Genomic DNA, 43,720 nt, shown 5'->3' on the forward strand with positions numbered 1-43,720 from the left:
ATTAGGTATCCCCACGATTAGAGATCGGGTAGTTCAAATGGCCGTGAAAATGGCAATAGAATCATCTAGCGCGCGTAGCGAAGCAATACGCGTGCTCACTCAACCTGTTCAATAACCACTTTCCCTTACTGCTAATTAAAATTATTATATTTATCTACTGAAGATTAAGACATGCTGAGAAATACAAATTCAGAAACCCAGAAGGATTATATTTTGTGACCAGCACCGTTGTTTTCTGGATAGATCTATTCACCAGAAATGCATATAAGACATGTTTTAATTACTTTCCTAAAGTATTATCAGCAAAAACGAGGATTAATTATTCATGCCTGGTGCCTTATGCCAAGTCACCTTCACATGGTAATCAGTAGTAGAAATGGGGAATCTTTAAGTGCTATTATGAGAGATTTTAAAAAGCATTGCAACAAAAAGCTTATAGAAGAAATTAAATTGATCCAATGAAAGCAGAAGTGAATGGCTACTAAGAGCATCTGAAAAGCAGGAAGATCATTAAAAAGAATTACAGATAATAAATTATGGAAAGATGGAAACCATCTTGTAGAATTGTATAGCACGGAACTGGTAGAACAACGTGTTGATTATATTCATAATAATCCAGTAGAGTCAGAGATAGTAGATGAGGTAGAAAATTATTGGTACAGTTCCGCACGGGATTATGCTGGAAGAAAGGGATTGATAGATGTTGAATTAGTGCGGTAGTCACGCGTATTGCTTCGCTACGCGCGCCAGAAAGAGTTATTATATTTATCTACTGAAGATTAAGACATGTCTGAGAAATACAAATTCAGAAAGCCATCTAGTGCGCGTAGCGACAGCAATACGCGTGCTACCTAACTAGGTTACACAAAAAGTTATCACTCTAATCAATAAATGAAAATAACACTACTCACATTATTCATAGCCTGTCTCAGCATCTTCACAGCAAGAAGCCAGAATATAGACACTTACTTTCAATCCGTAAGAACGGGTTCTTACCCACAAATACCTTCAGCGTTTTTCTCTGGAGATATGACTTTAATGAATCAGCTTACACCGTATTACAAAGATTCAATAGATGATGTGAGAGGTAAGGCCTATTATATCGCTTATAGATCAGCCACTAATACTGATAATCAAAAGATCAAAAAAGCAGCTATAGGAGCACTCATCGAAGGTGTTAAAGATAAAGATTCAGGTCTTTCAGGAGATAACATAGAATTTCTCACTGAGTTTGATAAAGACTTGTTTTCAGCCAAAGATCAGCAAGAGCTTTTGTCTGTCTTGAGTACTATAAAATACCACAAGCCAGAGCTCATTAAGTTAATCGGCTATGTGAATATTTCGGAAGCCGAGAATACTTTAAAAAGCTATGCAGCATCCTCTAATCGCAGGTTACAATGGTCCGGCTTGCTAGCCTTATCGCGCATGGGAGATGAGGCTTCAGCTCAAAAGATTATCAGCATCCTTGAAAACCTCCCGGTCAATGATAACCTGGTCTATGAACTAGTGCCAGACCTAGTCTACACCCGCAACAAAGCTGCCTTTGATTATCTCTTCACCATCATCAACAGCAATGAAAACAACTGCACCTCCCCAGACCCAGATAACGAAGTCGCCATCCTTTGTGGCTACAGAGTAATGGAATACCTTGCCCCACACCTCACCGCCCAGCCCCTCCCAACAGAAGACGGAGAACTAGCAGTAGATAATTACGAGCAAGCCTTACAAGAGCTACGGGCTTGGCATGCCAATCATCAGTCTGATTATGGTATATTGGAGGAAGGATATTAGATTGCTTTTGAGATAAGAAGCCGATTAGCCGTGTCAGAGACATTCATTATCATGAATAAATACTTAGGCACACTTTGGTAAGACTAAGGATAGCGGGGTGTATAAAAACTCCCATATTCCAAAATGGACAAAAGATTAACTAACTGAGTATAAAGATGTCAATTAAACCTTTAGACGGTATTGAAGGAGTAAGGCCTGGTGCCTACTTATATAATTACAGAGATAAGATAACTTCTATTTTTTTTTCAAAGAAGATAAATATCACAAAAGGAGATTATCTAGATACTGCTTTGTTGACATTAGATTCTATGAGGATAGTATTTGATATTTATACTAGCAGGATAACCCGAGTTTCTATATGTAACGGTGATTCAAATAAAATTGAAGGGACTAATATAAGTATTGGTATTAAGGTTTCAGAATTACTTACCTATCATAAATCAGATTGGGATAGTGACGAATATTGTTTGTGGAATGTGAATTTTCCAGGTATGTTTTTTAAGTTTTTGTCAGGCAATCAGGCCTTTCTAATGGAAAAAATAGATAGTTACGCAGACTGTGCACTAAGTGAGATAGGCATGATAGCTCCTGATGAGAATGGTGATTTTGATATTTACGGGATTGAATGGTATGAAAAAAAAGAAAGAATCAGGTCTTCTTGGGAGAATATATAGGGTAGTACTATCTCTTCCACCTAGCGCACGTAGCGAAGCAATGCGCCATACCATCCCTCATAATGTGTCTTAATACCTAGAGACGCACCCTGGTGTTGATTTAAAGGCAGGAGCCGACCCTTCATTGCGGCTCCTTTTATATTTAATTGACCAGCAATTTCTTTACTGATCGATGGTGGTCTGTGCTAATAGAAATGAGGTATAGTCCGCTTTTTAAAGGACTGGTAAGCATTACCTCCTTAGCCATGGATGCGCTTTTATTGGAAACCACTCTGCCTTGTACATCTATTATTTCTATATCTATCTGATCTTTAAAATCTCCTAAATGCACGGTCAATGCCTGACCGCCGTTCACTGGGTTAGGGAATAGTGCCGCTTCATTGACACGAGATCCTACCATCTCGCTGGCTAATCTGGCAGAGGAAGAGGTGCTGCTTACAAGCCACTGCTGGTTAGGGTGGGTGCTGTTGCTCCATTGTCCTACAACAGAGCCATTAGCCGTAAGACCCAAGCCATCTAGGTATAAACCGGTGGCCCTGTTTCTAAATTTACTGTAGGCACCTGATGTCTCCTGAGCCCACTGTTGATTATAAGATGAACTGTTGCTCCATTGGCCTGCATTGGAGCCATTAGAGGTTCTTTCCATGCCATCCAGATATAGACCAGAAGCCCGGTTTTTTAATTTTACATAACTGCCGCTGTTGATTACTTCCCATTCCTGGTTATAGCTGGAGCTGCCACTCCACTGATAGCTATCGGCCCCGTTAGAGGTTTCACCTAAACCATCAAGAAATAATCCTGTATTCCTGTTTTGTAATTTGATGTAGCTGGTACCTCCGCCGCCACCTTCAATATTGAGGCTATAACTATTAACTGTAAAATTAGTATTGGCAGCTGTAGTGATTTCAAAACCAAACTGTATCTCATGGATATTGGTGCTAATGCTGAAATAACCGTTATTAGCCAGCCATTGCGACACCTGAGTGAGATTAACAGTGCCGGAATTAGTATTGCTGGTTCTTAAGAATGAAAATACTATGGCGCTACCGTTGGTGCCCTTGTAGAGATTCCATGTATGGCCGCCTACGTTAATGTTGGTCGCTACGGGGCAGGCGGTACTGGGGTAGCCGTTACAGCCATAGTTATAAGAAATAGGGCCCATGGCTCCATTCCAGTTTACCCAGAGCATCACCTCATAAGCATAATTGTTATACCAGAGATCAAAAGCACTGTTATAAGAGCCGGAGGCTGGCCTTGATACATTAAAAGATGCAGTAATCGCTGGCATTGATCCTACGGCATAGTTCACATCATAATCTACATTGGGGTAAGCTTTAATGCCCCCGGTGTTGGGATGATTGGCTGTGACTCCCCAATTAGAAGGGCTGTAAGCCCAAATACATTGTGAGCCCGCACCACTGCCCCAAATATTGTTGTAAATGGTGTATCCGTTGGTTTGCCAGTAGCCCCATTGGTCACAGGTGGAATAGTTTTGTGATTGGGCAGTTAGTGAGGTCATTAGCCAGCATAGAATAGCTAAGCCAAAAACACGAATTGAGGTTAGTGTTTTCATAAGTAGTAGGTTTAGGTCTAAAATATGAGTAGAACAGGAGAGTTTGTCCTACTATCAAGATAATAAAATAATTCCTTAAATGTTATTCTTACACTTAATATTTGTGGATGATTTCTGATCCGTCTGGCGCATGGTTCGAACCTGGAAAGTCTCCGTTTCCTCTATGCTAGGCATGAAGGTGAGATTACCTCACCTCTTTATCAAGGGTTGAATAGCTCTTTCTATCGGACTTAAAAACTCTCAAACGACACGTATCCACAATGCTGTAGCAAAACTTAGAAAATGCCATTCTTGCACGCTATCAAATTTTTGATTTTTAACATTTTCTAAAATTTGAAATAATGATTAATTGGTTATGCTTTAAAAACATAAGCATTATTCTGAGGGAGGTTTTTTTAGGTGTAAAACGGAAGCGTTGCCGCTGCCCTACATTTTGCACGTATTAATAACCAAAATTATGGAGTATGCTTTCTTGCAATTTGCCATTCCTCTTCCTAGGATAAAGAGTAGGCTCAAAGTTCTTTCTGAATACAAACAAGATCTTGGAAAGTATCTCTCTTTGTATTTTGAGGCTAAGGGTGTCTTTGATAAAATTCAAATAAGCAATAATATTATATTGTTAATTATTGACGATTATAAACAACGAGATATATGGGAAATGGAGACTGAAAAAGAATCTATAAAGACAGATTTTGAGGAGTTGGAAAAACCATTTATAATTCATTAAAATTAAATCCTTAAATTTAGCTTTTTAGTATTTGGATAAACTTTATGTTACGTATAAAAATCAACCTATTAACTGCTTTTTGTTGCATTTTCATTATTATTTTTAGTCAATCAGCCTATGCGCAGCAGCTCAATGACCCGGTTATAGAGAAAAAGGTTAATGAACTACTCTCAAAGATGTCATTGGAAGATAAGATTGGGCAAACGGCTTTGAGAGGTACCTCATCTCGAAGTAAGGGTCTATCAGATGAACTGAAAGATGCCGTAAGAAGAGGGCAGGTGGGAGCTTTACTAAACGTAATGAACACCGAACATGTAAAAGAATTACAAGATATTGCCGTAAATGAAAGCCCAAATAAAATCCCTTTAATATTTGCCAGGGATATCATACATGGATTTAAAACGATCTTTCCGATCCCGCTGGGTCAGGCAGCCACCTGGGATAGTGTTTTAGTAGCAGAAGGTTCGAGAATAGCGGCCAAAGAGGCGACTGCTAAGGGAATTCGGTGGACCTTCGCTCCGATGGTAGACATTGCCAGGGATCCACGCTGGGGAAGGATCGCTGAATCTCCGGGAGAAGATCCTTACCTGGCTTCTGTGCTATCCCGTGCTTATATAAGAGGTTTTCAGGGTAATGACCTTGCCAGCCCTACTTCCATGTTAGCATGTGCGAAACACTTTGCTGCTTATGGTGCTGCAGAAGGCGGCCGTGACTATAATACAGCAATAGTTAGTGATGATCTGCTTTATAATATTTACTTAAAACCTTTTAAAGCGGCACTCGATGCTGATGTGGGAACCTTTATGAGCTCTTTTAATGATCTCAACGGCATACCTGCTACTGGTAATAAATTTTTATTGCAAGAGGTGCTTAGAAATCAATGGGGATTTAAAGGCTTTGTAGTGAGCGACTGGAATTCGGTAACGGAAATGATCCCGCATGGGTATGCCAGGGATGAGAAAGAAGCAGCCTTAAAGGCAGCCTCTGCGGGTTTGGACATGGAAATGACCAGCCAGGCATACGAGAACCATTTAGCGGCACTGATCAGTTCAGGGGAGATCTCCATGCAGCAACTGGATGAGCTTGTTAGAAATATTCTGCGAATCAAGTTCAGGATGGGGCTTTTCGAAAATCCGGGTTTTACTGAGAAAGACCTCAATTATCATCCCGATCATTTGGAAGCCGCAAAGAAGGCGGCCATAGAAAGTATTGTCTTGCTGAAAAACCAAACCAATATTTTACCACTGAATTTCAATAAAAAGAAGGTGGTAGTTATTGGACCTTTAGCCGATGCCCCACATGAACAGCTGGGTACATGGACATTTGATGGAGAAAAAGAACATACGCAAACAGTGTGGGCGAAACTGAAATCTACCTATGACAAAGATCATATAAAATATACCCCGGGTTTGAAATACAGTCGTGATAAAAGTAAGGATGGCTTCACTTCAGCTATTGAAGCGGCTAAAGATTCTGATGCTATCTTATTTGTAGGTGGTGAAGAAGCAATCTTATCGGGTGAAGCTCATAGCCGTGCCAATTTAAACCTACCCGGTATACAGGAAGAGCTGATCCACGAGCTGGCTAAGACCGGCAAACCTATCATCCTCGTGGTTATGGCCGGAAGGCCGATCACCGTTGGCAATATTATCAATGACATTGATGCGCTAGTAATGGCTTGGCATCCTGGCACGATGGGCGGCCCGGCACTGGTCGATGTGTTGAGTGGGATAACCTCACCCTCTGGTCGGCTTCCAGTCACTTGGCCCAAGACTGCCGGACAAGCACCTATTTATTACAATCATACAAATACTGGAAGGCCAGCATCAAAGGATAACTTCGTACACATGGATGATATTCCAGTAGGTGCGTGGCAAAGCTCACTAGGAAATAATTCTCATTATCTTGATGCTGGATATGCGCCTATGTATCCTTTTGGCTATGGATTGACTTACTCCAAATTTCAATATACCAATCTTAGCATGGATGCTGATACCTATTCTACAGATGATGAACTTAAGGTTACCTTCACCTTAACCAATACGGGAAAAACAGAAGCCACTGAAATAGTTCAATATTATGTGCAGGATAAGTTTGGAAGCACTGTTAGACCGATACGCGAGTTGGTAGGATTTGAAAGAGTTCATTTGAAGGCGGGAGAATCCAGAAATATTTCCTTTGAATTGCCAATATCAAAATTAGCCTTCTATAATGCTGAAAGCAAATGGGTAGTTGAGCCAGGTGAATTTAATTTATGGGTAGCACCCAATGCAGCTGAGGGGTTAGAAGCGAGCTTTGTTGTAAAATAATTGATCCTTCCAAATGTGAAGATTTAAGAGTTTTAAAAGCCTCGCCAAATGTTAATGGTGGCACTATGAGCTTTTATTAAAATGGTTAGATGGACTCAGGAAAATGTATGAGGGAATATTTATGCCTTTTGAGTAAATCTGTAGTGGAGGTGGTAGGTTACTTTTGAATGCTTTTAATAGGGCAGTCTTATGGAGCCTCTGTTTTGATAGAGAATATCTAGGTTTGTAATGAGTGGTTTGGCTGTTTTTTTGGATAGAAGCTTTCTTAAAATCATAATACAAAGTCCTTTTAGTACCGATATGCTGTCCCCTATAAATGAGGGACTTAGCTTTTTGAATATGGAGAGGTTAAGAGTAGGAGGAGTCAATAAATTCCTTAGGGATACTAGTGCGGGATTTTCTCTCTGCATATAAATAAGACTAACGTCACTTCCAATGGGGTAAGTATGCTATAGATACACTATTGAGAGGAAGGTGATTCTATCGGTATATCTACGTAAATTCAGATTCCAAGCCTACCGAGATAAATGACTTTAATGTTTGTCTGCTTTTAACAGTTTTTTATTTAGAAAACAATAAGAATTAACCGGAAAAGTCAAATAGTGAATTTTCGATCTGTCAATAATTAGAAAATATTTAATAATATAATAATCCTATAAAATATGTCTTGAAGGGATAGAAATTTACTTTTGGTCATATCTATTTAAAAAACTGTGGCAAAAGTTAAGCTGTTAAATTACGATGATACTATACTCATTCACTTGCTCAGGCAGGGTAGTGAAAAGGCTTTCTCTGAACTCTTTGATAAATACTGGGAGTCTATGTTTGATTCTGCCTTTAAATTACTTAATAATAGGGAGTTAGCTCAAGATGCTGTTCAGGATGTGTACACTGATTTATGGAAAAAGCGTTATAATCTGAAGGTAGATAGTATTGCCGGCTATTTGCATCAGTCTATTAAATATAAAGCCTTAGATCAGATTAGGAAACATAAAATAATACTTTCTGACCTTGATTATGTAGACCATTTTTTTGAAAGTGATTTTGCTGACGATAGTGTTATAGCCCAGGAGCTGGACACCGCTTTGAATGATTATATCAGTCAACTCCCAGACCAGTGCCAGCGGGTTTTTAAGATGAGCCGTTTTGAAAATTTGAGTAATAAAGAAATAGCTGAACAACTCAATATTTCGGTTCGCACCGTAGATAATCACATATCTAAAGCATTAAAATTTTTACGCCCAAAGTTAGAAGCTTTGGTGGCGGTTATTGCCATTATCAATTTTTAGTGTCGGCATCTCTATGCCTATTTTAAGCCTTTTCATCTTATATTATTATAAAGATAAAATCATATTAAGGTTGATTTTTGTAACTCATATTATCAAAATATGACCTCAATATTAAATGTGATTTTTATTGATTATGCGAGTAGGTAGTGGCCTTCTTCTATACGACATGGTAGTAAATGCGAAGAGATATGAAAGATGCTCGTTTCCAATTATTGCTATCACGCTATCTTACTGGTGAAGCTAGTGAACAGGAGGTGCGGCAAGTTGAAGCTTTTTATGCTAAGAATCAGTCAAAGACTTCAAGGCTTAAAACTTGGTCAGTAGAAGAAAAGGTAGAATTAAAGGCGGCTATAAAATCGCAGGTATGGCGGGCCACAGGTATCCACAAAAAAAATAAGCGAAAAAGAAGTTTCTATATATTAAGAGTAGCTGCCTCTTTGCTTTTCTTCTTCTCAGTTTTGTCAGGCATTTACTATGTGATAAATAGAAAGGAGAGTCAAGAAGTCTATATAACTAAAGTGACGGAGCCAGGCCATAAGGCTACTGTCTTTTTGAGCGATGGTACTACGGTAACACTTAACTCTGGTAGTAAGCTGCAATATCCGGAAATGTTTATAGGCCAGGAACGGATAGTAAAAATAGAGGGTGAAGCCTTTTTCAATGTAGCCAAAGATGCTCATAAGCCATTTATAGTAAAAGCACCTCAACTTACTACAAAGGTTCTGGGCACTTCATTTAATATCAGTACTTATTCAGAAAACCCTGCTTCAGTCACCCTGGTAACGGGTAGGGTAGATGTTTTTTCAGAAAAAGGTTCCGTAAAACTAGCGCCGGGAGATATGGCGGTATTAGACCGTAAAACTGGTGAGTTTGAAATAGAAGAGGCTGACTTGCAAATGCTTAATTGGCGGAATGGTGTGCTTGTTTTCAAAAGTGCCAAGCTTCGGGAGGTGGTCAATAAATTATCGCGATGGTATAATGTACATATGGAGGTGAAAGAGGTGTGGGCTGAGGAGTGTCTAATCAGTGCAACTTATGAAAATGAATCACTACACCACGTGCTGGAAAGTTTGAAATTTATTTATGGATTAGAATATGAAATTATGGCTAATAATAAGGTGATCCTTCAAGGAAATCCATGTAAAAAATAAGAAGCCAGAACCTGCTGGGAACAGGCTCTGGCTATATTCTTAAACAGTAAAATACTATTTAAAAACGCTTAACAAAAATATGAATTTAAACCTGACTTCACTATTCAGAATAGTGATTATTATGGCAGTACGTCTGTTTTTTATCTATCTCGTTACACTGCAAGTAGCCTTGGCTCACTCCTCTGCCGGACAGCGGCTGGATGAGACCTTTTTGGAGCTGCAAGTCACCGATGCTTCCTTAAAAGAAGTGATCGGTAAGGTGCAGGAATTAACTCCTTTTCATTTTGCTTTTCATGATGGTGATTTGAATAGCAGCAAAAAGTACTCATTTTACGAGGACAAAGTGTCTTTGAAACAGGTGCTTGAGGAATTGGCTAAAGAAGAGGGTATCACCTTCAGGAGAATTAATAACACTATTTCTATTAAGAGACAGAAGGACCTATGGCCGCCAAAGGTGGCAGTTGTTGAACACACTGTGAGCAATGGAGGCATTTCAGGGCATGTGAAAGATCAGGAATCGGGAACTGACCTCATTGGGGCTTCCGTAGTGATTGAAGGTAAGAACTATGGGGCGGTTTCTGATATCAATGGCAATTTCTATATTAAAAATGTTCCTGCTGGTGAGTATGCGCTGATCATATCTTATGTAGGCTATAATACCAGAAAGCTAGAAGGAATTAAGGTGCTGGCTGATAATAATGTCGAAATCTTAGTGGAACTCTCTCCTAATACTCAGGAGCTTAGTGAAGTGGTGGTAACAGCTGATATTCCTGTACAATATGCTCCCATTAAAAACTCCACTGAAATATCTCTAGTCTCTAATATAAAGGCTGAAACAGGTATAGTTACAGGTATTTCCAGTCAACAGATATCCCAGTCGCTAGACAGAGATGCGGCCGATGTAATGCAGCGGGTGCCGGGAGTAAATTTGATGAACAACTTTGTCCTGGTGCGTGGCCTTTCGCAGCGCTACACCATGACCTACATCAACGGCATGATGGCACCTAGCACAGAAGAAGATCAAAGGGCCTTTTCTTTCAATGTACTTCCCAGTGGTCTCATTGATAATATCATGGTATATAAAAGTCCCGCACCAGAGCTAAGAGGAGGTTTCTCTGGTGGAGTGATTAAAGTGTCTACCAAGCAACCCTCAGCGGCCAGACGTATTCAAGTGAGTTTCTCCGGACAGTACCGTGAAGGATCATCTTTTGAAGATGCTTATTCTAATAGTGGAGCCACCGGACAAGACTGGCTCGGGGGCGGACTGGAAGACAGAAAGTACCCGGATAAATTTTACGATCCCAACTACCGATGGGAAGGAATACAGGGCAACCCCTATGCACAGCGTGCTGTAATAGACGAGTATCCCAAGCCTTATAATCTTGAAAGAGATAAATATGACTTTGATAAACGGCTAAGAATCAACTATTATGATTCCTGGAAAATAGGCGAGGTAAGGTTGAATAACCTCACCTCAGTGGGGTATACCAGCCAGAGTCAGTTTATTACAGGTAAAACTAATGGCAATAGTGTACCTGCCATATCTTACGAGGAGGCTGAGATCAATAATCTGGATTGGGAAGGTACAGATAGCCTTTATAATAAAAGTGTTCGGCTCAGTGCCTTAGAAAGCATAGGGTTGAATATAAATAAAAATCATAGTGTGGCATTTACCGGATTTTATAACAGATCAGTGGATGATGAAACCAATTTGAGAGATCAAAAAAGATTTGTCACTAGTACCAATTACAATGACGTAAAACTGGTCAATTACGAATACAGTGTGCAGGATTTGTGGACAGCGCAGCTGAGTGGTGAGCATACCTTAGGTCAGCATCAGTTCTCATGGAGAGCAGGCAAAAACTATGCGTCACGACAGGCGCCAGATATTCAAAGCTTTCAGTTTAATACGACACATAGTATGGAGGTAAGGGGATCTACGGATCGGGTATTGAGACGCGGATCTATGTTTACTGATGAAGATGGTACCACTTACGGGCTAGACTATCGCACAAAAATAAAAGACCAATACCTGGTAAAGTCGGGAGTCATGCGTCAGCAGCAGCAACGTGATTTTGAAAGCTGGTACTATTTATTAGATAAGAAAACATCTACGCCGGGTGAATACGATTTACAATCTCCTGATGATCTTATTTGGTTTCATCTGAGCGAAGCGATGGCCGATAGTTTGTATATAAACCCAGAGACCGGAGAGGGATTGTATATATATAGGGATTACAGCGAAGGTAAATTCTCTGTCGACAATAACTACACGGCGGCTTATCTTGGTACAGAAATTCCTTTTATAAATAAGAAGTTCCAGCTCAATGCAGGGCTGAGGTATGAGGCCTATGAACGACATCTCTATGATGAGCTTGGCAGAGAGTTGATTACCAGTAATGGATATGATAGAGAGACCGGTAATGCCAGGGGAGATACACTATCAGAAGGTCCAAAGCAGGAATATTTACTGCCTTCAGCTAGTCTTAACTGGAACATTCTTGACAACATGCGCCTAACGGCTTCTTATGGAAAAACCATAGATCGACCGGCCTATCGCGAAACGGCGCCTTTTCAGTACTATGATTTTGGTACCAATACCATTCTTCTTGGAGATGCCAGTCTCAAGGATGCTACCATCCATAACTACGACTTGCGATGGGAGTACTATCCTACAGAGGGAGAGTTTCTGGCCGTAGGTGCTTTCTATAAGGATATGAATGATATCGTAGAAACAGCCAACAGGCCAACCAACAATGAATCTGGCTATATCTATGCCACTTATGTGAATACACCAGAAGCCACTGTGAAAGGTATAGAACTGGAGGTAAGAAAAAGCCTGAGATTTATTCCGTGGCACCCCATGAAGTACTTTTCTGTGATAGCTAACTATGCCCTTATCAAGAATGAAATAAAACCTGACCTTACTCTTGATGAAGTGCCTGGTGATGGCAAAAAACGAACCTTCGTAGGAGGTGCTCCTTATATGCTCAATGCCAACCTATACTTTGAGCAGCCTGAATGGGGTACCACTTTTAGTGTGCTAGTCAATAGTATAGGTGACAGAATGATTGTGGCACCTGCCGCTCGCCGATCACCTATCTATGAACAAGGCAGAACCACATTAGATCTCGTATTTCAGCAAAAGCTGGCATCATTCCTAACACTGAAAGCCGGCGTGCAAAACTTGCTGGATGCCAAGATACTTCAGTACAGAGATCAGAATATGGATGGAAAATTCGATCCGGATAAGATACAGACGGTGTCTTATTATCAGGGAGGTGATACCCGCTATGGTATCGACTATATAACTCGTGAATTCAAAATGGGCCGCTATTATTCACTAGGCTTTACGATAGAATTATAGCATTAAATCTATGTTAAATCTAGAAACACAATCTATTAATGACCTAAACCCTTATAAACCAAAAAGTCCCGCTGCTGCCCAGGGCATTGGCGAGACCAGTTGATTATGTCCAACAACTGGAAAGCCATGGACAATCTCATTTAACGTTAACACAAGTTTAATATATTTTAAACAATAATTCAATGAAAAATTATAATTTTCAATCTCTTTCATTAGTTATAATAGCATTAATTTCTTCTTTATTCGCTACTTCTTGTCAGGATGAACTGTCAGACAATCAATTAAAAGGTGAAGGTACGGCAGAGCAGGCTATTATTACCTTGAGCGGTTCGCTTACTACTCAAACCCTTAGCAGTAGCAATACTTATATACTTGATGGATTTGTAAGAGTGCCTAGTGGTGTAACCTTAAGCATACCTGCTGGTACAGTTATAAAAGGTCTTTCTGGCACATTATCAGGTAACCCTGCTACAGGCACAGCTCCAGGTACGCTTATAGTAGAGCGTGGAGGTAAAATCTATGCAGAAGGATCTGCTAATAATCCAGTGGTTTTCACTTCTAATAAAGCTAATCCTGCTGCCGGTGACTGGGGCGGAATTATTGTATTAGGTAAAGCCCCTGTTTGTTATGATGGTACAACTATAATCGAAGGTATTCCTACAGGAAATGGAATAGACAGAGGTTACGGAGGTAATAATTCTGCTGATGATTCTGGTATATTAAGATATGTAAGAATAGAATATGCTGGTAATGTATTGGTAGATGGAGATGAAACTAACGGTCTTACTTTAGGTGGTGTAGGTTCAGGTACTACATTGAGCCACGTAGAAGTATACAAAGGAAAAGATGACGGATTCGAATTCTTTGGTGGTACTGTAAATGCAGATCACCTGATAGCAGCTTATAACGTAGATGATGATTTTGATACTGATCAGGGATACAGCGGTACTATCCAATATGGTATAGCTATAAGAGATAAAGACATTTTCTCATCTTATCCTACAGGTAGCTTTGAGTCTAATGGAGATAATGATGATGCCACTGGTTGTGCATATACTAATGCTAAGTTCTATAACTTTACTGTAATAGGACCCATAGGGCCTAATACCACTTCTTTAAGTACAGCGGCACTGGCAGCTTATAATTCTGCAGCTATTATCAGAGATGGTAGTGAATTAGATATCTATAATTCTATTTTAGTAGGTTATCCAAACTATCAGCTTGAGTTAGAAACTCCTTCAGCATTTGGAAATACAGTGAATGTGGAAGGAGTAACATTAGTATCTCCTTCTTATAACTCTTTTTCTGCACAGTGTAGTAATGTTGCCAACTTGGGCAGTACAGTATCCTGTTTATCTGCAATATCTTCAGGTACAGGACGTGGCTCGTTGGTAGTCTTATCCGGCCTGAAGACTAAAGCCTGGAATCCTTCTTCTGTGCTGGATTTTCAGCCTAATAGTCAAAAAGCTGGAATCAATGGAGGTTTTCAGGGAGCAATTGGTGCTACTAGTACTGCCGGTTGGAACTCTGGCTGGGAGAAATTTTAATTCTACTCCTTTTTCCATACTAATTTAATGGATAAGTCTCTCGTGCTTCTGCATGAGAGGCTTATTATAAAAGTGATTTACTATATGAAGAAAATGTACATAATTGTTTAAATATCAAGCATATACAAAATGAAACTAACTAACAATCTTTTAAAAGTATTATGTCTGCTAATGCTGTTAGGCGCAGGAATAACCGGGTGTAAAGATGATGATGAAGGCACCCCTATTGTGGAGCTAACCATTACGGGAATAGCACCAACCAGCGCCAGAATAGGTGAAGAAGTGGTAATATCTGGCACAGGATTTAATAACGATTTCACACAGAATCAGGTCAAATTTACTGGTTCAGCAGGATTCATTAATGCAGTAGTGAAATCGGCCACAAATAATACTTTAACCGTTGATGTTCCTGAAGGAGCAGGCAACGGGCCTATCCAGGTAATTACAGGTGGTGAAACTGTTACTTCAACCATGAGCTTTACTTTGGATACCAGCTTAGGCTCCCCCATTTTGAGCAGCCTTAATCCTACCAATGGCTTTGCAGGAATAGAGGTTACTATTTCAGGTGCTAGCTTTGGAGAAGATGTTAATAGTGTAAAAGTAATGTTTGGTAGTACAGAAGCTGAAATTGTCTCTATGACAGGCACATCTATAGTAGCTAAAGTTCCGTTAGGTATTGCGACAGGAGAGGTGAAAGTCACTGTTACAAGAGATGGTGTAGGTAGCGAGTCTCCATTGAATTTTACTGTAAATGCTACACCAGTTGCAGTAAAGACAGTGTACTGGTGTTCCTCAGGTACAGATGCAGGCATATACAAAGGAGAGGTTACAAGTGGTGCGGCAAATATTACAGCCCTGTATTTGGTAAAAAACTATGAACAAGTAAGCGGTGCTGCATCTGTATCGGTAGACCCTGCAGGAGGTTATATCTACTGGGTGAGTAATGCAGGTGGTCTATTTCGGGCTGATATTAATGGAGGAGGTGATATAGAGGAGGTGATGAGCAGTTCAGAACTTCCGTTTCCCTATGACTTGGCTTTAGATTTAAACACCAGATCTGTGTATGCTTCAGCTAGTACTAATGATTTTTCAAAGGATTTTATTTATAAAAAACAAATGGATGGTTCAGGAGAAGGTGAAGTGGTGTATTCCTTTAATGATGGAGCCACTTACGGACCAGATGCCGTAAAGTTATTTATTAATGATAGTAAGCTTTATTGGACAGATGGGCTTAAAATGGCCGTAGTACAGGGGAGCTTAGACGGAAAAGACACTCCGAAAGTGCTTTATGATCAAGCCAATGGCCTACAGGCTCCAAAAGGAATTGCCTTCGATCCTGATAATAACGCCATGTACATTGCTGATTATGGTTCTGGAGCCACCCCTTCCAGTAATATTTATAGGGGAACGTTAAATGGAGAAGGGGAACTAAGTGTAATTGTAGCACAAGGTGATAACGTAAATAGAGCTATTGATTTAGAAATTGACTTAGAAAATGGATATATATTTTGGATGAATACCTCTCTAAATAATGAAGGAAGTGCTGAGGTTATGCGTTCAAATCTGGATGGAAGCAAAGTCGAAAAATTATTTGATGGGTTTGTTAATCCTGGATTTTTCGATATAGAAATAGGTGAAGTGGATACAAAAGATTAATTCATAAAAATCAAAAATTCGTTTTGAATTTTCTCTGGTTCCTAAGGCCGTGTCGGGAGGTGATCTTCCGTACGGCCTTAACCTATTTTAAATAGAATACCTATGTTTAGTGTAGAATGATCATGAAAAGCATTATTTGCTCACTTTTACTTCTAGGCTTGTTTATTAGCTGTTCTGATGATTCGCCTCAGCCAATGCACAACTATACCTACCTGTATTGGACCAGCATCAGAAATCAGCAGATTAGCAGAGCCACTTTTCTTAATGATCAATTATTAGAATCCAAGGTTTTGTACAATAGCAATAAAGGCCTCATTTCCCCCTCAGGTTTAACAGTAGACCCCACCAACCAATGGCTCTATTGGACTGATTATGATGCGCGACAAGTTTTAAGGGCGCATATAGACGGAGGAACTAATCCTGAAATTTTATACACAGCACCTCGCCCTGGCACTGGTCCGTTGGATATTGTAAGGCAAGCCTATACTCATCGATTATATTGGACGAGGCCTTATGATAACCTTATTTTAACTGCACCCGAAGATGGCAGTGGCCCTGTAGATACGCTGATGTCATCAGCTCAGGGGCTCCATGGTGCCTGGGGCATTTTTATGGAAGTATCAGAAGAGTACATTTATTGGATAGAATATCAGGATAACGAATTGTGGAGGCTTAAAGTGGGCGGTACTGCTGCGCCTGAACTACTGTACGCCGGAGGTAGTGGCTTTCTTAACCCTTATGCGGTAGCTATTTATGAAGCCACTGGTGAGCTGTTTATAGTAGATAATGCCCTTCCAGGTGCTTTCTATGGAGACAGAATATTGAAAGGATCCATTGATGGAAAAAGGCCTTTAGAAATACTTTATGATGCTGCTGACGGGGTGAACAATGCCTATGACCTGGCCATAGATCAGCAAACCGGGGATTTATATTGGCTGAACCAGTTAGATAATGGCAGTATTTATAAAGGTCACGTATTGGGCACACCAGGCGAGGAGGTTATTAAAGGCATAGCGCAGGGGCAGGCCTTAGAGGTTATTCATGTGATGCAAAACTTATAAGCCATGAGAAAAACAATGGCCTTTTTTCTGTTGGTAATAGTTTTGTTTTCCTTTCCCAAGCTTAGCGCTCAGCACCGTATTATGCTTGAGACAAAGCAAAATACTGTATCTACCGCTCGAATGAAAGTTTTAGCCTTGCCATTTCCCTCTAGAACTCAAATTATATCGCACCATGAAGATAGTGTTTTGCTATATACTTTTTCAAATCAGCTCTCCTTAGATTCCATTCTAAAAGCCTACAAAACATGTGCGGCATTCACTCAGGTGGAGCCAGATTACAAGGGTGAGGCCGCAGGGCATCCATATCAAACGCCTGATGATCAGGTTTTTTCAAAACAATGGTACTTAAATAATGATGGTAGTAGTTCTGCCTCTGCCAGAGCGGGGGCAGACATCAATATAAGTCCAGCCTGGAAAATCACTACAGGCAAGGAAAATATAACAGTGGCCATTTTAGATAGTGGCATAGACCCGGATAATCCTGACTTTCATGGTCGACTCTGGGAAAATAAAAACGAAATACCGGGCAATGGAATTGATGATGATAATAATGGATACATTGACGATGATCGTGGTTGGAACTTTGTCAGCTCCAATAACTTGCCCTGGGATGATCAGGGTCATGGCACGGCGGTGGCCGGTTTATTAGCCGCTACCGGGAACAACCGCTACGGCATGGCGGGGGTAGATTGGCACTGTAAGTTGATGATTTGCAAAACGCTGGATTCAAACCTTGAAGGCTATTACAGTCAGTGGATAGAAGCCATTTACTACGCCGTGGATCATGGTGCTGATATCATTAATTTTTCCATGATCGGTCGTCAACCTTCGGGGCTGTTAGAGGAGGCGATCAAATATGCCAGCTCACGAGGCGTAATGGTGGTGGCCAGTATGGGTAATGATAACAATGAGACACCTTGTTATCCCGCCGCTTATCCTACCACACTTGCTGTAGGTGCCACTGATGAGCAGGACCACAGGAAGGACGCAGGTACAAAAGGAAGTAATTTTGGACAGCACATCGATGTAATGGCGCCGGGTAATAATATGTATAGCTACGGACAGGAAAAACTTTGGTCAGGTACCTCTATGTCTGCCCCCTTAGTGTCAGGAATTGCAGCTTTAATAAAAGGAGGACGGCCGAATTTGAATGACAAGGAAATTAAAGCAATCATTATACAAGGTAGCGAAGATCAAGTTGGGGATTTGTCAGAAGATAAACCAGGCTGGGATAGATACTACGGCTGGGGCCGGGTGAATGCCTACAATAGCCTTGTTCTGTTGCAAAATCTTCGTTCATGGACAATGGAGGGCGTTTTAAACATTTTTCCTAACCCGAGTAAAGGTATTATTCATGTAAATTACAAAAGCAGAGAACAGCAAGATTTGCAACTGAGCATTGTAGATGCAAAAGGGAAGCTGCATCATAAGGCCAACTTGAAATTCAACCAAAAAAATGAAATTAGCCTTTCATTGGATTTATCAACTTTCTCTCCCGGTATCTATTACCTCATTATTCAAGAAAATGAAAGGAAATTGAGCAGGGTAGTAGTTATAGATTGATGGGCATATGAATGAAAACCCATGTGTCCCATTTCTTGATAGCATTTTGCTACCATCAATGAGCTTATTGGTGATACTGTTTAGGACTGCGTATGATCATATCTCTATCAATCATCTTCCGATTGCTGTCATAAATACATTCTATCCTTCTAAGAAAAAAAGCATTTGTGGATACGCTAAAAAACAGAAGATCCACTTTATTATTAGTATGTATTGACACTAATAATTGAGGAATAATTGTTTCACCTTTCTCAAATAGGGTAAAATGCTGATAATTATCCGACAATGCTAACACTATTCCGACAACTAGGCAGCAGAACTAAAAGTAGTTGCTATTTTTATAGGGTAATAATGATTTTTTTTAAAGAATAATTTGATAGATAGAAGCTAGCTCTTGAATGAGGGTATAACTATTTTATACTGATCGTTTTTTGGATAGAGTCTCTTCAATGAGAGCTTATTTTAGCGAATTTGAAACCATAAAATGTTATGAAAGCATATCAAGTAATAATTATAGGTTTAATGGCTCAGGCTATTATTTTAGGTTGTGGGGAAAAGAGAAATGAAGATAAGTCTGCTCACGAGGTGAAAAATGAAGCTTTTTCTGAAGAGGTAAAAGACTCTGAGCAGACGTTGGCAGATTCGGTTAATCAAGAAAAGGATGAACCAAGAGAAATGGATAATTTTGATATGCTTCAAGGAAAATGGCAGAGCATTAATGATGCATCCAGTTACTTAGTTTTTCACGGAGATAGAAGAAAAGAAATTACTTTAGGACTCGAAAATGAGCTTGATGAGAAATTTTCAATCTCAAATAATTGCGAAAGTACGTCAGATTCAAATGGAGCAGAGCAAAGTACACAGGGAAACTATATCAGAGTAGCAGAAAGTGATATGTGCTGGTATATCATTAAACTAAATGCTGATACACTTTCCATGTCATATGTTGGACGAGGAAATACATTGACTTATAAGAAGGTGAAAAATAACCCTTGAATGAATATCCGTTACCATTATTAATGCTTTTGCTTGCACGTTGTAGCCTTTATTTGCCATAGCTGGTACATGATTTTGTAAGTCTTGGGAGTAAGTTCATTTTTCTAAAATCTAATAGGTATTAACTTTGTCCCGCACCGAGTTGATTTCATAGGAAATACAGCCAGATTCTTTAAGCAATAATCATAGGGTTTATTATTAGGGTAAGTTAGAGGTACCTAGTTCATTGCCTTCCACGCTCTTACGAGAATTGATCACCGATCTCCATGCCTCAGTTACCTTATGAACAGCCTAAAGCCGTTATGCTACATCCCATTGAGAGTGGCTTCGAAATAATATAAATCCTTGTAAAAAATTAATAGGGCAAATATTTTACACTAAATCGGTTTTTCAGAATAAAGTTCTTTAAAAAGCTCATATTTCCATTAAATCATACTTACTTTTTGTTTTTGACAGGTATGTAAGTTATAAGCATTTCCTCATTTGAATAATTAAATTCAAGTATATAATGGATTTTCATTCATCTCTATTTGTCAGCTGTTACCGGATTCTAAAGAGTTCAATCCTGATAATAAGCAATCGGTTGCATTATTATATATGTGTCTTACGAAGTAATAAGGGTAGGTTAATATTATTTTTTACACAATCGATTGCGTAAATGTGAAATGTTTTATAATTTAAGATCGTAATTAAATATCAATCGATTTCATTATTTTAAATGTAGGTTTTATACTGATTTAATGTATAAAATTAACATTGATCACGCTAATTAACATATTATGGGAAAAAAGCTACTATTTTATTGTTTAGGAAACGATTCCAGTATTCGTTTCTTAATCGTTAGTACAGTAATTATGCTGTACTCATTTACCACTTACGGTCAGCAAAATGCTGTCACAGGTAAAGTGTTAGGGGAGGATGGTTCTGAGCCATTACCAGGTGTGGCTGTAATGGTGAAAGGAACTAACCTAGGAACTGTAACCGATATAAATGGAGACTTTACGGTTAACGCAGGACCAAAAGATGTGCTTGTTTTCTCTTTCGTAGGATTCGCTACTCAAGAGGTGCCGGTAGGCACACAAACAAGTATAAACATTACTTTGTCAGAAGATATTACTGCTTTAGAAGAAGTGGTGGTTATAGGTTACGGTAGCCAGAATAAGGAGTCCGTAACAGGATCAGTTGTTTCTTTAGGAGGAGCTGAAGTAAGAGAGGTGCCTACCGGAAATGTTACCTCTGCTTTACAAGGTCGTATGGCTGGTGTGGAGATGACTCAAACATCTTCCAAGCCAGGTGCATCTATGCAGATCAGAATTCGTGGTGTACGTTCACTCAGCGGCGAAAACGATCCATTAATAGTTCTTGATGGGGTGCCGTTTGCTGGTTCTCTTAGTGATCTTGACCCTAACAGTATTAAGAGTGTTGATATTCTTAAAGATGCCTCTGCTACCGCTATTTATGGATCAAGAGGAGCTAATGGTGTAATTTTAGTTACTACCAATAAGGGTAGACAAGGTCAAAAAGCTCGTTTTACTTATGATAGTTTTTACGGTATAAAGACACTTTTCGCCCCTTATCCTATGATGGATGGGCCGCAGTTTGTTGCACTTAGAAAAGCTCGTGGACAATTCTCTAATGGTATAGATGAAGTAGATGATGTAAATACAGACTGGCAAGATAAATTTTATAAAAACAGTTCTGTTCAAAGTCACAATGTAGGAGTATCTGGAGGTACTGAAAACGGTAATTACTCATTTGGTATTGGTTATTTAGATGATAAAGCAATCATTCCAGAGCAAAACTATAAGCGTTATTCAATGAGAGCCTCTCTCGACCAATATTTAGGTAAATATTTTAGAGTAGGTTTTTCTTCTAACAATAACTATAGTATTACTAACGGAGCTAACTTGGGGTTGTATAGTGTTTTAAGTGCTTCACCTATTGCTGATCCTTATAATGAAGATGGGTCAGAGAAAAGGGTGATAAGCATGGCCCAAGATGATCAGTGGGTATATACAAGAAATAGTATTAAAGGATTAGGAGATGGTTGGATAGACCAAAATAAGGTTTTTGGATCTTATAATAATGTATATGGAGAGGTAAGTATTCCAGGCGTTGAAGGTCTTAAATATAGAGCTAACTTAGGCTTAAACTACCGTTCTAGCAATAGTGGTAGTTACACAGGACGAGGGGTCTTCAATGTAAATGAAGCTACAGTTTCTACAGCTTCTATAGGAAGCTCTACTACTACTAGCTGGGTGATAGAGAACCTACTTACTTATGATAAAACGTTTGGAAGTAAACATAATATTAATTTAACAGCTCTATATTCTGCTCAGGAAGATAGTTATAACAGCTCATTGGTTTCAGCAAGAGATGTGCCTAGTGACGCTTTGCAGTATTATAACCTAGGTCAGGCTACAGGGCAAATTACCATTGACCCAAATAGCCAAAACTATACAGTATGGGGCCTACAATCATATATGGGTAGAGCGATGTACTCTTATGATGAAAAGTACATGCTTACAGCAACCTTCCGTGCAGATGGTTCTTCAAGATTGGCGCCAGGTCATAAATGGCACGCATACCCTGCAGTATCTGCCGGGTGGAATATTTCAGAAGAAAATTTTATGAGTAATGTAGGTCTTATTAATAACTTAAAATTAAGAGTAGGTTATGGTCAAACATCAAACCAGGCTATAGCACCTTATTCTACTTTAGGAAGGTTGAGCACAAGACCTTATAATTTCGGCCCAGATAACTATGATGTAGGTTACTATCTTACTGAAGTATCTAATGATGAATTGGGATGGGAGTTTTCTCAAACCTGGAATTATGCTTTAGAGTTTGCTTTATTGAATAATAGATTGTCTGGTACTTTGGAGTATTATACCTCTAAGACAAGTGACGTTTTAAATAGCGTTAATCTACCCATTACCTCAGGAGTAAATACTGTTAATGCCAACGTAGGAGCCATTGAGAATAAGGGTTTAGAGCTAGCCTTAAATGGAGTTATTCTTGATAATGCTAATGGTTGGACTTGGGAAGCCGGACTTAATATCTATGGAAACCGAAATAAAATCACCGAATTATCTTCTGGAACAGATAGAGATGAAGCTAACTGGTGGTTTGTAGGACATCCTGTGAATGTTATTTATGACTACAACAAAATAGGTTTATGGCAAGCGGGAGATGCATATCAGGATATATTAGAACCAGGACCTTTTGATGCTAAAACAAGAGACACCATATTAGGTTCGATTAAAGTTGAGTATACCGGAGAATATGATAGCGAAGGTAAACCAGTAAGAGCCATAGGACCAGATGATAGAAAAATCATTGATGTTAACCCTAAGTTTCAGGGTGGTTTTAATACGAGAGTGTCATATAAAGGTTTTGATTTAAGTGTAATTGCAGCCTTTCAAAAAGGAGGAACACTTATCAGTACGCTTTATTCATCTTCAGGTTATTTGAATATGTTGAGTGGACGTAGAAATAATGTTGATGTAGATTATTGGACTCCTGAGAATACTGACGCTGATTTCCCTAACCCTTTAGCTGTAAAAAGTGGAGACAATCCTAAATATGGAAGTACTTTAGGTTACTTTGATGCTTCATATTTTAAAATTCGTACTATCTCTTTGGGATATAACTTTCAGCAAGACTGGGTGAAAAATGCTGGTATCGAGCGTTTGAGACTTTATTTTACAGTTCAAAATGCGTTGGTAATGTTTTCTCCTTATCATAGAGAGTCAGGTATGGATCCTGAAACTAATTCTTATGGAGATGAGAACGCAGCAACAACCGATGCTTATCAAAAAAGGTTGTTAACCATTGGAACTAACACTCCATCAACTCGCAATTTTACACTTGGTCTTAATTTGACATTTTAATCCATGATTACAATGAATTATAAATATATAAAATCAACGGTGCGTGCTGCTTTAGTCGCATTACTATTGGTTGGCTGTTCTGATATTCTCGACGAACAACCACGTAGCAATCTTACTCCGGAATTCTTTGAAACAGAAAAAGGGATACATGGTGGTGTTACCTCTTTATACGCCCATTTGAGATACATATACGGACAAGCTTATTATTACAATACATGTGAAACAGGAACCGATGAAGCCACATTTGCACAAAGTGCAGATGATAACTTTAAGGTGATGGATCTTAGCCCTAATCAAACTCCTATTAACCCGTCTAATAGTAGAAGTGATGCATTGTGGCAAGCTGCTTTTCCTAATATTAATATTGCTAGCGGTATTATAGAGCACGCTGACGAGGTAGGCGTTTCTGAGGACTTGGCTGCTGAAGCTAGGTTTTTCAGGGCATTTGACTATTTTATGCTTGTTCAAACCTTCGGAGGTGTGCCATTAGATTTAGGAGCTGGAGAGTTAGCTTTTAATACAAAGGCAGTTAGAACATCTGTTAGAAATACTGTGCCAGAGGTTTATACCAAAGCTATTTTCCCAGATCTTCTTTCAGCTGTAGAAAATTTACCTGAGAATCCCAGAATGACAGGTACTGTTACAAAAACAGTGGCTCGTTTATATTTAGCCAAGGCTTATCTTACCTATGGCTGGTGGTTGGAGAACCCTAATAACATACCTACTTACCCAGAGGCTAGTAGACAAGATCCTGATGGAAAGGATGCTCAATATTACTATCAGCAGGCGTATGACATTGCTATGACAGCCATTAACAACCCTGGGCCTTATAGCTTACAGCCTACTTACTATGATGTAAATGTGGCCACTAATGATAGAAATAGTGAAATATTACTTTATGCAGATCATACCGAGTCAAGTGAGTACTATAATGGAGGTAGCTTGACCTATGGTAGTGGAGGAGCTCCTGATAATTTTGCGGTATGGATGATGACTTGGAACTACACTAACATTCGTAGTAGTTCTAGCAGTACAAAATGGGATCCTATTAGTTCTGTTCAGAGAGAAGCAGAGCAGCATTTAGGTCGCCCTTGGACTCGTATGTGCCCAACAATAGGAGTTATTGAAAATACTTTTGCAGATAAAACCAATGACTCTCGTTATGATGGTACTTTCACTACTGTGTATAGAGCCAATTATGATAAAGCAGGCATAGATGGACCGGTTTATAATGCTAATTTTGAGGAGGCATTACCCGGAGATGCTATACTAACATTTTTGGATGAGGAGCCCGCTACGGCCATTGATTATAGTGTCCGCGTTGATATCGATAGAAATGGTGATGGTGTAATAAGCGGTGATAATGAGGTTAATCAAGATCCTAGTAATATCGGTGCAGGTGTCTTGTCAGGAAGAAAAGATTTTGTGATAGGACCACGTGATATCAGTCGTATTGTTTATCCTGGCCTATGGAAGTTAGGAGTTTATCGTACTGATAACAACGGAACATTAGGGCAGCCTAATGCTGCTAGTACCAGACCTTTCAATATCGCCAAATTCTCTGAGCTATATTTTGTGGCTGCAGAAGCTGCCGTAAAAGGAGCTACCGGTGCTATGAGTGCCAGAGACCTAATCAACGTAATAAGAGAAAGAGCAGGAAAGTGGCGTTTTGACAATAATGGTAATACTGAAAAGTTTGAAGATAACAGTGCTGCTATGACTGCTGCTACTCCGGCTACCATAGATATTAACTATATCTTGATGGAGCGCTCTCGTGAGTATTATGGAGAAGGATATAGATGGTATGATTTAGTAAGAACCCAAAAATGGGCAGAATTGGCAGGTTCATATGAAATTGCCGGTATCAATTACTTTGACCATACGCCAGAATTGGTGACAAGAGATATCAAACCATATCATTATCTTAGACCTATCCCTCAAGGACAGCTGGATGCTATGCAAGGGGCGACAGATGTTTATCAAAATCCTGGATATTAATAAATTACTTTAGCATAATAGTTTCTTGTTGATATAGAAGGGCTGTCACTCATATGACAGCCCTTTTTTATTATCGTAAAAATTGGTAGCTATATAACATTGAATCGGTTTAAAACTATTATCAGGTTGCTGGGTTGCTCAATCCTAAACTCGCCATCATAGGTATTAATCGTGGCATTGATAAGCGTTGCAGTGTATCTTTAGCGGAGATTTTAACTTATGGTACATTTAAAAATGATATATAGATACCATTCCTTCTCGAACTAATTATTTAGTTGTTTTGAAAGTGAAGATTAAAGGCAAAATAGAGAAAAGGAATCCTAATTAACCAAATAGTTTCAAAATGAGAAGAGGGTTAACAGTTCACTGTTAACCCTCTCTTTTTCAATTTAATTGAGTTGTAATCTAAATAAACTTTTAGTGTATCAATTCTGAATTAATTTAAATAATATACAATTATGGAGTTTATTTTTTGATAAGTTGACTTCGCTTCGTTTCGTTGCCATGAGCCATTTCCAGTATATAGACCCCAGAAGGCAGTTTCTGAACGTCTACTTTGTTCTGGGAATCGCTTAATGTTTTTTCCAGTCTAATTTTGCCAGACATATCGTAAATTTTCACAAACACAGGTAGATCGCTTTCCTTAGTGTTAATTTGCAATTGGTCATCTACAGGGTTCGGATAGAATGAGGTAGGGAACTCGGAATTTTCGGTAGCTATAGAAGCCTCTTTAGCTAAGGAAGTACCAGATACACTGATGAGTTGCCATTGAGCATTCACGCTGCTAGTGTTAGCATACTGGCCGCAGGCATCTCCATCAGTAGTTCTGCCCAATCCGTCAAGATAAAGTCCTGTAGCCCTGTTTCTTATTCTATAATAGCTGCCATCATACTGTTCCACAGACCATTGAGAGTTCGGGTGTGTAGTGTTGGCCCACAAACCTGCTTCAGATGCATTCTCAGTTAAACCTAGTCCGTCGATGAACATACCACTACTCACGTTCTTTAGCTGAGTATAACCATCTGCATTGGTTATGAATTCCCACTGAGAGTTTGGATGTGTAGTGTTGGCCCATTGTACGCATGGATCTCCATTAGTAGTATATCCCAGTCCGTCAAGAAACATGCCTGTACCACGGTTTTTGATCTGGTATATGTTTGTTGAAGGACCTCCAGGGGTATTGCCATCTAGTGTACCTCTGAAGGTGGTAATGCTGTACCCGGTGAGGGTGTTAGTAAATGAGGTACCTCCAGAGTACGTGGCTCCTTCCGTAACATTGTTACCTACCGTGCCAGTGGTTTCCCATTTAGTGATATTATTAACGCTGTTACCTGCAAAATTTAAGGTAAGGTTACGAGAAGAACTGTTTTGATTAATAGCTACTACTACTATCGTGTTACCATTCTGATAAGCACTTACACTTACACCTGAGGTAGGAGAAGCATCAGCTCTAACGCGGACGAATCCGGGTCTTACAAATTTGGCATAATGACTCATAACAAATCCTCTTTTAGATACGCTGCCATTTTCAGTGATAAGGCCGTAGCTTCTTCTGATGTACCACCAGATGTAAGCATTGTATCCATTAATGAGGTAATCATGAATTTCCTTTCCGGCTTCAAGAGCTTCGGGCCAGTTATTAGCGCTGTTAGAATTACTATTAGGGGCATAATGCTCCGTCATCCACTGCTCCTTGCTAGAGTTGTACCTTACAGGGGTGCCACCATAGGCATGGTTAGCCAGTATGTCTACCTGACTAGATGACGCTATGCCACTCATATAGTTCGACTTGTAATTAACCGTTTCTGGGGCTATTACTCTAGTAGGAATGACAGAAGCATTGTTATCAAGAAAGGTTCTCATTTGGGAAGGATTCCATCCACAAGATTCGTATTCAGGCAGCCAATCGGGCTCATTTTGTATGGACATGGCATAGAGAGAAACACCATTGCTAGACATGTAATTGGTGAAATCACGCAAATAGTTAGCATAAGCTCCGTATTGATTAGTACGCAATTCTCCTTTTATGGTGCTACCATTAGTTTTCATGGAGGCAGGAGGAGACCAAGGTGTAGCAAAAACAATGGCCCCATGGTTTGCTGCTCTTTGAGCCGTGGGCACCTCTAAGCTCCACTGATTGCTTTGAGGGGAAACACTTATGCGAAGAATAGAAAGGCCGATCTGTCCATAGCCATTACCGAAGGCCTTATCTGCCTGGTCAGGAGTAAGGTCTGAGATCCATCTTGGAAAGTTCATGCCTCCAAAACCACGAATGGTCTGGTCAGTACTTCCTATGTATACATTTGAAGTTTGGGCTGTGCTTGAGTTAGAGTGAAAAACTATCGAAAATAGAATGCACAGAAACACTAATAGAATAGGTCTTTTCATTTTTTAAGGGTTTGGTTGAAATAAATAATTGAGATAATCTAGGAGCTAAGACTGCCGTGTATATTTAATAAAGCCTTATTAGAATATACCCTTGAGTATAGATGTTTATCTGATCCTAAATTGTCTTTGAATCAACATGTAAACTATGTCTAAATATTGGTTCAATTCAGAAGATTTTAAAAGTTTAGGGTTAAGTGAATAGAAATTGACTCAATCGATTGCGTAATGAATTTATATATATTTATTACTAAAATCTAATTTTTGGGTAACTAATTTAAATCATGAAATAATTACCTTTTACATTAGTTAAAATATAACTAAAATATCTTTTATCATGATAAAATCAATTGATATCATATTTAAGATATAGATAAAACTCTAAGAGAATTTATAAATTATAGATTGGTTCTACTTCATTTTCACCGTAATAAGCCGTTAAATCAATCGGTCAAAACAGTATAAAATAGCGCAATCGGTTGCATTATTACCTTGACTTTTTTAGCTTCAGCTAAAAATCATAAATGATGATGATTGTTTGAAAACCTAGGTATGGAAAAACTTATTTTATTTCCTTAATTGGCCATTTCTTAGATGTTATAAAGATGTATTGGTTTAGAATGATGCTGCGACACGGTCCATACTTGTATATTTCTAATAGGAGTCCCGTATTTTAAAACCTCTTTCCTGAAAAGGTCGGGAGGTTTAATGTATGTGCCTGATAACCTATAGAAAGCAGGAATAGTTACTCTGTAAATAGTTTTACCTCATGCTTAGGTCTAAAAAAACAGTAAATAATTTAACCTTAAAAGAAACTTAGATACCATGAATAAATATCCTTTTTCATTCCTGCTTCTGTTCTTCCTTATTCTTCAAGTGGGTCATGTAATGGCTGAAGTACGATTACCCCAACTGGTAAGTGATGGTATGGTGCTACAGCGAGATACAAAACTTAAGATATGGGGCTGGGCAGATATGGATGAGAGTGTAAAAGTAAAATTTAAAGGCAAGAGCTATAAAACCAAAGCAGACGGCCAGGGTAAGTGGTCAATACTCTTGTCTGCTTCAAAGGCTGGGGGCCCATATACTATGGAGGTTAGAGGAGAGAACAACACTATTACCTTAAACAATATATTGATTGGTGATGTATGGCTCTGCTCAGGGCAGTCTAACATGGTACATTACTTAGGTACGCATCAAGATCGGTACAGGAGAGAGATTGCAGAGGCTGATTACTCTGAAATCAGGCAATTTTTTGTACCTACTCTTCCTGTATTTTCAGGGCCTGAAGATGATATACCAGAAGGAGAGTGGAAAGAAGCTAATCCTGAAAATGTACTTCGATTTTCAGTAGTGGCTTATTTCTTTGCCAAAAAGTTATATGACAAGTACAAAATTCCTATTGGCTTGATTAATTCCAGTGTGGGAGGCTCTCCTATACAAGCATGGATCAGTGAAGAAGGCCTAAAAGGGTTTGACGATTATTTAGAAATCGTTGAGCAAAATAAAGATACTGCTTATTTTAACAGAACAAACCGAGCAGCACAGGAATATCAGCAGCAAATGGCCAAAGAGATGCCTAAAGATAAAGGTATGGAAGGTGAAAAGAAATGGTTTAATGTTGATTACCAGCCAAAAAACTGGAGTAGAATGAACATACCAGGATATTGGGAAGATCAAGGGGTATCTAATCTTGACGGTGTAGTCTGGTTTAGAAGAGAGGTTGAAATACCTGCTTCTATGGTAGGTGAGCCGGGCAGGGTTGACCTAGGAAGGATTGTTGATGCTGACCAGCTATATATCAATGGAAAAGAAGTAGGCAGTACTGGCTATATGTACCCTCAGCGACGTTACAATATTGAGCCGGGAGTGTTGAAGCCAGGGAAGAATATTTTTGTTATTAGAGTAACCAATAATTTCGGTAAAGGTGGTTTTGTTCCTGACAAGCCTTATCATGTGTTAGTGGAGAGTGATACTATTGATTTGAAAGGCTATTGGCAATATAAAGTAGGCGCAGTTTACGAGCATAAAACTTTCGATGGCCCCAGAGCCATAGTTACGAGAAGCCAGCCAGTGGGCTTTTATAATGGGATGTTAGCCCCTTTTACCAACTATGCTATCAAAGGAATATTGTGGTATCAGGGAGAAAGTAATGCGGGTAAACCTGATGAATATTTGTCGTTGCAAAAAGCTCTTATTAGAGATATGAGGAACCATTTTCATGGAGAAAATCTACCTTTTCTATATGTACAGCTTCCTAATTTTATGGATGTAAATTATTTGCCCTCAGAGAGTAACTGGGCAGAGCTGAGGGAAGCGCAGATGCAGTCACTCAGCGTACCTCATACGGCTATGGCAGTAGCTATTGATCTTGGAGAGTGGAATGACATTCACCCTGATAGAAAGAAGCCAGTAGGCGATCGGTTGGCCTTAGCCGCTGAACATTTAGTTTATGGAGACAAAAATGTGGTCTATTCCGGCCCTATTTACAAGTCAGCAACTGTTGATAATGAGAAGGTGATACTTAATTTTGATCATGTTGGCAGTGGTTTGGTTTCTAATGATGGCGAAGAGTTAAGATGGTTTGCTATAGCTGGTGAAGACAAACAATTTGTATGGGCCAGAGCTGAAATTAAGGCGAATACGGTAGTAGTTTGGAGTGATAAGGTGCCAGAACCGAAGTACGTTCGTTATGCTTGGGCTGACAATCCTGATAAGGTTAATTTTTATAATAAAGAAGGGCTGCCGGCATCACCTTTTAGAACAGGAGAATTAAAATAGACATTCTCTTATAAAAGGTTGTATGGCAGCGTTAGCAATATTAAGCTGTTGAACAGGAAGATTACTTGGTACAAGTGATCTTCCACAGGTTTTGATGATGTCCGGTTTTTGAATTGTTTACAAGGTCATGAATTTCTTAGGCTTCAGCAAAACCAAATGCTCCAAACTCCTCTTCTATGGAGGAGTTATGGTGAAAATATAATTTCACATCGTGTTTAGATAAAAAACGGTTTGTTGAAATTTCTAGCCCTTCATCAAATTTAGTGTCTTTTGTGGATAAGGTTACAAAAACCATAGATCCACCTTCAGCAACTTTTGAATAGCAATTGTGTATGATATTCGTTCTTTCTTCCATATTCAAAAGGTGGGACTTTTTGTCTATATGGTCAAATACAAAAAAATGCTATACCCGGGGTTGGAAAAAGAGGATTTTAAAAGAATTCATAAAAGCCAAGCTACAGCCTACATGTGGTGAGAGGAAAAAACTATGGGCCTAAGCTAGATGGAATAACGTAGGCCCACAGTATTTTTTAGGAACTATAGAATGAGATAAGCTTAATTTGCTTCTTTTTCAGTATTTTGATTTTTAAAGCCTTCTTCATAAGTAAGGTCATTTCCCTGATATTCAAACCAATCAAAAGCTGCGGTATTGTCTGTTTCATTGCCTGATGACGTAGCGTACATACCTATGATAGTACCAACAAAACCTCCGGCAACTTCTGTGCTTAAAAATTTACCGTCTACATTGTCTTTTAAGGTTGTCCACTCACCTTCCTTTTCGGCGTAGGCGAAACTATATTTAGCTCCATCAAATGCTACTTTTAGCATGGTTGCTTTTTCTGAAACAGGGGTTGAAGCTAATACTTTTAAACTGTCTTCGGCTGACTGATATAGCTCCACTACCGGCTGTGAGTCTTTCATGGTTTTTGCTAAAAAGTAGTAATTGGTTCGGCTTTGGAAAGCCAGCAATCCCGCTTTTTCTTGGCTGTTTTTAGCATTGAAGTTTACCTGAAGAGAAGCTGTACCTTTTAAATGTTGTTGACGGTGACCAACGAAGCTGGTGTTGGATAACCCAGAGGCAGTCTCTGGTTGTATTTGAAAAACTAATTGACCCTCTTTTATGTCATACCACTTGGTTTGAGGTGTTCTCATAAAGAGATAATTCATACCTAATTCTTCCTCAACAAAATCATCATGCATGGTGAAATTTCCATTGAGAGGGAATGAGGCTTGGTCTTTGGCCTCACCAGTAGGCGTAGGGTAGGTATATTGCACTTCTTCATAATCAGGGTTAATTATAGGCCAGCCATCTTTCCATTTCACCGGTGCTAAAAAGGTTTCACGACCGATATTGAAATAATTGCCTTCATAAGGGCGGCAAGCTAAAAATACAGCCCACCAATCGCCATTGTCCATTTGCACTATATCTGCATGTCCTGCAGTGGTAATGGGGTTCGCTCGGTTAGGGTCGAGGTGGCGTTGGGTGAGAATAGGGTTTTCACTCCAGGCTTCATAAGGGCCTGCTACATTTTTGCTTCTGAAAATTACTTCTGAATGGTTATAAGCTGTACCTCCTTCAGCACACATCAGATAGTAGTAGTCATCTATTTTATAAATATGTGGACCTTCTATCCAAACAGGTTTTTTCTCAATGTCTGTGCCTCCATTTATCAGTAAAATCTCTTCACCTTTTACTTTCAGGCTTTCTTTATCCAGCTCATACATTCTTATGGTTCTATGGCCACCGTAAAGCGATTCATTGTTAGGAGGTATGCTATTGTAAATAATGTAGGCTTTGTCTCCATCAAAAAATAAAGACGGATCGATACCATTTACCTCAGGGATATAAGTGGGGTTAGACCATGGGCCAGCAGGGTTTTTGGCAGTAATAATGAAGTTTCCTCCTTTATCTACCCTTGTACATACTAAGTAAAAAGTGCCATCATGAAATGAAATGGCCGGAGCAAATAAACCTCTGGTAATTCTCTCCCCTTGAGTGTCTAATTGTTCCTTTCTGTCCATAGCATGGCCAATTTGCTTCCAGTTCACCAGGTCATCACTTTCGAAAATCGGTAACCCAGGAAAATAGGCAAAAGATGAATTGGTTAAGTAAAATTTATCACCTGCTTTGCATATGCTTGGATCTGGATAGAAACCAGCCAAAATAGGGTTTTGGAAGGTGTTAGTGGTTGTTTGTTCTTTGCCTTCAGATGCTTTCTCTTTATTATCCTTACAAGAGAAAAGGGTGATGGACAGTGATAAAAAGATGATTAGATATTTCATGAGTTGTCAATAAGCTTTTATTATTTAGTTGATTTAGTTTCCGATGGTCCCAGGTAATTTTCTTTGCTATCCTTTGATGTGTTTACTACAATCTTCTGAAGTACCACGCCGGGGTCAACAAGCCAAAATTTAATGGTATGTTTTCCTTTTTCGCCGATTTGTAGTGAGGTCTCTATTTTTCTTACATTGTTGCTCACTGCCTGTGACCAAGTGTAACCATTTTCATTTTCGTGCATATTGATGATTTTTGGTTGTTGGTCATCTATTGAAATAGCATATTTTCGGCCATGATTATGAAAAGCCAGGGTGGGAGAGAAGTAAGCGGTTAGCTTAATTTCTCCCTTTTCAAATAAGTGGATATCATATTCCAAATGAGGGCTATCTCCTCCTGGAGAAGTGATCGCTTTGGTTACAGGCATAGCACTAACTGAAGAAGAGGTTCTTCCTAAGTTAGGTATGGTAGTCCAGGTTATTCCTTCGGTATTTATCGCTTTACTGTAGCTGTCAGCTTCAATGGATATAGTGCCATTTTCTTCTATAAATCCTTCAAGTTCTTTCTCATGAGGTCTGAAAGCGGTCACGTTTATGCTTACCACTTCATTGGCACCTGTCACATTGATTATGGCGGTGCTATTGCCGTTTTCTTTTAATTCCTCCCAGTTGATGCTTATCCAGATTCTTTTTTGATGATGGATTGTACCTTTTGAATTTGAAATTTTTACCCAGGGATGGTCTGAGGAAAGGCTAAAGTCAAAGGGTGTTTTGCCTCTGTTAAAAATTTCTATATAGTACTTTTGATTTTTGTTAAAGCTGTTGAATGGGGATAATTCGGCAATTGAATTTGATTTTGGCCACCATGAGGTTTCACCTTGCAAGGCTACTCCCATTTCTGGTTTTTCAGTGCTGGAAATGCTTTTAGTTTCAGGTAAAATGTTTTCTTTTGGCTCGTACCAGTTGGTATAACCAATATGAGTCTGATTCATAATGTGATTCCACTTTCCGCCTAAGAGCTGGTGATACTGATCTGCTAGCAGTTGGTCTTTGTCAAACAGCGCCTTTACCTCATGAATGAGAGAATCTGTAGTTATGCGCCCTTGTTCGGCATAATAGTGATTGAGAGCTACCGTATAATAAAGTTCGTTAAGATTAGCACTGGCTTTAACAGGGTATAGCACTAACTGGAAATAGGCAGCTTTATATTCATCTGGAAGAAGGCCGTTAATACTGTCGGCTTGTTGTACCAGTTCATTGTAATCTTTCACGACCTTTTCAAACTCACCATTTTCTATGTTATAAGTTTCAGGCGATAATAGCTCTGGCTTTCTTCTGCTATTGTATTTAGTGTATTTTTCTAATATATGGGCGATACCCTCCTGATATTTTTTGCCAAATTGCTCAGCGGCCCAGTTTTTAGTGTAGGAAGGTAATTCGCTGGCCGGTAGTGTCGGGTCCCAGGCATAGTCCAGAAAAAAACTTATAGGAAATTCCATAGGCTTAATATCACCTACATTTACTATCCATATCCTGTCAGCATTATAATTATAGGCCAGATTCATCTGTTCCCAAGTTCTTGATATCTGATTGGTATTTAGCCATTTATAATTCCTTGGGCCGCCTACATAATCATAGTGGTAGTAGATGCCATAGCCACCACTTCTCGAGCTGTCAGACAAGGCTGGCAACTTTCTTATATTTCCCCAGTTATCATCGCAAAGCAGTAGCGTTACATCATCGGGTACTCGCATGCCTTTGTCATAGTAATCTTGTACTTCTTTATACAATGCCCAGAGTTGAGGGGTTTCTTTGGCAGGCTTACCAGTTACTTCTTCAATGATGGCTCGCTGGTCTTGTACAATAGTTTCCAGAAGTTGAATGTTGCTTTCCTCACTCATAGGCTCATCTCCATCACCTCTCATGGCTATGGTAACTATACTTTCGTTATCACCCATTCGTTCCATTCCATCTCTCCAGAATTTTTGTAGAGTGTCCTTGTTTTTGCTGTAATCCCAGGGGCCATTTCCATACCTTTTCCACTCTATATGAGCGCGCATTAGTGGTTCGTGGTGAGACATGCCAATAACTACTCCTAGTTTATTGGCCAGAGGGGCGCTGAGGCTGTCATCATCATAAATAGATCTTCCCCACATAGCGGGCCACAGATAATTACCTTTCATTCTTAGTATGAGTTCGAATACATGACCATAAAATTTATGGTTGAAGCTGCCAAAATTTTCATGCGCCCATCCGGAAAGAGCAGGGGCTTCATCATTGATGAAAATTCCTCTATATTTTACTTTTGGGGCATCAGAAAAGCCTTTGGTAATGTAAATGTCCTGGTGCTGCTTGGCTGGTACATCGGCCCACCAGTACCACGGAGATACTCCCATTTTTTCGGAGATATCAAGCATGCCATATATAGTGCCTCGTTTGTCACTCCCCACTATAACCAAGGCCTCATCTACACCTGAAGAGGGCTTCTTTACGGTTTGAATGAGAAAATGCTCCCATTGATCTTTTAATTTGGAAACATCAATTCGACCTGATTTCACGAGCTTATCTATGACCGCATTATGTCCCAGGGTTCCGGCTATTACCAGTCGGTTAGTTTTAGGAGGTTTTTTGCCTATGTTCAACTGTGGCAAGTCACCAGACACCCTTTTAAGGTCGGCCTGAAACCACTGAGCTACTTCCTGAACTCCTTTAAAATCTTCAGAGCTGATGTAGATAGGCACAGCTTTACCTTGGCTTATGAGCGGAAAACCAGCATTGTCAGGTGTAGTGCTTACATAGCTATCTTGTGGAGAGGGAAAGTTGCTTTGCGCAAAAATAGGTATATAGATAAGGGTGAGTAGAGAAAGTATTAAGTAGCGTTTCATGGTTTTTAAAAGGTTAATCAAATTATTTGTAGAGACATTATTCAGCCTTTTGCTAACTAGCTCTCATTATTTAATAATGTCTCTATTTTATGTTTGTAGGTCAGGTGCTGGCTGTTTTTTGAATCAGGTGATGTTTTATCATTAATGAAATAGCTCCAATGACCAGTTTTTGGATTTTTGAGACATACTTCTGATAGAGAGTAAACCTTGTGGTAATAGACCGTAGGCATAGTAAGGTTTGGCATTGAATTTACAGGTTTTGCAATAATTACTATTTTTATAAAATCAATAAATTTAGATAGTGACAATGGCTATTGCATCACTCAGGGTGGAAGCAATAGTCATTGAGGAAATAAAATTTTCATTAATTTACACAATCGATTGCGTGAACGGAAATAAACTGAGAGGTTAAATTCTGTATAGTATGAAATTTTCAATTCCACTTTGCTTTTCAGAATACTGTAGCAGGAGTTTCTGAAAGGCTTACTGATCAATTGCTGTGCTACTTGAATGAGAATATGAGCCTTTTATCAATAGATAAATAGTGATACCATGACAGAAAAGGTTGAGGCTGAGCTTCAGTTTTTTAGCCGAAAAGTGTGTTCATGATCATGATGTGTAGAAATAAAAGGAGAAAGATTCTTTAAATTGGTCCCTGCCATTTAGTAAAAATCATGAGATGAGGCCAATTGTATCAATATGAATTTAAGCGTAAGAACAGCAGAGAAAAGAGATGTTTCCAAAATACTTGAAATAGTGAACTATGAGATCAAGAATTCTACAGTTATTTATGATTATGAGGAACGTACATACGATTATCAATTAGATTGGTATGAAACGAAAAGGAGGGATGACATGCCCGTTTTAGTAGCGGAAAAGGATGAGGAGGTATTAGGTTTTGGCACATTTGGAATTTTCAGACCATGGGCAGCTTATAAGCACAGCGCGGAGCATTCAATATATATTCATAAGGATAGCAGAGGGCTTGGCATTGGAAAAATATTGATGACTGAATTAATTAATGCTGCTGAAGAAAAAGGATTTCATACTATGATTGCCGGGGTTGATTCTTCCAATGAATCGAGCATTGAATTTCATAAAAAGTTTGGGTTTAAGGAAATTGGTCAATTTAAGGAGGTGGGATATAAATTTGACCGCTGGCTGGATTTGACATTTCTTCAGTTGCTTTTATAGGAGAGTAAAAAAATGCCTGCTGAAGGGAGTATTCACGCAGGCTCTAGAGGCAGTAAAACAGAATGTTGAACTCTTATAATTTTAACCTTTCAATGTTTTATAAAACTTAAGCCTCATCTGAATACCAATCCTTAATCAAGAGATTTATTTTAGATTTGGCAGTGTCCAGAATATTTTCCAGTTGTGCTCTATTTTGATCTACGCCAAAAGCTGAAATGATTTCTGACTCCATGCCCAGAAAGTCGAAATTTTGTTTGATGGTAGCAGAAGCATATTCTTTAATATCACCGGAGTTATTGTAGTCAAAGCCAGAAACTATTATTGAGGCCGATTTTTTGCCTTTACAAAGGCCACTGAACCCTGAGTCTGGATGGAAACTGAAGGTTTTATTACTCACTACAATAGCATCTACCCACGCCTTGACGGTAGCAGGCATACTGAAGTTATAGATAGGGAAGGCTAGCACTATAAAGTCCGCATCCAAAACTTGTTCAATGAATAAGTTGTGATTAGACAAAATGGCTAATTCTTCTTCCGAAAAATCTCTTTTCCCGTTATTCCAATGCATGATCAGATTGAGATTGTCTTTCAACAATAAATCAGGGGGAGTGGACACTAAATCCACTTGAGTAACCTTGGTTTTTCCATGCACCGATTGGAGGAATTCATCTAGAAGTATTTTGGTATATGATCCATTTCTAGGTGTGTAGCTGATGACTAATGTTTGTTTCATGTATTTTAATTTTTGCTAAATATAGACTGAATCAATTGATAATATTAATTATAATTGTTAGTGTATTAATAACATAAATTATGATTGATCTGGAATGGTTGAGAACCTTTATTTCGATTTATGAAAATGCAAATCTTACAGAGGCAGCCAAGCAATTGAATATGACTCAGCCAGGGGTGAGTAAACATTTGCAAGCGCTTGAAAATCATATAGGTAAGACACTCTTTGATAGAACCACCCGAAGTTTAAAGGCTACGGAATATGGTAAATTTCTATACTCTCAGGTCAATGTGCCCATGCATCAATTATTGAAAGTGGAGCTGTATTCAGGCAAGAGGTCCAAGAAAAATAGAACGGCTATTTCGATAGGGTGTACCTCTGATTTTTTTAATACATTTTTAGTCGATAAGATCTATGACTTTGATATGTACATCGTAACACAATTTGCTACGGAGGAAGAACTAGCAGAAGCATTAGAGCAAGAGAAAGTGCAACTACTGGTGGGGGTTAAAAAGAATGAAAGGTATGACCATATATTTCAGCCCATGATGCAGGAAGAGTTGGTGTTGGTTTGTTCATCTTCAATAGATATACCAGAAGGCTCGGAAAAAGATCATAAAAAGCTAATTTCCTGGCTACAGCAGCAAGTGTGGTTTGCTTATGATAATTTGCAAACCGACCTTCTGAAAATATGGGAGGCTAATTTTAATGATCACCCCAAAGTAGTTACCAGATATATATTACCTTCTTATATTCAGATAGTTAAGGCTTTGACTAAAACAGAAGGAGTGAGTATTGTTCCCCGGCAATTTTGTAAGAATGGGTTGGAGGATCATGATATAAAAATTCCTTTTGAGTCCTTAGAAACGGTTCAGCGAAGTCTGTTTTATGCCTACAAGCTTAAGAACACACACTCTCAAAGTATAGAAGAGTTTATTAAAAAGATGGAAACGGCAGGAAAGTAATAACTGGTTTCTTAGTCTATGCCAAAAAGCGGGCTACCAGACTCTTCTGATAGCCCAATTTTTCAAATTAATGATTCTATTATGGCACAATTTTAACTTGTACTTCCAGCTTTAAAGGGTTATAAATAGCTATGCCATCTCGCTCATTCATCAATCCGTTTACCGGGCTAACTTGATTTTGCTCCGCATCGAACACATACTCAAAGCTGATAACCGAGGAATAATCGCCTGAAACAGCATACATATCAAGTTCCATGCTTAAAAAAGAGCTCTGATCAGGTTGAGTGTCGAACATATTAACCCTCAAGAAAGCATTGAATATATTATAGCTTTTGTCTGAATAAGGTGAATTTAATACTTCGTAGGATGCGGGATGCATATCTTTGATTGGGTAGTTACCTGTATTGGTCCAGCTGGCCTCTTCAGAATTAATGTATTTTTCTCCTTGCTTTATATCTGGTAACATAAGAGCGGTTTCATTTAATTGAATGGGATTAGCCACGTCCACAATTATTCTGTAAGTCACAGATTGAGTAGATGTGGCATCTTCAATTTTAAAGTATACATTATTGGGGTATTAAAATCAATAGAGTTATTAGCAGTATAGTCAATATAATCACTGTTCCCAACCTTGTACTTTATTTGGGTGCCTGAGTATTGTAATGAGGGCGTTAAATCAGAGAAATCTACTGCAGCCGGAAATACTACAAATAGTAAACTATCTTCAGTGTATTTTGGAGATTTAATGGTTTTTAATTTACTGGCGGCAACTGTATTCTCATCAGCAGAAAAGTCGAACGAGCGGATAAAAAGCTGTTCTGGTGCAGGTTTCTGTTCATAAGCTATCTTTACATGGTAAGTAATCTTTACATTCCCGTCTTTTCTTGATGCTATTTCGTAACTAACATAATCTATTTCTGAAAATTTCATGACTGCCCCAACGGAAGGAAATACATTAAATTTTTCTAGGTCAATATTAACCGATTCTAAGGTTAGCTCATCGGATTTATAGGTATAAGGCAATAAGAGAGTGATTTCACCGGCATTGGTTTGCACACCGTTCACTAACGTAGGTTGTTTGAGATCTATATCCACATAATCTACTTCTTTTATAGGGAAGTCCGTTAAGAAGGCTTCTTTCAGGTCGATTTTATCTTCAGGTTTAAGAATGTGTGGATCATCAGGATCGTCATCAGAGCCACAGCTGAATATTGATACTGAAAGAACAAGTGTGAATAATGTAACTAGAACTTTGTTTGGTAATCTAGAGGGGTGATTTTTAAAAGGTTTCATGCAAATTTTGATTGTTTTTCTATAGACAATTTTATTCCTCAAATCCCCTATTAGGGAGGGTTAGTAGGTGAAGAAGTGGTAGAAGTTCGGGGGTCGTTCGGCGTTATTGTTATATAGTTTTTACTTGGCAATTGATGTTTTTTTTAGCTGAGTTTTCATTAAATGTAATTGGTCTAGGGTTAAATTTAAACGACTACAAAATCAAAAGTCTGATAAGTTTTGCTAAGCAGGTTATTTTTTTAGTTGAGATTTAAATTTATAATATTTTATTGGGAGTATAATTTTATTAAAATAATAAATATAAAATAAATAATGTAATTGTGTTTTGTGCTGGTATTTGTTTGGTGACTTAGGAATTTCTGATGTTTCAAGAAAAATGGAATTTCTTCTGTGAATATCCTTTCCAAGATATCTGGGGAAAAAATGAATCACACATACTTCACATACAACTGACACGGTATTTTAAAAAAGATCTGCGAAGTAGGTTCCGCATTTTAACAAAATGCTTTCGTTTTCTTTAATGGTGATTTTTTCCGTGGGGGCTGATATATGTGATCCGCCTTTATTAAAATGTAAAGAACAAGCTTCATCCTGCAAAATGGGCTTTTGACGTAAAGGCGGAGTAACTTCTAACTTTTCAATTACAGTTTTCCCTCCTAAGTCAATATGTTGTCTATTATTTACCATTAATTTTTTGGTTGAGCTAAGTTGTGATCGATGAAAACCTGCTTTAGAAATCGGTTATGGATGGGTTTAACTTTTATTGAAACATAAAGCTTAAGCTAAGCAAAAAATTATTCTTAAAAACCTTCAACTTGTTCCAACCTTTAGCATCTATCTCCTGACTCTATTATTGTGCACACATTTTACTATAGAGATAAGGTTATAAAAACATAATTACAAATAATGAAAATCATATATAATATTAAAAAAGTATTTTTTTTGGCTTTTTATTGAGCTCCGCACTCTTAGTGTCATGCGATGATGATGATCAAGAAGTGAAACCCGAAGAGCCACAATCTTTGCATGCCAATGACGACAGTTTTTCATACTCTAATGAGGAGTGGCTCGATTTAACCGAATGGGAAGAGGCCAATACGTATTATGCTACTTACGACATAAAGAAGTTGCTTGAAAATGATGAATTGCAAGGTAATAGCATCGCCGATATTGAGTTTAAGCTGGTGACAAAGCCTAAATTCGGAGAGATAAATAAGTCTGAGCAGCTTTTGGTCTTTTATTTTCCTAATACTGAATTTAAAGGTGAAGACACTTTTGAGTATGAGATTTGTAAAAGTGGAGAATGTAGTAAAGCTAAAGTGTCTATTAAGGTAAATGATTTTAAAAAGCCTGAAGAACCAGAAGAGCCAACTTTTCAGTTGGAAGCAGATAATTTTAACTACACTTATGACCAATTGATAACTGATCATGTGGAAGTGAAAGGAGAAAAAGTTATACTTTCTTTTGTTTATGAGTTGTCAGAATTTTTGAGTGAAATTACATCGTTAGGTATTGATTTCGAAGACATTGAACTGGAGTTACAGGACCCATCTGAAGGAGAAGTAAGTATAGATAGTGAAGGCACTATAACATACAAAGAAGATATAACACTCTATCTTCGCACTGAATATCAAGCCACTATAAGCTACACCGTAAAATATGAAAATCAGGTTTATGAGTCTCAAATCTTGATAAATGCAGAAACCGATGATGACTGGGCTGGTGGTTGGTAAACCATCGGAGAGTGAAGAGAGAGCGAAGAGATTAGTTCCAACTTTTTAATTTCCGTACTTATGTTTGTTAGAAATAAGATCGCTTTCATTTGGTTCCTCTGGCTGATATTTCTTGCCAGCTGTTATGCTCTTGAAAGTAGTAATGTTAATCTAGAGGAATTATCCAAGATCACAGATTCTCATATTAACGGGAATATGACCTCGAAGGCTATAACAAGTCGTGAGTTGAGAAATTTAAGTGATTCTATATCATCTGCCGATCATTTGGGTCGGCAGAGTATACTGCGAATGCAATGTAGATATTTTGATTCACAACATAACATAGGCGTGGACACTAGATTTGATGGCAAATAGATTGAATCATACCTGGGCCATTAGTAGACCATTGCACTTTTTAAGTCAAACCTCAAATTATAATTCTATATTCAAATTATACTAACATTATTAATGGATTAAATCAGTTCTTGGTGAAGTCATTTCACAAAATGAGTCTCGAGAATATATTGATTCTAATAAGATATAACCAAAATGAAAATTATATATAATATAACTAAAATATTATTCATAGCATCTATTATGGCTTCAACGGTTTTTGTGTCATGTGATGATGATGATAAAGACACACAACCTCATGATACGGAGCAATCTGATGATACAGAGCAACCTGATGATCCTACAGTAATGAAAGCTAATGACGACTATTTTGAATACTCATATGACGAATGGATAGCATTTACAGAGCGAATTAAGGGCCAGACGTATTATGCTAATTATAATATCAACGATTTATTAGATAATGATAATCTACTTGAGGGTAGTGACAAAATTAAATTTGAGGTTTTAACCCAACCGGTATTTGGTAAAGTAGATATGTTAGGCAAGGGGTATGTCAACTATAAGCCTGATGCTACTTTTAATGGACAAGATTCTTTTGAGTATCAGATATGTAAGAATGATGAATGTAGCCAAGCTAAGGTGTCTATCAAGGTGAATAATTACAAAAACCCTATAGTAGAGGAGCCTATTTCATATTATAATGACCTACTTAAATTATCTGTGGACGAATGGTATAAGACTACAAAAGGAGAAAAGCTTTCCATTAATCCTAAAGCATTGGCTGTGTATAAAAAGAAATTTAAATGGACCAAGTTGAGTAAATTGCAAATAATAGGTGAGCCAAGTTATGGTGCCATCAAGTTAGTGTATGACCCTAGCTTATGGGAAACTCCTTACTATATTTCATATGAGCCAAATGATGAATTCAACGGAGAGGATTTATTTGAATATGAAATGTGTACAGATAGTAAATGTTACACTGGAACTGTGACAATAAGCGTAGCCGACTTCGATAAAAATGCCATTTATTTAATGCCAGACACCTACCGCTATGATTATTATGGATTCAGAGCCGATCATACTTATATAGCAGCTTCAGGAAAGGTTATGGCAACTTTATTTTACGAGTTTTCAGAATATTTGACTGAGTACGAGCTAAGAGGTCTATCTTATAATGATATTGAAATAGAGGTTAAAAAACCTGCTAATGGTAGAGCTACTTTATATGAGGAGGGAGCAATTGGTTTTCAAGGTGAATTTAGTTATGAAGACGCTCGTAAAAACGGCTATGAAGTGCTTATAGAATACACTCTTAAGTATAAAGAGCAGGTGCATCACTCAAGCATAAATATAATAGTAGATAAGGCGCCTTGGTAAATTAACAAAAAAAACGCCAAAGGCCCTTGCTACTAGTGGATCTCACAGGAAATAGTTTTTTGTAAGAATTACATTTACTCTTGAATAATAATAATTTAAAAAATAAGTTATTGGACCTGCTATCTTTGACTGGACATTAAGTTAAGCTGTTTTTGATTAAATTTACTAA

Annotated in this window: 29 protein-coding genes; 20 read left to right on the forward strand and 9 right to left on the reverse strand. The window is 38.5% G+C overall.

Annotated elements, in window-relative coordinates:
* The first annotated feature begins 258 nt into the window (after positions 1-258).
* The 3 genes from JL102_RS24185 (at position 259) to JL102_RS22450 (ending at position 2,465) form a co-directional block, all read left to right on the forward strand.
* Entirely contained in the window at positions 259-462 is a 204-nt protein-coding gene (locus JL102_RS24185; protein ID WP_202246716.1) for a transposase, read from the forward strand.
* 429 nt (positions 463-891) lie between these two features.
* Positions 892-1,791: a HEAT repeat domain-containing protein gene (locus tag JL102_RS22445; protein WP_202246717.1), complete on the forward strand. Its 900-nt coding sequence runs from the start codon at positions 892-894 to the stop codon at positions 1,789-1,791.
* Between the two features lie 155 nt (positions 1,792-1,946).
* Positions 1,947-2,465 carry a hypothetical protein gene (locus JL102_RS22450; protein WP_202246718.1) on the forward strand — a complete coding sequence of 173 codons (519 nt, stop codon included), beginning with the start codon at positions 1,947-1,949 and terminating at the stop codon, positions 2,463-2,465.
* Positions 2,466-2,607: 142 nt separating this feature from the next.
* On the opposite strand, the gene JL102_RS22455 is transcribed toward JL102_RS22450, so the two are convergent.
* Complete coding sequence (locus tag JL102_RS22455; protein ID WP_202246719.1) at positions 2,608-4,038, reverse strand: RICIN domain-containing protein; 1,431 nt, start codon at positions 4,036-4,038, stop codon at positions 2,608-2,610.
* Between the two features lie 457 nt (positions 4,039-4,495).
* Here JL102_RS22455 and JL102_RS22460 point away from each other — a divergent pair, with 457 nt between their 5' ends.
* From JL102_RS22460 to JL102_RS22515, 12 genes are all read left to right on the forward strand, one after another.
* Positions 4,496-4,765, forward strand: a complete 270-nt coding sequence (locus JL102_RS22460; RefSeq protein WP_202246720.1) for a hypothetical protein — start codon at positions 4,496-4,498, stop codon at positions 4,763-4,765.
* Between the two features lie 44 nt (positions 4,766-4,809).
* A complete protein-coding gene (locus tag JL102_RS22465) occupies positions 4,810-7,074 on the forward strand; it encodes a glycoside hydrolase family 3 N-terminal domain-containing protein (protein ID WP_202246721.1) in 2,265 nt (754 codons plus the stop codon).
* 713 nt (positions 7,075-7,787) lie between these two features.
* Positions 7,788-8,363 carry an RNA polymerase sigma-70 factor gene (locus tag JL102_RS22470; protein ID WP_202246722.1) on the forward strand — a complete coding sequence of 192 codons (576 nt, stop codon included), beginning with the start codon at positions 7,788-7,790 and terminating at the stop codon, positions 8,361-8,363.
* Between the two features lie 176 nt (positions 8,364-8,539).
* Positions 8,540-9,514: a FecR family protein gene (locus tag JL102_RS22475; RefSeq protein ID WP_202246723.1), complete on the forward strand. Its 975-nt coding sequence runs from the start codon at positions 8,540-8,542 to the stop codon at positions 9,512-9,514.
* 79 nt (positions 9,515-9,593) lie between these two features.
* Positions 9,594-12,881 (forward strand): TonB-dependent receptor, encoded by a 3,288-nt coding sequence (locus tag JL102_RS22480; RefSeq protein WP_202246724.1) that lies wholly within the window; start codon positions 9,594-9,596, stop codon positions 12,879-12,881.
* 182 nt (positions 12,882-13,063) lie between these two features.
* Positions 13,064-14,428 carry a hypothetical protein gene (locus tag JL102_RS22485; RefSeq protein ID WP_202246725.1) on the forward strand — a complete coding sequence of 455 codons (1,365 nt, stop codon included), beginning with the start codon at positions 13,064-13,066 and terminating at the stop codon, positions 14,426-14,428.
* A gap of 129 nt (positions 14,429-14,557) precedes the next feature.
* Positions 14,558-16,084, forward strand: coding sequence for an IPT/TIG domain-containing protein (locus JL102_RS22490; protein ID WP_202246726.1), 1,527 nt, complete (start codon positions 14,558-14,560; stop codon positions 16,082-16,084).
* A gap of 122 nt (positions 16,085-16,206) precedes the next feature.
* Positions 16,207-17,145 carry a hypothetical protein gene (locus JL102_RS22495; protein ID WP_202246727.1) on the forward strand — a complete coding sequence of 313 codons (939 nt, stop codon included), beginning with the start codon at positions 16,207-16,209 and terminating at the stop codon, positions 17,143-17,145.
* A gap of 3 nt (positions 17,146-17,148) precedes the next feature.
* Complete coding sequence (locus tag JL102_RS22500; RefSeq protein ID WP_202246728.1) at positions 17,149-18,708, forward strand: S8 family serine peptidase; 1,560 nt, start codon at positions 17,149-17,151, stop codon at positions 18,706-18,708.
* A 489-nt stretch (positions 18,709-19,197) separates the two neighbouring features.
* Entirely contained in the window at positions 19,198-19,704 is a 507-nt protein-coding gene (locus tag JL102_RS22505) for a hypothetical protein (RefSeq protein WP_202246729.1), read from the forward strand.
* 854 nt (positions 19,705-20,558) lie between these two features.
* A complete protein-coding gene (locus JL102_RS22510) occupies positions 20,559-23,597 on the forward strand; it encodes a SusC/RagA family TonB-linked outer membrane protein (RefSeq protein ID WP_237390706.1) in 3,039 nt (1,012 codons plus the stop codon).
* A 12-nt stretch (positions 23,598-23,609) separates the two neighbouring features.
* A complete protein-coding gene (locus JL102_RS22515; RefSeq protein ID WP_202246731.1) occupies positions 23,610-25,595 on the forward strand; it encodes a RagB/SusD family nutrient uptake outer membrane protein in 1,986 nt (661 codons plus the stop codon).
* A 465-nt stretch (positions 25,596-26,060) separates the two neighbouring features.
* Here the strand turns inward: JL102_RS22515 and JL102_RS22520 are convergent, their stop codons facing one another.
* Complete coding sequence (locus tag JL102_RS22520) at positions 26,061-27,983, reverse strand: RICIN domain-containing protein (protein WP_202246732.1); 1,923 nt, start codon at positions 27,981-27,983, stop codon at positions 26,061-26,063.
* An 822-nt stretch (positions 27,984-28,805) separates the two neighbouring features.
* Between JL102_RS22520 and JL102_RS22525 the strand changes: the two genes are divergently transcribed.
* Complete coding sequence (locus JL102_RS22525; protein ID WP_202246733.1) at positions 28,806-30,761, forward strand: sialate O-acetylesterase; 1,956 nt, start codon at positions 28,806-28,808, stop codon at positions 30,759-30,761.
* Positions 30,762-30,897: 136 nt separating this feature from the next.
* On the opposite strand, the gene JL102_RS22530 is transcribed toward JL102_RS22525, so the two are convergent.
* From JL102_RS22530 to JL102_RS22540, 3 genes are all read right to left on the reverse strand, one after another.
* On the reverse strand, positions 30,898-31,116 hold the full coding sequence (locus JL102_RS22530; RefSeq protein WP_202246734.1) for a hypothetical protein: 219 nt from the start codon (positions 31,114-31,116) through the stop codon (positions 30,898-30,900).
* A gap of 200 nt (positions 31,117-31,316) precedes the next feature.
* Positions 31,317-33,044: a glycoside hydrolase family 43 protein gene (locus JL102_RS22535; RefSeq protein ID WP_202246735.1), complete on the reverse strand. Its 1,728-nt coding sequence runs from the start codon at positions 33,042-33,044 to the stop codon at positions 31,317-31,319.
* 20 nt (positions 33,045-33,064) lie between these two features.
* A complete protein-coding gene (locus JL102_RS22540; protein WP_202246736.1) occupies positions 33,065-35,920 on the reverse strand; it encodes a glycosyl hydrolase 115 family protein in 2,856 nt (951 codons plus the stop codon).
* A gap of 699 nt (positions 35,921-36,619) precedes the next feature.
* Between JL102_RS22540 and JL102_RS22545 the strand changes: the two genes are divergently transcribed.
* Entirely contained in the window at positions 36,620-37,114 is a 495-nt protein-coding gene (locus tag JL102_RS22545) for a GNAT family N-acetyltransferase (RefSeq protein WP_202246737.1), read from the forward strand.
* 106 nt (positions 37,115-37,220) lie between these two features.
* Here the strand turns inward: JL102_RS22545 and JL102_RS22550 are convergent, their stop codons facing one another.
* Positions 37,221-37,847 carry an NAD(P)H-dependent oxidoreductase gene (locus JL102_RS22550; RefSeq protein WP_202246738.1) on the reverse strand — a complete coding sequence of 209 codons (627 nt, stop codon included), beginning with the start codon at positions 37,845-37,847 and terminating at the stop codon, positions 37,221-37,223.
* An 80-nt stretch (positions 37,848-37,927) separates the two neighbouring features.
* On the opposite strand from JL102_RS22550, the gene JL102_RS22555 reads away from it, so the two are divergent.
* Positions 37,928-38,812, forward strand: coding sequence for a LysR family transcriptional regulator (locus JL102_RS22555; RefSeq protein WP_202246739.1), 885 nt, complete (start codon positions 37,928-37,930; stop codon positions 38,810-38,812).
* Between the two features lie 79 nt (positions 38,813-38,891).
* On the opposite strand, the gene JL102_RS22560 is transcribed toward JL102_RS22555, so the two are convergent.
* From JL102_RS22560 to JL102_RS22570, 3 genes are all read right to left on the reverse strand, one after another.
* Entirely contained in the window at positions 38,892-39,338 is a 447-nt protein-coding gene (locus JL102_RS22560) for a hypothetical protein (protein ID WP_202246740.1), read from the reverse strand.
* Positions 39,335-40,105, reverse strand: coding sequence for a hypothetical protein (locus JL102_RS22565; protein ID WP_202246741.1), 771 nt, complete (start codon positions 40,103-40,105; stop codon positions 39,335-39,337). The genes JL102_RS22560 and JL102_RS22565 overlap by 4 nt, the downstream gene beginning before the upstream one ends.
* 462 nt (positions 40,106-40,567) lie before the next feature.
* A complete protein-coding gene (locus JL102_RS22570) occupies positions 40,568-40,792 on the reverse strand; it encodes a hypothetical protein (RefSeq protein ID WP_202246742.1) in 225 nt (74 codons plus the stop codon).
* Positions 40,793-41,076: 284 nt separating this feature from the next.
* On the opposite strand from JL102_RS22570, the gene JL102_RS22575 reads away from it, so the two are divergent.
* A complete protein-coding gene (locus JL102_RS22575; protein WP_202246743.1) occupies positions 41,077-41,838 on the forward strand; it encodes a hypothetical protein in 762 nt (253 codons plus the stop codon).
* Positions 41,839-42,366: 528 nt separating this feature from the next.
* Entirely contained in the window at positions 42,367-43,551 is a 1,185-nt protein-coding gene (locus tag JL102_RS22580) for an Ig-like domain-containing protein (RefSeq protein WP_202246744.1), read from the forward strand.
* Positions 43,552-43,720 lie beyond the last annotated feature (169 nt).

The sequence above is a fragment of the Fulvivirga sediminis genome (assembly GCF_016757215.1).
In the GTDB taxonomy this organism is placed as follows: domain Bacteria; phylum Bacteroidota; class Bacteroidia; order Cytophagales; family Cyclobacteriaceae; genus Fulvivirga; species Fulvivirga sediminis.

Bases quoted from the DNA above. Each gene is read 5' to 3' on its own strand.
- JL102_RS24185 (WP_202246716.1), top strand. From the start codon at position 259: ATGCATATAAGACATGTTTTAATTACTTTCCTAAAGTATTATCAGCAA.
- JL102_RS22445 (WP_202246717.1), top strand. From the start codon at position 892: ATGAAAATAACACTACTCACATTATTCATAGCCTGTCTCAGCATCTTC.
- JL102_RS22450 (WP_202246718.1), top strand. From the start codon at position 1,947: ATGTCAATTAAACCTTTAGACGGTATTGAAGGAGTAAGGCCTGGTGCC.
- JL102_RS22455 (WP_202246719.1), bottom strand. From the start codon at position 4,038: ATGAAAACACTAACCTCAATTCGTGTTTTTGGCTTAGCTATTCTATGC.
- JL102_RS22460 (WP_202246720.1), top strand. From the start codon at position 4,496: ATGGAGTATGCTTTCTTGCAATTTGCCATTCCTCTTCCTAGGATAAAG.
- JL102_RS22465 (WP_202246721.1), top strand. From the start codon at position 4,810: ATGTTACGTATAAAAATCAACCTATTAACTGCTTTTTGTTGCATTTTC.
- JL102_RS22475 (WP_202246723.1), top strand. From the start codon at position 8,540: ATGCGAAGAGATATGAAAGATGCTCGTTTCCAATTATTGCTATCACGC.
- JL102_RS22480 (WP_202246724.1), top strand. From the start codon at position 9,594: ATGAATTTAAACCTGACTTCACTATTCAGAATAGTGATTATTATGGCA.
- JL102_RS22485 (WP_202246725.1), top strand. From the start codon at position 13,064: ATGAAAAATTATAATTTTCAATCTCTTTCATTAGTTATAATAGCATTA.
- JL102_RS22490 (WP_202246726.1), top strand. From the start codon at position 14,558: ATGAAACTAACTAACAATCTTTTAAAAGTATTATGTCTGCTAATGCTG.
- JL102_RS22495 (WP_202246727.1), top strand. From the start codon at position 16,207: ATGAAAAGCATTATTTGCTCACTTTTACTTCTAGGCTTGTTTATTAGC.
- JL102_RS22500 (WP_202246728.1), top strand. From the start codon at position 17,149: ATGAGAAAAACAATGGCCTTTTTTCTGTTGGTAATAGTTTTGTTTTCC.
- JL102_RS22505 (WP_202246729.1), top strand. From the start codon at position 19,198: ATGAAAGCATATCAAGTAATAATTATAGGTTTAATGGCTCAGGCTATT.
- JL102_RS22510 (WP_237390706.1), top strand. From the start codon at position 20,559: ATGCTGTACTCATTTACCACTTACGGTCAGCAAAATGCTGTCACAGGT.
- JL102_RS22515 (WP_202246731.1), top strand. From the start codon at position 23,610: ATGAATTATAAATATATAAAATCAACGGTGCGTGCTGCTTTAGTCGCA.
- JL102_RS22520 (WP_202246732.1), bottom strand. From the start codon at position 27,983: ATGAAAAGACCTATTCTATTAGTGTTTCTGTGCATTCTATTTTCGATA.
- JL102_RS22525 (WP_202246733.1), top strand. From the start codon at position 28,806: ATGAATAAATATCCTTTTTCATTCCTGCTTCTGTTCTTCCTTATTCTT.
- JL102_RS22530 (WP_202246734.1), bottom strand. From the start codon at position 31,116: ATGGAAGAAAGAACGAATATCATACACAATTGCTATTCAAAAGTTGCT.
- JL102_RS22535 (WP_202246735.1), bottom strand. From the start codon at position 33,044: ATGAAATATCTAATCATCTTTTTATCACTGTCCATCACCCTTTTCTCT.
- JL102_RS22540 (WP_202246736.1), bottom strand. From the start codon at position 35,920: ATGAAACGCTACTTAATACTTTCTCTACTCACCCTTATCTATATACCT.
- JL102_RS22545 (WP_202246737.1), top strand. From the start codon at position 36,620: ATGAATTTAAGCGTAAGAACAGCAGAGAAAAGAGATGTTTCCAAAATA.
- JL102_RS22550 (WP_202246738.1), bottom strand. From the start codon at position 37,847: ATGAAACAAACATTAGTCATCAGCTACACACCTAGAAATGGATCATAT.
- JL102_RS22555 (WP_202246739.1), top strand. From the start codon at position 37,928: ATGATTGATCTGGAATGGTTGAGAACCTTTATTTCGATTTATGAAAAT.
- JL102_RS22565 (WP_202246741.1), bottom strand. From the start codon at position 40,105: ATGAAACCTTTTAAAAATCACCCCTCTAGATTACCAAACAAAGTTCTA.
- JL102_RS22570 (WP_202246742.1), bottom strand. From the start codon at position 40,792: ATGGTAAATAATAGACAACATATTGACTTAGGAGGGAAAACTGTAATT.
- JL102_RS22580 (WP_202246744.1), top strand. From the start codon at position 42,367: ATGAAAATTATATATAATATAACTAAAATATTATTCATAGCATCTATT.